39 protein-coding genes and 1 tRNA gene (2 of these 40 running past the window's edge) are annotated in these 57,671 nt (G+C 36.5%); 19 read left to right on the forward strand and 21 right to left on the reverse strand.

The features are described 5' to 3' along the window. Together BXY64_RS15665 and BXY64_RS15670 are read right to left on the reverse strand one after the other, a co-directional pair. Nucleotides 1-372, reverse strand: the start of a protein-coding gene (locus BXY64_RS15665) for a hydroxymethylglutaryl-CoA reductase, degradative (RefSeq protein ID WP_120240918.1). 951 nt of this gene lie to the left of the window's left edge; only the first 372 of its 1,323 coding nucleotides appear in the window; the start codon lies at nt 370-372; its stop codon lies off the left edge, out of view. 121 nt (nt 373-493) lie between these two features. Continuing rightward, complete coding sequence (locus BXY64_RS15670) at nt 494-1,486, reverse strand: beta/alpha barrel domain-containing protein (protein ID WP_120240919.1); 993 nt, start codon at nt 1,484-1,486, stop codon at nt 494-496. 295 nt (nt 1,487-1,781) lie between these two features. Between BXY64_RS15670 and BXY64_RS15675 the strand changes: the two genes are divergently transcribed. Next, entirely contained in the window at nt 1,782-2,222 is a 441-nt protein-coding gene (locus BXY64_RS15675) for an NfeD family protein (RefSeq protein WP_120240920.1), read from the forward strand. A gap of 141 nt (nt 2,223-2,363) precedes the next feature. Here BXY64_RS15675 and BXY64_RS15680 read toward each other — a convergent pair whose 3' ends face one another. Continuing rightward, on the reverse strand, nt 2,364-2,717 hold the full coding sequence (locus BXY64_RS15680; RefSeq protein WP_120240921.1) for a rhodanese-like domain-containing protein: 354 nt from the start codon (nt 2,715-2,717) through the stop codon (nt 2,364-2,366). Between the two features lie 264 nt (nt 2,718-2,981). On the opposite strand from BXY64_RS15680, the gene BXY64_RS15685 reads away from it, so the two are divergent. The 10 genes from BXY64_RS15685 to BXY64_RS15730 all read left to right on the forward strand — a co-directional run bounded on the left by BXY64_RS15685 (nt 2,982) and on the right by BXY64_RS15730 (nt 21,259). Continuing rightward, nucleotides 2,982-3,845 carry an ABC transporter ATP-binding protein gene (locus BXY64_RS15685; RefSeq protein ID WP_245996681.1) on the forward strand — a complete coding sequence of 288 codons (864 nt, stop codon included), beginning with the start codon at nt 2,982-2,984 and terminating at the stop codon, nt 3,843-3,845. 7 nt (nt 3,846-3,852) lie between these two features. Then, the gene (locus BXY64_RS15690; RefSeq protein WP_120240923.1) at nt 3,853-7,200 is read left to right on the forward strand and encodes a golvesin C-terminal-like domain-containing protein; all 3,348 of its coding nucleotides are present in this window, start codon (nt 3,853-3,855) and stop codon (nt 7,198-7,200) included. Nucleotides 7,201-7,217: 17 nt separating this feature from the next. Next, on the forward strand, nt 7,218-8,708 hold the full coding sequence (locus tag BXY64_RS15695; protein ID WP_120240924.1) for a TolC family protein: 1,491 nt from the start codon (nt 7,218-7,220) through the stop codon (nt 8,706-8,708). Nucleotides 8,709-8,747: 39 nt separating this feature from the next. Then, complete coding sequence (locus BXY64_RS15700; RefSeq protein ID WP_120241039.1) at nt 8,748-9,797, forward strand: efflux RND transporter periplasmic adaptor subunit; 1,050 nt, start codon at nt 8,748-8,750, stop codon at nt 9,795-9,797. 6 nt (nt 9,798-9,803) lie between these two features. Further along, nucleotides 9,804-12,929, forward strand: a complete 3,126-nt coding sequence (locus BXY64_RS15705) for an efflux RND transporter permease subunit (protein WP_120240925.1) — start codon at nt 9,804-9,806, stop codon at nt 12,927-12,929. A gap of 128 nt (nt 12,930-13,057) precedes the next feature. Further along, the gene (locus BXY64_RS15710) at nt 13,058-17,800 is read left to right on the forward strand and encodes an efflux RND transporter permease subunit (protein ID WP_120240926.1); all 4,743 of its coding nucleotides are present in this window, start codon (nt 13,058-13,060) and stop codon (nt 17,798-17,800) included. An 89-nt stretch (nt 17,801-17,889) separates the two neighbouring features. Next, nucleotides 17,890-18,597 (forward strand): hypothetical protein, encoded by a 708-nt coding sequence (locus BXY64_RS15715; RefSeq protein ID WP_147376013.1) that lies wholly within the window; start codon nt 17,890-17,892, stop codon nt 18,595-18,597. Nucleotides 18,598-18,655: 58 nt separating this feature from the next. Continuing rightward, a complete protein-coding gene (locus tag BXY64_RS15720; protein WP_120240928.1) occupies nt 18,656-18,862 on the forward strand; it encodes a hypothetical protein in 207 nt (68 codons plus the stop codon). 313 nt (nt 18,863-19,175) lie between these two features. Further along, complete coding sequence (locus BXY64_RS15725) at nt 19,176-19,541, forward strand: BlaI/MecI/CopY family transcriptional regulator (RefSeq protein ID WP_120240929.1); 366 nt, start codon at nt 19,176-19,178, stop codon at nt 19,539-19,541. Next, nucleotides 19,541-21,259 carry a M56 family metallopeptidase gene (locus BXY64_RS15730; protein ID WP_120240930.1) on the forward strand — a complete coding sequence of 573 codons (1,719 nt, stop codon included), beginning with the start codon at nt 19,541-19,543 and terminating at the stop codon, nt 21,257-21,259. Before BXY64_RS15725 ends, BXY64_RS15730 begins: the two co-directional genes overlap by 1 nt. Before the next feature lie 63 nt (nt 21,260-21,322). Here the strand turns inward: BXY64_RS15730 and BXY64_RS15735 are convergent, their stop codons facing one another. Both BXY64_RS15735 and BXY64_RS15740 read right to left on the reverse strand, forming a co-directional pair. Beyond that, complete coding sequence (locus BXY64_RS15735) at nt 21,323-21,676, reverse strand: rhodanese-like domain-containing protein (protein ID WP_120240931.1); 354 nt, start codon at nt 21,674-21,676, stop codon at nt 21,323-21,325. A gap of 667 nt (nt 21,677-22,343) precedes the next feature. Beyond that, the gene (locus tag BXY64_RS15740) at nt 22,344-23,468 is read right to left on the reverse strand and encodes a serine hydrolase domain-containing protein (RefSeq protein WP_120240932.1); all 1,125 of its coding nucleotides are present in this window, start codon (nt 23,466-23,468) and stop codon (nt 22,344-22,346) included. A gap of 924 nt (nt 23,469-24,392) precedes the next feature. Between BXY64_RS15740 and BXY64_RS21725 the strand changes: the two genes are divergently transcribed. Further along, on the forward strand, nt 24,393-24,551 hold the full coding sequence (locus tag BXY64_RS21725) for a transposase (RefSeq protein ID WP_211334516.1): 159 nt from the start codon (nt 24,393-24,395) through the stop codon (nt 24,549-24,551). 473 nt (nt 24,552-25,024) lie between these two features. Beyond that, on the forward strand, nt 25,025-26,200 hold the full coding sequence (locus BXY64_RS15750) for a pentapeptide repeat-containing protein (RefSeq protein ID WP_120240933.1): 1,176 nt from the start codon (nt 25,025-25,027) through the stop codon (nt 26,198-26,200). Between the two features lie 52 nt (nt 26,201-26,252). Here BXY64_RS15750 and BXY64_RS15755 read toward each other — a convergent pair. Beyond that, nucleotides 26,253-26,323: transfer RNA gene (locus BXY64_RS15755), tRNA-Cys, on the reverse strand. Nucleotides 26,324-26,441: 118 nt separating this feature from the next. Further along, nucleotides 26,442-26,792 carry a dihydroneopterin aldolase gene (gene folB, locus BXY64_RS15760; protein ID WP_054719635.1) on the reverse strand — a complete coding sequence of 117 codons (351 nt, stop codon included), beginning with the start codon at nt 26,790-26,792 and terminating at the stop codon, nt 26,442-26,444. A 256-nt stretch (nt 26,793-27,048) separates the two neighbouring features. Between folB and BXY64_RS15765 the strand changes: the two genes are divergently transcribed. Both BXY64_RS15765 and BXY64_RS15770 read left to right on the forward strand, forming a co-directional pair. Next, nucleotides 27,049-28,761 carry a glutamine--tRNA ligase/YqeY domain fusion protein gene (locus BXY64_RS15765; RefSeq protein ID WP_120241040.1) on the forward strand — a complete coding sequence of 571 codons (1,713 nt, stop codon included), beginning with the start codon at nt 27,049-27,051 and terminating at the stop codon, nt 28,759-28,761. Between the two features lie 330 nt (nt 28,762-29,091). Then, entirely contained in the window at nt 29,092-29,688 is a 597-nt protein-coding gene (locus BXY64_RS15770; RefSeq protein WP_120240934.1) for an LURP-one-related/scramblase family protein, read from the forward strand. A gap of 76 nt (nt 29,689-29,764) precedes the next feature. Here the strand turns inward: BXY64_RS15770 and gltX are convergent, their stop codons facing one another. From gltX to BXY64_RS15790, 4 genes are all read right to left on the reverse strand, one after another. Further along, nucleotides 29,765-31,297 (reverse strand): glutamate--tRNA ligase, encoded by a 1,533-nt coding sequence (gltX, locus tag BXY64_RS15775; RefSeq protein ID WP_120240935.1) that lies wholly within the window; start codon nt 31,295-31,297, stop codon nt 29,765-29,767. Between the two features lie 81 nt (nt 31,298-31,378). After that, on the reverse strand, nt 31,379-31,765 hold the full coding sequence (locus BXY64_RS15780; protein ID WP_120240936.1) for a response regulator: 387 nt from the start codon (nt 31,763-31,765) through the stop codon (nt 31,379-31,381). A gap of 415 nt (nt 31,766-32,180) precedes the next feature. Further along, nucleotides 32,181-34,733 (reverse strand): adenosylcobalamin-dependent ribonucleoside-diphosphate reductase, encoded by a 2,553-nt coding sequence (locus BXY64_RS15785; protein ID WP_120240937.1) that lies wholly within the window; start codon nt 34,731-34,733, stop codon nt 32,181-32,183. Between the two features lie 369 nt (nt 34,734-35,102). Then, nucleotides 35,103-36,332 (reverse strand): 3-deoxy-D-manno-octulosonic acid transferase, encoded by a 1,230-nt coding sequence (locus BXY64_RS15790; RefSeq protein WP_120240938.1) that lies wholly within the window; start codon nt 36,330-36,332, stop codon nt 35,103-35,105. 139 nt (nt 36,333-36,471) lie between these two features. Between BXY64_RS15790 and BXY64_RS15795 the strand changes: the two genes are divergently transcribed. Continuing rightward, nucleotides 36,472-39,921, forward strand: a complete 3,450-nt coding sequence (locus BXY64_RS15795) for a hypothetical protein (RefSeq protein WP_147376014.1) — start codon at nt 36,472-36,474, stop codon at nt 39,919-39,921. A gap of 70 nt (nt 39,922-39,991) precedes the next feature. Continuing rightward, the gene (locus BXY64_RS15800) at nt 39,992-40,855 is read left to right on the forward strand and encodes an HAD family hydrolase (protein WP_120240940.1); all 864 of its coding nucleotides are present in this window, start codon (nt 39,992-39,994) and stop codon (nt 40,853-40,855) included. Here the strand turns inward: BXY64_RS15800 and BXY64_RS15805 are convergent. The 10 genes from BXY64_RS15805 to BXY64_RS15850 all read right to left on the reverse strand — a co-directional run bounded on the left by BXY64_RS15805 (nt 40,841) and on the right by BXY64_RS15850 (nt 53,267). Further along, nucleotides 40,841-42,064: an alanine dehydrogenase gene (locus BXY64_RS15805; RefSeq protein ID WP_120240941.1), complete on the reverse strand. Its 1,224-nt coding sequence runs from the start codon at nt 42,062-42,064 to the stop codon at nt 40,841-40,843. The two genes, BXY64_RS15800 and BXY64_RS15805, sit on opposite strands and share 15 nt — an antisense overlap. A gap of 94 nt (nt 42,065-42,158) precedes the next feature. Continuing rightward, nucleotides 42,159-42,575, reverse strand: coding sequence for a tRNA (adenosine(37)-N6)-threonylcarbamoyltransferase complex ATPase subunit type 1 TsaE (gene tsaE / locus BXY64_RS15810; protein ID WP_120240942.1), 417 nt, complete (start codon nt 42,573-42,575; stop codon nt 42,159-42,161). 21 nt (nt 42,576-42,596) lie between these two features. Then, nucleotides 42,597-44,156, reverse strand: a complete 1,560-nt coding sequence (gene porX / locus BXY64_RS15815) for a T9SS response regulator signal transducer PorX (protein ID WP_120240943.1) — start codon at nt 44,154-44,156, stop codon at nt 42,597-42,599. 27 nt (nt 44,157-44,183) lie between these two features. After that, complete coding sequence (gene porW, locus BXY64_RS15820; protein ID WP_147376015.1) at nt 44,184-47,765, reverse strand: type IX secretion system periplasmic lipoprotein PorW/SprE; 3,582 nt, start codon at nt 47,763-47,765, stop codon at nt 44,184-44,186. Nucleotides 47,766-47,990: 225 nt separating this feature from the next. Further along, nucleotides 47,991-49,088 carry an Mrp/NBP35 family ATP-binding protein gene (locus BXY64_RS15825; protein ID WP_120240945.1) on the reverse strand — a complete coding sequence of 366 codons (1,098 nt, stop codon included), beginning with the start codon at nt 49,086-49,088 and terminating at the stop codon, nt 47,991-47,993. A gap of 233 nt (nt 49,089-49,321) precedes the next feature. Then, nucleotides 49,322-49,660 (reverse strand): MGMT family protein, encoded by a 339-nt coding sequence (locus BXY64_RS15830; RefSeq protein WP_120240946.1) that lies wholly within the window; start codon nt 49,658-49,660, stop codon nt 49,322-49,324. Then, a complete protein-coding gene (trmB, locus tag BXY64_RS15835; RefSeq protein ID WP_120240947.1) occupies nt 49,661-50,404 on the reverse strand; it encodes a tRNA (guanosine(46)-N7)-methyltransferase TrmB in 744 nt (247 codons plus the stop codon). Nucleotides 50,405-50,422: 18 nt separating this feature from the next. Further along, complete coding sequence (locus BXY64_RS15840; protein ID WP_120240948.1) at nt 50,423-50,896, reverse strand: gliding motility lipoprotein GldH; 474 nt, start codon at nt 50,894-50,896, stop codon at nt 50,423-50,425. Next, the gene (locus BXY64_RS15845; RefSeq protein ID WP_120240949.1) at nt 50,893-52,047 is read right to left on the reverse strand and encodes a PSP1 domain-containing protein; all 1,155 of its coding nucleotides are present in this window, start codon (nt 52,045-52,047) and stop codon (nt 50,893-50,895) included. Before BXY64_RS15845 ends, BXY64_RS15840 begins: the two co-directional genes overlap by 4 nt. A 95-nt stretch (nt 52,048-52,142) precedes the next feature. Continuing rightward, complete coding sequence (locus tag BXY64_RS15850; protein WP_120240950.1) at nt 52,143-53,267, reverse strand: DNA polymerase III subunit; 1,125 nt, start codon at nt 53,265-53,267, stop codon at nt 52,143-52,145. A gap of 351 nt (nt 53,268-53,618) precedes the next feature. On the opposite strand from BXY64_RS15850, the gene BXY64_RS15855 reads away from it, so the two are divergent. Both BXY64_RS15855 and BXY64_RS15860 read left to right on the forward strand, forming a co-directional pair. Next, a complete protein-coding gene (locus BXY64_RS15855; RefSeq protein ID WP_110362087.1) occupies nt 53,619-54,806 on the forward strand; it encodes a phosphoglycerate kinase in 1,188 nt (395 codons plus the stop codon). A 137-nt stretch (nt 54,807-54,943) separates the two neighbouring features. Next, nucleotides 54,944-57,671, forward strand: partial view of a tandem-95 repeat protein gene (locus BXY64_RS15860; protein ID WP_120240951.1) — the 5' portion only. Its footprint extends 2,291 nt past the window's final position; the window shows 2,728 of its 5,019 coding nt (coding positions 1-2,728); the start codon lies at nt 54,944-54,946; its stop codon lies beyond the right edge, outside the window.

Below are 57,671 nucleotides of genomic sequence, written 5' to 3' on the forward strand. Positions count from 1 at the left end.
TTTTTCCCCTTTCCATAAGAAATGCACTTGTCCGGATTTTACCACAGAAATAACTCGTGCATGAAAACCTCCATGATTTGCCCAAAACTTGGCAGATCGAGAAGCAGCCGCAATTACAGAACTCTCCTCAATAACCATAGGAATATGATACAAATTCTTATTAATTAGAAAATTTGGCGCAACACCAAAAGGCAAATAAAAATTAGAAAGTGTATTTTCGCTTATCTCATCCAACAGATCCTGTTGTTCCTTATTCTGTAGTCGAAAACTATCTAGTTTTGATTTAATCTTATCAGCACTATCAGTAAGAGCAGCAACTTTTTCGTCTCTAGAAAGTTTTGAAAAACCTGATATTATCGATTTTCGCTTCATAAATTAATATTTAATTCCTGCAATAAAGGAAAATTCAGCAAATAATAAAATACTTACAGATCCTAAATTACATTTTTTATTCAGCGAAGCCAAATCAGTTCAAAAAAATACATCCATGCAATTACTTTAGTCTTAAAAATGCGTTTGCAATTTTTAAACCTTCAACTTGAGTTTGAAGATATTCTTGCAGATCAGAATATGAATTTTGCGCATATTTTAGCAATTCAGACGCTTGTCCATAAATTGAAGGGAGCTTACTTTTCTTTGTCAGATAATAACCTTCAATAAAACTATGAATCCCACCTGAAATAATTAGTTCTTTGCATTTTATATGCTTGTTGCTCTCAACAATGTCATTAGTCCATTCCAACATCTGATCAGCAGTATGACCAATTTTTGCCAAAGGGTCATACAATTGTATCAGGTTATCAGGATTTCTCATCATTTCAATCTTGGCAAAGTTAGTTCCACCAAACGCAGCAAATTCAATCGCTTGCAATGGCAATTGTAATAGTTGATTTAAACTATCAGGTCCAAATCCTTGTCCAACTTCCTTAACAATCACTGGATAATCAGCATCTTTTAGCAAATCTTTTATAGTTTCTATCGGTGACCTTAAAATTAAATCACCCTCGGGTTGAAGCCATTCCTGCATTGGGTTCACATGAATGATTATTCCATCTGCCTGAAGCTTTTTAACCAGATTAGAAATTTTAGGTAATTCATTATTTTGTATCAACTCCTCAAGTTGACAAATGCCTAAGTTAGCATACAATGGCAATTCAGACCCCATTATATGTCTTACATCGAAATCTGCAAGATATTTATCATCTTCCAATAACATCCTACAAGAACCTAATCCCATTCCCATACCAAATTCTGCACAAGCTTTTGCAAGATTCGAATTGATTTTTCCCGCAAGCTTAGTACCACCTGTCATACTTGAAACCCAAATTGGTGTGCGAATTTCCTTTCCCAAAAAATTAAACGGTTTCAGTTCCTTTTGAGGATGAGTATTTATGAATGGCTCATAGTAAAATCTATCATCAACAAAACTTTTTTCAATCTGAGAACGAAAAGCCAATTCTATATGATCCCTTTTTCTATCGGTCATTTTTTGTCAAATGTTACAGTTGTCAATATTAATCCTATCAGTATAGTTCCCCTACCGAATCTTAGTTATACTAAGTTAACACATAATTTTAAACTTCATCAAAAGGTAAATCTACACAAAATTAGCTCAAATCTAAATCTATTTTGAACCATTCTTAATAAAGTAGCAATCCGAACATTCATTTATAATTGATTTTAAGGATATTAACACCTATCCTCCTAACTTGACAGTTTTGGCACTAGGATCATATTTAAAGTTGTCATAATTTTACTGTTCGATGTAAAAACATATCGTTATGGAACTAGAAATATGGCATCTATGGATGCTACTGTCAATAGGTTTATTTGTTGTTGAGATTGTTACTTCCACATTTTCATCTCTATGCTTTGGCATTGGTTCACTTAGTGCTGGCGTATTGGCTTACGCTAATTTCTCCATCTCAATTCAATTGGTGGTATTTATAACACTTTCTATAATCAGCATAATGATTCTTAAACCTTTTCTCAGGCAAAAATTAATAAGTAAAAAAGGAGTACATCTTTCTATCGATACAGATTATATTGGAAGAGAAGCCTATGTCATGGAAGAAATTAACCCACATAAGAAAAAAGGAAAAGTTATCATTGCAGGCACAGGTAAAAAAGCCACAACCACATCTGGAGAAATAATTCCAGAAGGTGCTTTTGTTGAAATATTAGATTCAAGCGAAGTAGAATTAACCGTAAAAGAAATATAAAAACTAATCCTAAAACCAACCGTCTGAGCTATTCAAGCCCAATATATTCATCTCTCCACCTAATTACAAAAAAACAATTTTACATGTCGGTTCAATTTTTACAATTGTTTTTTAGTTAAGGAGAGATGAAATTTATTTATATCATCGATATCTCTGAATTTTGGGATCGACCTCTACCGACCAACGGTCGATTCCACCTTTTAAATTATAAACACGGGAGAAACCATTTTTTCGAAGATAATTCATAACCTGTTTGCTACGTATTCCCATATGGCAAAATACAACCAAATCTTTATCCCTTGGCAATTCTTCCATTTTTGAAGGAATATCACCCATCGGAATATGCTTAGCATTTTCCAAGTGGCAAATTTGAACTTCCACAGGTTCGCGAACATCAATCATCATCATACCTCTTCGTTTCTCCATTTCCTGAAGAATTTCAAGAGGAGTAAACTCTTTTCTATCCGATGTATCATCTTTTATACTAAAAATCACACCTTTATCTTTTGCATTTACAGTAAAGATAAGTAGATCTTTAAAATTATTCCATTTTCTGTAACCTTTCTTCCTTATTTCTTGTCTGATAAACTACATAAATCGAGTAAACACGTAAGTTTATCGAATAATGGATATAAAGCATATGAAAATTTAGCATAAATTGTAAATTTGATAGGCATTTTCAATTAATTATGCTTATCGATCACACCACCAACAAAATTCACTAATTGAAGGCTACCAATGCAAATTAAAATAGACTCTTTGAGTAAAATTTACCCTAATGGCAAAAAGGCTCTTGACAATATCAATTTAGAAATTGGCAACGGCATGTTTGGTCTATTAGGTCCAAACGGTGCTGGTAAATCCAGTTTAATGAGAATATTAGTAACCCTAATGCAAGCTTCGGAAGGTAATGTGTATTACGATGGATACGACCTGATTAAAGACCGAAAGGAAATTAGGAACATGCTTGGCTACTTACCACAGGATTTTCGATTTTTCACAAAATTAAAAACCTGGGAATTTTTAGACTATGCCGCATCACTAGCAGGAATTAGAAGTAAAAAAGTAAGAAGAGCAAAGGTTGATGAATGGCTAGAAAAAGTGGGTCTGTTTGATGTAAGAGAACGTGATGCAAACAAACTCTCCGGAGGAATGAAAAGAAGATTGGGTATTGCTCAAACGTTAATAGGCGACCCTAAAATCATAATTGTTGATGAACCAACAACAGGTCTTGATCCGGAAGAACGAATCCGTTTCAGAAATATATTATCCGAAATTAGTCAGAAAGATGTTATCATCATTCTCTCCACACATATCGTAGGCGATATTTCAAGTGTTTGTAACAATTTGGCTCTTTTAAATACCGGAAAACTTGCCTTTAATGGTTCTCCACAGGAATTAATCGAACAAGCAAAAGGACATGTTTGGCAAGTAAATACTTCAGGTTATGAATACGATTTAATCAAAGAACAATACGCTGTTGTGTCAACTATTCCTACCAAAGATGGATGGGAAGTTCAGTTAATTGGAGATGGTAGCAATTTTAAAAATGCCATTGAACTAGAACCTAACCTTGAACATGCCTATGTGTATTTTATGGAAAAATCAGCAACCTTAATTTAGAATTTACATGCTTTCTCTACACACCATACAATCCGTAGCCAAATACGAAACCAAAACATTGCTTCGTTCATGGTTTTTTAGAATTTTCGCCATAATGGCCATCCTTTTTATAGGAGGTTTTAATATTGCTGCTTTTGTTGAAGGTAGTAATGCTCCTTGGATTTACCGGGCCTTGCCTGCTGCTATTCCTTACGCCAATCTTATTATTCTTAATCTTGGACAAGCCATCGTTGCAGTCTTTTTGGCATCGGAATTCTTGAAGCAAGACAGTAAAAATGATACTGTTGAAGTGATTTATGCCCGCTCAATGACCAATAGCGAATACATTTTAGGCAAATCCCTTGGCATCATCATGGTGTTTGTAATTCTGAATGTAATCATGCTGCTTATGGGGATCGGTTTTTCCTTTCTAAGTAACGAATCATCGCAAAGTATTTGGGTACTTTTATATTACCCTCTTTTAATATCAATACCCACACTTGTTTACATATTGGGATTGGCTTTCTTCATGATGATTTTACTAAAGAATCAAGCCATTACATTTATTGTTTTATTGGGTTATATAGCTTTAACCATCTTTTATCTAAACACAAAAATCTACCAAATATTCGATTATATTGCCTACCAGATTCCCATGATGAATTCAACAATAGGCGGATTTGGAAACATATTTGAAGTGGCGATTCACAGAGGAATCTATCTATTTTTAGGAATTGGCTTGATTTTATTTACCATTTGGAAACTACCACGTCTTCCTCAATCGAAAAGATTGGTTTCCTTACCAATTTATTTGGCACTCATAAGTTTTGCCATAGCAGGTGGCCTAAGCTATAAATATCTGGATATTAAGATAGGAAGTAAAAAATACAGAGACAAGCTGATCTCAATAAACAACCAGTATGTTGATTACGCAAAACTTGAAGTTAGCAAGTGTAACTTACACCTAACACACCTTGGTGATCAAATTCAAGTTTCAGCAAAAATAAAAGCCAAAAACAATTCTAAGCAAAGTATAGATACTCTAATATTTAGTTTAAATCCACAACTTAAAATCAACTCTGTATCAATCGAGAACAAGCCTGTTCAATTTCTTCGAAACGAACAGTTAATAAAAATTGTTCCAAAGAACAAAATTGCTACAAACAAAGCACTTAACATTCAATTCGATTACGCAGGTAAAATTGATGAAAGAACACACTTTTTAGATTCTGATCCTAACTTGATAAGGGACAACTTTACCGCAGAGATGTTCAGAATTAGAAAAAGAAATTCATACCTAAAAGACGATTTTGTTTGCCTGACAAGCGAAGCACTTTGGTATCCAATTTCAGGAGTGGGCTATTCTTCTCTTTATCCAAGTTTATATTCTCCTGATTTTGCAGAATTCAAACTACATGTAAAAACCCAGGAAAACTTAACAGCAGTATCGCAAGGCAAGCTAAGCAAAACAAATGCTGGTGAATTTTCTTTTGAACCTGAATATGCTTTACCTCAGATCAGTTTATTAATAGGCGATTATCAAAAACAAAGTATTGATATTGATTCTGTTGAATATTCAATTTATTCAATCAAGGGAAATCAGTTTTTCCTAAAGCACTTTGATGTCATTCAAGATAGTCTTCCATCTTTAATACGAGAGCTTAAAAATGAGTATGAAACTTCACATGGTTACTTCTATCCTTTTAAAAGATTGTCAATGGCCGAAGTACCAATTCAATTCTCGCTAGACAAACACAATTGGTCAATTGCCAGTAATGCCATACAGCCTGAAATTATTTTCTATCCTGAAAAGGGAGTTGTAATGGAAGAAACTGATTTTAAAAATCGCAGAAAGCGCTTTGAAAGACGAATGAAGAGGGATAACGAAGAAGTTTCAGAAGAAGAACTACAGTCGCGAATTTTTAAACGCTTTATTCGTGGTAATTTAATGCCACCACCAAATGAGTGGTATCAATTCGACCATGTTGATAGGAATACCTTCTCTATTTTTCCAAATTACTTTTCTTATTCATCTGGCATATCATCGAAAGAAATACCTGCATTAAATACAGCATTAGGGGTTTATATCAAGGAAAATAACGAAGTATCACAAAACTTCTCACGTTGGCGATGGCAAGGAATCAGCAAAGCCGAAAGAATTAATCTACTTCTAAAGAATTCTTCGCTTAAAGATATTGCTGATATAAAAATTCCTAAGGCAGATGATTTAGATGATCAAATCATACTAAACGATATTTTAAGAGTAAAAGGCAAGCATTTGTTCTCTCTTTTTAAAGCCAGATATGGCGAAGATAAATTCAACAAGGTGCTTAAAGAATTTATTGAATCAAACCGTCACCAAAAGTTCGATTTCTCTCAATTCGATAGCCTTTTGTTGGCCAACTTTAATTCATCTGTAAAATCTGAAATTGAAGATTGGTACACCACGACCAAATTGCCTGGCTTTTTATTAAAAGATCTTCAAACCTACAAGGTTAAAGATGGTGATCACATTAAATATCAAATTCGATTTAAAATTTCGAATCCAGAATCAGTTGATGGAATTGTAAGCGTTATTATTGAAACTGGTGGACAAAATAACCGATTCAGAAGAAGAGGAGGAGGAAACAAAAAGCCTGATTTCACAAAATCCATATTTATTCCTGCACATTCTGCCAAAGAAGTCGGATTTGTATTTCCATCAGAACCTGGCAGAATGAATGTCTTTACTCACCTTTCTGAGAATCTTCCAAACAGTCTGGTCTATGATTTTAGCTCATTTGCCGAAACCAAAAGAAGCAAGTTCTTTAATAAAACCCAGGAGTGTGAGGTATTTGAGGGTGTTTTAGATGCCAATGAATTTGTTGTAGACAATGAAGACAAGGGATTTGAATACATACAGGTTTCTAACAAAAGCCAATTAAAACAATGGGTTGATAGCCGAAGAGATGATATTGAAGAATATGCCAGATTAAGAACCTGGAATCCCCCAAATGAATGGAAAAATGTACTACGATCGGGCTTCTTTGGGAAGTATGTACGCTCAGCATTTTTTACAAAAACAGGTATTGGAGACAGAAGCGCCAGCTGGAAACCTGAATTAAAAAAACCTGGGTACTACGATGTGTTCTGCCACGTGAATAAGATTGAGCAATATTGGGGCCGAAGAAAAAAAACAAAAACAGATTACAACTTTAAGGTCTATCATGAAGATGGATTTGAGGAGGTGAATAAATCCGATCAGGAACTGGAAAATGGTTGGAACTATTTGGGTAGTTTCTATATCACTCCCGAAACAGCAAAAGTTGAATTAAATAACAAATCCGTTGGTGCATATTTATTCGCCGACGCAATTAAATGGGTAGAAAACAAATAGACTAACAATATAACAGCATGATTCTTAACAAGCTTACATTAAAAACATTCGCTTTAACAGGATTTTTATTCATTAGTTCTTTTTATGCTTCAGCACAAAAAGAACTCACTTTGGAAGAAGCCCTTTTAATAGCATTCGACAACAGTCCTGACATTAAAAAATCAAGGATAAATATGGAACAGAATAAGGAGCGGTTGAATGCTCAGTTAGCATCATTGCGTTCTAGATTCTCTTTTGATGTTAATCCTATTCAATACAGTAAAAGTGAATCATATAATGAATTTAATTCTGTATGGAATACTGAAGAAAACTTTAAAATAGATGGTACATTTAGCATTATTCAACCAGTAAAGTTTACAAATGGGAAATTTACTTTAAGTAATAACCTTGCATATCAGGAAAGTAGTTCAAAGGCAACTGGTTCTTACGAAGGATACAATAACTCCCTCTCATTAAATTACGATCAGCCGATTTTTACTTTCAACAAAACCAAAATGGATCTAACTCGAAACGAGTTGAATTTGGAAAATGCAACACTTTCCTATTCCATTCAGATGCTGAATATTGAACGTCAGGTAAATCAGGCATTCTATAACATTTACCAAAAGCAAATGGCCTTAAAAATTTCTGAGGAAGAATACGAAAATCAGAAAATCAGCAAAGAAATTATTGCAAGTAAAGTTGAAGGAGGACTTTCGGCCAAAGAAGAATTGTACCAGGCAAAATTAAATCTAGCAACCAGTAAATCTAATATGGACAACAACCAAGTTGAACTTGAAAATGCAAAAGATGACTTCAAACTACTACTAGGAATTTCTCTTTACGAGGATATCGCAGTTTCTACTAATATTCAATACGTTCCTGTAATTGTGGATCTTGAAAAAGCCATTCAAAATGGTTTATCCCAAAGATTGGAACTTACCCAAAGAGAAATTGATTTGAATAATGCAAAATTTGACTTGATTGAAACCTCAGCAATCAATGAATTTAAAGGAAATATCAAACTTTCAATGGGGATAATGGGAAATAACAAAAACCTAGCCGATGTTTACGACAAACCAACTAAAAGCCCACGAGTTGGTGTTACTTTCTCTATCCCGATTTTCGATTGGGGTGAAAGAAGAGCAAGAATCAGAGCAGCAGAATTGGAAGTGGAAAGTAGACAGATCGATAAAAACAGTTTGAAAGATGATATTACCATCAACATCCGAAAAACTTATCGCAACCTGCAAAACCTCATTCAACGAATAGAAATTGCCAAGCAAAATGAGAAAAATGCTCAGTTAACTTACGATATCAATCTGGAGCGATACCGAAACGGAGATTTAACAAGTATCGACCTTGAGCGATTCCAAAATCAACTTTCAGGGAAAAAAATGGAACTTGCCAATTCTTTAATAAGATACAAGCTTGAACTGTTAAATCTTAAAATTCAATCACTTTGGGATTTCGAAAAAGATCAATCATTTGTACCTCTGGAGCTACAAGAGAATTTAATAATAGACTAATTTAAATCAATACTAATTCAAAATATAATGGCCTTAACAATGAAACGACTTGCATTTTTACTTTTAGGAGCTACACTTTTCGCTTCTTGCGATGATAAAAAAGCTGATTTAAATAAGGATATCGCAATTCAGGTATCCGTAAAGGAAATTGCACCCAAAAGCATCGAAAAATATATCAGTACAACAGGTACAGTAGAACCAATCAAAACGGTGAGTTTAAAATCGGAAGTTGCCGGTAAATACCAACTTCAAACCAATCCACGTACTGGAAGAAAATTTCAATTGGGAGATTACGTGCAAGAAGGAACTGTTGTAATTCAGCTTGAAGACAAGGAATATGAAAATAATATCAAAATCAAATCCTTAGAGCTACGATTGGAAATTTCGAAACAGACTTTCGAAAAGCAACAATCTCTTTACAAAAAAGGAGGTGTGACCCTTTCGGAATTAAAGAATGCTGAAATTGAATTGATAAATGCCAAATATTCTTACGAGGATGCCATATTCCGATTGGAGAAACTAAAAGTAAAAGCTCCATTTTCAGGAACCATTACCAACCTTAACTATTATACCCAAAACACAAGAATCGAAGCAGCTTCTCCTGTTCTAAACATGATGGATTACAGCAAACTTCACATGGAAATTAATCTTGCCGAGAAAAACATTTCCATGATTAAAACTGGCCAGCCAGTTAATATCGTGAACTATACCATTCCTGGCGATACTTTAAATGGAGTGCTTGCTCAACTTTCACCAGCCATTAATTCCGAAACACGTTCGTTCAAAGCGGTAATTGACATCAACAACTCAAAACTATTGCTACGCCCTGGGATGTTTGCCAAGGGAGAAATTGTTGTAGCCAAGGCCGATTCTGCACTTGTAATTCCTAAAAATGTAATTCTAAACAAACAAAAAGGTAATGTTGTGTTTGTTGTTCACAAAGGACTAGCAGAAGAAAGAGTGATTGAATTTGGCTTAGAAAACCCCAATGAAGTGCAAATTGTTTCAGGATTGGAAAAGAAAGATCGATTGGTTGTTAAAGGTTTTGAAACGCTTCGAAATCGTTCAAAAATTAAGATTGTAAAGTAATTCCACATGAAGAAAATAACTCAATTTTCAGTTAATTACCCGGTAACTGTGTCCATGATTGTATTGGCCATTTTACTCTTAGGCTATGTTTCGCTGGGTAAACTGAGTGTAGATCTGTTTCCGGAAATGAATGCACCGCGCATTTTTGTGGAAATAAAGGCAGGTGAACGACCTCCTGAAGAGATAGAAAAGCAATTTATTGAAAGCATAGAATCCCAGGCCATCAGGCAAAAGGGCGTAAGTCAAGTATCATCGGTTTGTATGGTTGGTTCGGCTCGAGTTACCGTTGAATATACTTGGGGAAGCGATATGGATGAAGCTTTTCTTGACCTGCAAAAGGCTTTAACAACATACTCTCAAAATTCTGAGTTAGACGATTTCACGATCACTCAACACGATCCTAACGCATCTCCTATTCTAATCATGGGAATGCTTCATCCTGAAATAAAAGACATGGATGAGCTTCGTAAGATTGGAGAAAATTACATCCGAAATGAATTGATCAGATTGGAAGGTATTGCTGAAGTTGAGCTAACTGGTGCACTTGAGAAAGAAATTAGAATTGAAACCAACCAATATCTTTTAGATGCTCATGATCTGACTGTTGATCAAATTGTTCAGAAAATTCAAAGTCTAAACCGAAATGTATCGGGCGGAAGCATTGTTGAAATGGGTACCAAGTACATTATTAAAGGTGCTGGTTTAATTCGAGATATTGAGGAAATAGAAAATGTAATTGTTGGCACTAAAAACCTACAAGCAAACCTCCCAACTCAAGCTGGGGCAAATCAGGGCAACCAAGTTCCTGTAAAAAACAAAGTGCCAATTCGACTGAAAGATGTGGCACAGGTAAAGTTTGTTCCTAAACAAGCTCAAAATATTGTTCGAATAAATGGTGAACGCTGCGTAGGATTGTCCATTTACAAAGAAACCGGATCGAATACAGTAAAAGCTGTAGAAGATTTCGATACTGCAATGGAATCCATTAAAAAAGCTTTACCGGGATATCAATTTATCATTGTACAAAATCAAGGTCAGTTTATACAAAAAGCCATCGATGAAGTGGAAGAAACAGCTCTACTTGGAGTTTTGATCGCGATTTTTGTATTGTTCATTTTCCTTCGCAGGTTTAAAGTTACAGCTATCGTAAGTTTCGCAATTCCGGTTTCTATTATTGCCACCTTTAACCTGATGTACTTTAATGGCCTTAGTCTAAACATTATGACCTTGGGTGGATTGGCACTTGGTGCAGGAATGTTGGTCGACAATGCCATTGTTGTGATTGAGAATATCTTTAGAAAAATGGAGCTTGGCTTATCGGTGAAAGATGCAGCCATTGAAGGAACCTCTGAGGTAGGCGGTGCCATTGTTGCTTCCACCCTAACCACCATTGTGGTATTTCTTCCAATTGTATATCTGCATGGCGCTTCCGGTGCTTTGTTCAAAGATCAGGCCTGGACTGTTGCATTCTCATTAATCGCTTCACTTTTTGTAGCCATTCTCTTTATTCCAATGCTTTTTAACTATGCCTACAAGGGAAGCAAGAAAAAGGTCCAATTTAAATCTGTTAAGATTGGATGGTATGGCGAATTATTAGGAAATCTTTTAAATAAAAGAGGACTTGTAATGATTAGTGCTTGTGCTTTACTGATTGTTACCGGACTTATTCTACCAATGGTTGGGAATGAATATTTACCCAAAAGTGGTGTTGGTGAGTTTAGCTTAGATATAGAGCTACAAGAAGGTACACAATTGGAAAGAACCTCAAAAACAGTTGAAGCCATTGAGTCGATGCTTTGGCAATCTATGGGCGATCAAATTGAAACGGTTTACAGCAAAATAGGCCCTGATACAGGAAGTGCAACTGACAAAGCTGTTTTCCAAAATGAGAATACGGCCAATATCAAAATCAAATTGAAGAAAGAATACATTTCTCTTTCGGAAGAAATTCTAACCAATGTTGGGACTTTAATCAGCAATATTCCCAATGCAGAAATATCTATCGTAAGAGATGAAACCGCTTTACAATCAACAATTGGGACAGAAGATGCTCCTATTGAAGTTGAAGTAAAAGGAAAAGATATGGCAGTTTTAGAACGCTTATCGAATGAGATAAAGGAGAGTTTAATTTCCATTCCTGAATTGGCCAATGTGCAAACCAATATTGAGGAAGGTGCTCCAGAAGTTAATGTTGTGGTTGATCGCTATAAAGCAGGTATTTTCAACATGAGTACCGAAAGCATTGCGGGACAATTACAGGACATGCTCATGGGAAAACAAGCCGGCAAATACGAGCATGGTGGCGAAATGAGCGACATCACCGTTCAACTTCCCGAGATCAGCATCAACGAGCTGAATTCTGTAATGCTTCAGAATGGCAATTCAGAAATTCCTCTTTACGAAGTTGCGCATATCGAAAAATCCTCATCGCCGAAACAAATGCTTCGCAGAAACCAAAACCGAATCGGAAAAATTAGTGCTGATATTCGTGGTGACATAGCATTCGACCAGGTTGTTGGAAAGATTAATGAGAAATTAGCGAATGTAGACTTGCCAACGGGTTACCAAATTGGATTAATTGGTGAAGAACAAAAAAGACAAGAAGCCATGTCGAACCTTAGTTTTGCTCTAATGCTTTCGGTAATTCTTGTGTATATGGTAATGGCATCTCAGTTTGAGTCTTTAATTCATCCATTTACCATCTTACTTACCATTCCTTTGGCAGGAGTTGGAGCTGTTTGGGCTTTCTTCCTATTGGGGATTCCTATGAACATTATGGCTTACATCGGAATTATCATGCTAGGAGGAATTGCGGTAAACGACTCCATAATTCTGGTAGATGCCATCAACCAGTTCAAGGAGCAAGGAAACTCATTACGCGATTCCATTATCATGGCTGGTGAGAATAGAATTCGACCAATTATCATGACCAGTGTAACAACCATTTTGGCTCTTCTTCCATTAACAATTGGATTTGGCGAAAGTGCTGCCCTGAGAGCTCCAATGGCTATTGCTGTAATTGCAGGTTTGATTACTTCTACCCTTCTGAGTTTGGTAGTAATTCCTTGTGTATACTTTGCCTTCGATAGAATTCAAAGTTTTTATCACCAATTCAAGGGAAGAGAGAATTAAATATGTGAAAGAGTAAAATATTACAGATAAAGTCCCCCTTAAAAGGGGAATTTAGGGGGATGTCTGTATCAAAACACTCCCCGTTGTCCCCTCTCAGGAGGGGAATTGGAAGCTAAAATTTGAAATATATGAACTTCATTATAAAAAGAAAGGTTTTAATTGCCATGCTCTTCGCAGGATTAAGTATGCTGGGATATTTCTCCTACAAGCAGCTACCTGTCGAATTGATTCCCAATGCAAACCTTCCTATGCTCTTTGTTCAGGTTGGTACCGGTATCGAGGTGGATCCACGATATATGGAAAATCAGGCAATTATCCCCTTAGAAGGAGTTGCAGGAAGCCTTGAAGGAGTTGAGAAAATAGAATCAACTGCAGGACAGCAACGCGGAAGCATTCAAATTTCTTTTGAACAAGGCACAAACATCAAGTACGCCTATTTAAAACTTGCCGAAAAGGTGGAGGAAGTCAAAAAAGATCTTCCCCAGGAATTTCAGGTTCAGGTTTTAAAGTTTGATATGGAACAACTCAACAACATGTTCATGAACATTCAGGTTCGTGGAAGTGGTGGAGTGGACCGTGTGCGACAAATCACTGAGAATGAAATTCTCGATAAAATCCAAAACATTGATGGCATTGCCAATGCTGCAATATTTGGTGGTCGTGAAAAATCGGTAGAAATATTGCTTCGCGATGACGTATGTAAGAGCTATGGAATTAGTCCTTCCGATGTTCGAACGGCACTGAATAACAATGGCAACATTCGACGTTTTGCAGGGGAAGTAATCGATAAAGATCAACTGAATTTTGTAAATGTGGTTTCCCAGTTCTCTGATATCAACGAGCTACATGAGTTGGTTGTACAGGAAAAGGGAGATATCCGTTTAAAGGATATCGCTTACATTCATTACGGGGTAAAAACTCAAACTTCCTACAGTCGTGTAAATGGTAAGGAAGCGGTAACCCTGCAATTGACCCGCGATGCTCAGTCAAACATCATTGAATTATCGGAGGTCACCCTTGCCAAAATTGATGATCTAAACAAAGAACTAAAGACCAAAGATGTAGAAATGGTTGTTCAGCTAAATATGGCTGAAACCATGAAAACCAATATCGATTTAATCATCGAACTGGCCCTGGTAGGAGGTGTATTGGCAATATTTATCCTTTGGATTTTCTTAAAAAACTTGCGATTGGTAACTGCAATTGCTTTGGCAATTCCAATCTCAGTTTACACTGCCTTCAACTTCTTTTATGCCTACGGAATTAGTATCAATACACTAACGCTGTTGGGAATGGCCCTGGCCATAGGTATGCTCCTCGATAACAGCATTGTCGTCCTCGAGAACATATACCGACTGGCTGCACAAAAGAAAGATGCAAATACGGCAGTAATTCAGGGAACCAAGGAAGTTTGGCGCTCAATATTTGCAGCAACCCTAACCACCATAACGGTATTCCTGCCATTCGTATTTTCATCCAATTTCTTAATCGGATTAATGGGCAAGCACATTGGTGTTTCCATCATTTCTACCCTATTGGTATCCTTGGTGGTTGCTTTACTGTTGATTCCTATGATTACGCACAGCTTTTTAAGACGTAAAGGAAATTTTCAGGAGATAAACTTTGAGAATATCTCCTATCATAACCGATTGGTACAAGTATACCTGGTATTGCTAAAATCTTGCATGCGTCACCCGGGAAGAACCGTTGTGGGCGCTTTAGGTTTATTCTTTATCACTTTACTGATCAGTTTAGGATTAAGCTTTATTTCTGCTGAAGAAACCGAAAACAAAGACCTAAATCTATATGTCAACCTTCCGGGAGGAACCACCCTTGAAAATACCGATTTGTTTGTTCAGCAGGTAGAAGAAAAGTTGGCCTCACTCGAGGAGAAGAAAGATATCACCAGTCAGATTTACGAAGAGGAAGCCATGCTAACCATTAGCTTGGTAGATGATTATCGCGAAAAGCAAAATTTAAGCATCCCTGGCATCAAGAAAAACATCATGGAACGCCTTGATGGCTTGCCTCGCTCCTCTTTTAGCTGGGAACCTCCGGCACGAGGAAGAAGATTTGGTAGCGGCGGAGGCGATGGCTTCGGAGGCGACGATCCATTCATGGAAATGTTGGGCATCGGTAGTCAAAAAGAAAAGCTGATTATTAAAGGTCAGAATTTCGATAAGATGCTTAACCTTTCGGAAGATTTGGACTATTACCTTAATCAGCTTACCTCCATTAAAAATGTGAATGTACGCATTCCTTCCAAGCGACCTGAATTGGTTTTGGAATTGGACAAACAGGTAATGGCCTTGTATGATATTCCTGTGAGTGCGGTTCTATCGGAGCTGAACTCTTTCCCAAAAGAGTTTTCGAGTAATGTTGTGTTTAAGGAAGGAAACGAAGAGTACGATATCGTTATTAAAACCCTTGGTGAAAATCCTGAAATCACTCGAAATGCACAAGATCTGCGCAAGCTAAGCGTTCGTGGTACTCAAGGAGCAGAATTCGAATTGGAAAACATCAGTAAATTCAACTTTACCGATGGCTTGTCTACCATTAAGCGAACCAATCAGGAAAAACAGCTGGTGGTTTCTTATCAATTTATCGATGAAGTAAACGATGACAAGGACCTTCTTACAGCTGCACGAGTAGAAATCGACGAAATCATTGGAGGAATGACCTTGCCTTCGGGACTGGCTGTTGAAATTGTTCACGAGGAAAACAGTTTGGGCGAATTCGGCTTCCTTTTCCTAATGGCATTTATTCTTATTTTCATGATTTTGGCATCGGTTTTCGAATCATTTAACATGCCAATAGTAATGATGTTCTCGATACCGATGGCTGCCATTGGTTCATTGCTTGCACTGATACTTACCGGAACCTCATTGATGAATGCCAATGTGTTTACAGGCCTGATTATTTTACTTGGAATTGTGGTAAACAACGGAATCATCATGATCGATTATTCCAATGTGCTTCGAAAACGAGGTTACCGACAATCCAGAGCCTTAATGATGGCAGGCTTGGCTCGTATACGTCCAATTTTAATTACAGCCATTACCACCATTATTGCCTTAATGCCACTGGCACTGGGACGAGCTGAATATGTTACTCAAATTGGTGTTCCGTTTGCCATTACCGTAATTGGGGGCTTAAGCTTAAGTACCATTTTAACTTTGGTATTCATTCCAACACTTTATACCGGATTACAAACCAGCTTAAACTGGATGCGAAACCAGCAAGTTTGGGTTAAAGTAATACAATTTGGCATTTGGATAGCCGGAGCCTATTTCATATACACCGAGGTAGACAGTAAAATCTGGCAAATCATCAACCTATTGGTACTTCTGTTATCGGTACCTGCCTGTATTTATTTTATTCAGGCAAGTTTGCGCAAAGCCAACGAAGAGCTCATTGCTGCCGATGACGAATTGCAAATCCAGATCCGAAATCTTGTGAAAATATACGATTGGGATGGCAGGTTTATGCGCGAATGGAAATCAGGATTAAGAATAAGAGAACGTTTGGGATTAAAACACTCTTACACTCGCTTGCGCGATTTCTTAACTCTGATATGGCAATTGCCACTAATCGCCTTCATGATCTTTTTCATCTATTTCCATTTGCAAAGTAAATTTTGGTTGGTTCTACTATCCATCAATTTCCAAATTATGCTTTTGTATTTCATGGCGCCAATTATGGAATACAAAAAACACCTGGTGGAAAAGGGCAAAAGCAAATTGGGTAGAATTGTAATCAACCTGTTTCATAAATTCATTTACTGGATTTTCCCATTGGCTGTATTAGCTTATTTCAACAACAAATACGAATTAATCGGATTGACCATTCCGCTTGCAGTACTGTGGTATTTTGCCTTGCTGATTAAGAAAACTTCAGACAAAATTTATCGCGAAAAAATCAACATCAACCGATTAACAGGAAGGTTTAAAGGAATTCGTAAATTCTTCTACCGATTTGTATTGATTATCCCAATCATCGGAAAACAGAAAGTTCCTTTTAAAGCAGTAAAGAGCGTTTCTTTCGACATTGGCAACGGTATGTTTGGCTTGTTGGGACCTAACGGTGCCGGTAAATCAACCCTAATGCGTATTGTTTGTGGAATACTGGAACAGAGTTACGGACAAATCACCATTAATGGCATTGATGTTCGCGAAAAACGCGAAGAACTGCAAGGATTGATCGGTTACCTTCCACAGGAATTTGGCATGTACGAAAACATGACTGCCTGGGATTTTCTGAACTACATGGCCATCCTGAAAAAGATTCACAATACTGAAGTACGCACAGAGCGTGTTCGATACGTACTGGATGCAGTGCACATGCTCAAGAACAAAGATGAGAAAATTGGATCCTTCTCGGGTGGTATGAAACAGAGAATTGGGATTGCTCAAATCTTGCTTCACCTGCCAAGAATTCTTGTGGTAGATGAGCCAACAGCAGGTCTTGATCCTCGCGAACGAATCCGCTTCAGAAACCTTTTGGTTGAGCTGAGTAAGAAGCGAATTGTAATCTTCTCTACTCATATTATTGAGGATGTAGCAAGCTCGTGTAACCGAGTGGCAGTAATGAAAAAAGGAGAACTGAAATATCTTGGTGAACCTGTTCATATGGCAGGAATTGCCAACGAAAAAGTTTGGATGTTGAAGATTTCGCCTGAAGAATTTGAACAGTTTAAGAAAGAACACGTGATTATTCATCACATGCGCGATAACGATCATATTCGAGTAAGATGCCTATCGGATGAAGATCCGGGATACGGAGCGGTGAACACCAAAGCAAACCTCGAAGATGCATATTTGTGCTTGCTGAATGATACCAGCGAGCAAAAAATAACCATGATGAATGTATAATTCCTCCTTCGAAGGGGGATAAAAGGGGGATGTTTGAACACTCCCCTAAATCCCCTCTCAAGAGGGGACTTAACAAGAAAGCTTACAACATGAAAACAATAGAACAAATAAAACTCATAACAGACTTTGTTCGCTACAATGTGAAGATCATATTTGCGAACAAATTCATCTATTTTCTGATAGCAGCCTTCGCCTTCTTCTTTATGGTTATGGGCATCATGCTATTTACAGATTCTAGTCCCGATGAGTCGGATATTTACACGAGCTTAATTTTCCCGGGAATATTGATCCTCTTTTATCCGGTGATCTATATCATCCAAAGCGATAAGGATACCCGAATGCTCGAAATTCTATTCGGAATTCCCAATTACCGATACAAAGTTTACCTGGTACGCTTTGCATTAAGCGTTCTTTTGCTGGTATCGCTAATGTTTTTAATGTCGTGGTTAACGGTCTTTCTGGTAATCAAGATTGATGTATTCCATATGGTTTACGAGCTAATGTATTGCCTCCTGTTTTTGGCAAGTTTGGCATTTTTGCTCACCACTTTAATTAAAAATGCAAGTGGAGCAGCTGTAGTCATGGTGGTTTTAGGATTGGTATTTCTGATACTGGCCGAACCATTACAATACAGCAAGTGGAACATCTTTCTAAATCCTTTTAACGTTCCGGGCGACATGAGTTACACCATCTGGCAAAATGTATTGTATCAAAATCGCATGATGCTAATCATTGGTTCGCTGATTACCATTCTGTGGAGCTTAATTAACCTACAACGCAGAGAAAAGTTCGTATAAACCTATAAGTATGAAACGAACATCAATTTTATCCAGGCAGAAAATAAAATTTAAACAGATGAAAGAAAAAATCATTCCTTTTTTAGTCTATTCCTTAATCTTCAGCATTGGAATTTTTGCAGGAGAATACATTCTCGATTATTTTACGAATGCCGATAGGCTTTCCATCACAACAGAAATAAGAGATGCTGCTTTTATCGGCACCTTTGTATCTCTACTCTTGGTTTTTGTGAATAAATTTCCAAAAGCCTCCAATAAAAATTAACAGGACAAAATCCATAATAATTGCCCGGGGTAAATGAGTAAAACGATTCTCACCCCGGGTTAAAAACTCTTCCAATTCATTGTCGCACTCAGCTCTGATTTTTAATCCAAAATAGTCTTTGCGACAATCTTGAACACAGTTCAAAAATATTTCCACAGAAATATATAAAGATCCTAAACCTCCTTTTCCCCAGTATTTTCGACACTTTCAGTTCGCCCTTATTGTTTATCAACTATAATTTATAGTTTTTAAACTGTATTTATAGTTGACAAACTAGATTTTATAGTTATATTTGATTAAAATATTTTGCGAAATGAAGAAGTTAACACAGAAAGAAGAGGAAATTATGAAATTATTTTGGGCCAAAGGTCCAATGTTTGTAAAAGAACTTCAGAAAATCTTTCCCGATCAGAAATTACATTACAATACCCTATCGACCATGGTGAGAGCTTTGGAAGAAAAATCATTCATCGCTCATGAGACCTTTGGGAAAACGCATCGCTACTATGCTGCCATTACCGAAGAAGAATATCACAAAAAAACCATGGGGAATGTGGTTAAAAAATACTTCGACAACTCTTACAAAAGAGTAGTTTCCATGTTCGTTGAAGAAGAGAAACTATCCATCGATGAGCTTAAAAGGTTAATAAAGGACATTGAAGACAATAAAGACAAATAATGCTGTTTAGTTTTATTACATACATGATAAAAACAGGTATTGGCCTGGCATTTTTCTACCTTCTGTTCAAATTGTTGTTGAGTAGAGATGGAAGACATGCCTACAAAAGGTTGGTACTTCTGCTATCGGTAGGTGCTGCATTTACAATACCGCTGCTGGCCAATATGATTCCCGCAAGCGAGATGAATTCTACACCATTAATAAAAGTTCGCGAATTTATTGAATTGCCATTGGTGGAAACCGGCATAATCGACAGCACTCCGCTTGAAACAACAGGCAAAATAAGCCACATCCATCAAATAAATTGGTATGTGTTGATTTACCAACTGGTTCTGATTCTGCTTTTCCTTCGTTTCTTGCTATCCTACAAAAGCATTTTTAAATGGCTAAAACAAGCCAACATACAATCCTATAAAAATTTACTACTAGCGATTGTAAAAGATAACATACAGGCATTCTCGTTTTGGAAATACATTGTACTCTCAAAACAAGATTACCAGAACAATAAAACTCCAATTCTTCTGCATGAAGAAGCACACCTAAGGCTGCATCATTCATACGATGTAATCTTAATGGAACTGGTTTGTTTTCTGCAATGGTTCAATCCATTTGCATGGTTATTGAAAAAGGAGTTAAAACTGGTTCACGAATTTCAGGCCGATCAGGCCGTACTCAAATCTGGCATCGATGCAACACAATATCAACTGTTGATTTTGGAAAAAGCTGTAGGCAAAAGACGTTTTGCTTCAGCAAATCATTTCAAACAAGGTTCAATCTCAAAACGAATTAAGATGATGAAAAAGAAACAATTTTTACGATGGAGCGTTGCAAAAACCCTACTTTTTTTACCTGCAGGATTTCTGCTTTTACAAGCATTTACCAATCCTAAAGTAAGTGAAAAGGTAAATACTCTGCCTGCGCTCATGGTTCAGGCCAACGATAGTGAATCGTGGCTTAAGGAATGGCGATATGAAAATATCGAAAATTTAAATGCTGGTGTTTTCTTTGGCAAACAACCTGCCCACAAACCAGATTTAAGCTGGAAGCTAAAACCCATTAAACAAAAAAATGTGTTAGCCATTTTGCAAAACAAACGTGGGCATCTTCTTGCAAACGGGCAATTGGTAGCCAAAAAAGATTTAAAAGCCATTGCAAAATCATTTATCAGTGGTAAGAACCATTGGAACAATGCCAATCCTGAAATGGCTGTAAGCAAATTGAGCAATGGCAAATCAGCAAAGGTAAACCAGCTTGCCATTAGCTACCAAGTTGACAGGGCTACTCCAAAAGAAGCCATTGCCGAAAGCATGCAAGCCTTTGGGAAAGCTTACCTGGAAGTGCGATCAGAAAAAGCACAGGAGCTGTTTGGAAAGGATTACTTTCAATTATCGGATGCACAGCAATTGGAAATTGATGAAAGAGTTCCAATCCGCATCGCGCCTTTCACAGCCATTAAAAATTCTGCCAATGCAGTTGACATCAGAATTACAAAGGAAGGAATCTTTATCGATCAGAAAAAATGTGCGCTAAGCCTTATCGAAGAAAGAACAAAAGCTTTGGTACAAAACAAAAAACGATCGCTTGCCGAAATCAGAGTTCTCGATCCAGCAATCAATAAGGAGACAATTGAAGAAATCAAAAGACAACTCCGAAATGCGGGCATCAAAAGAATTAACTATTCCGGCGTAATGAATGTAGTGGAAACTCCTGCCAAGTAGTTATTAAATAATGTTCATAAAGAAAGCTCAATAAACCAAATTATTGAGCTTTCCTTTTATACATTAATAAGCATTTGCCTTCATTTTCTTTAGTTGGCGATTCCAACTGTACAATCCACCTTTTAGATGCGCCACCTTATGGAAGCCAATTTTACGCAAGTAATTTCGCACCTGCTTGCTTCTAAATCCCAAATGACAGAAAATAATGATATCCTTATCCTTAGGCAGAGTAGGAATCTTATTTTGAATCTCTCCCATCGGAATGTGAATGGAATTCTCGATCCCTTCTTTTGCCAATTCATGCGGCTCACGAATGTCAATCAGTAAAATATCCGAACCCTTTTCCAACTCCTCCATCAACTCTAAAGCGGTAAAACTTGTTTTGGGTCCATTATCATTGCTTGTAAAAATATTCATATTCAATAGTTTAATAAAATAGGGGAACAAAACTCTTGAAAGGCTCTGTTTACAGCCCTTCCGAACAAGTACCAAATTAAAAAAAATAAATCAGTTATCAGTAAACAATGAGCAATAAACAGTGAACAATTATCAATGAACAGAAATCAGCGAACAGTGAGCAGTTGTGTGAGTAAGAATGAAATCAGTGTCTCTTAATTCACATTTATTTTCCTGAAAATAATTCGACAGAGAATTAAATATACAATCGTTTAATTCTAAATTCTCCCCTTACAGGCATACGCATCAACTTAATACACATATAAGTTTGACAATCATCGAAGTTGTTTTTGCATTTCGTTTTCACCCTTTCGCCTGTCGGCACTTTCCCTGTAAGGGAAAGAGGCTAAGTTTTAACGATAGTTCACAATTCAATTTACAGCAGCACCTTTATTTGTTGCGTTCTCCCTTTTCAGGGGAGATGTCCGACAGGACAGAGGGGTGTACAATTTCCTGAAAATATAAACCTTACGGCTTAAGTTGACGCGTATGCCTTACAGGGGAGATGGCGACAGCCAGAAGGGTGTCTTTTTTGATTCTATTTCTCTTAAAAACACCCTTTTCCTTATCAGGATTTTCCCTAAAAGGGAAAAAATCATTTCGAAAATGACCAGAAATCAATGATCCATTAAAACTCAGCCTTCAAAATTTCGTCGACACAATGCAATAGGGTCATTTTGCCTTTGTAGGAATCGCAATTGGTTTGAAATGCCACGGCAATTTTTTGTTCCGGGTAATACAAGAATATGGAACGAAATCCGGGAACGAAACCCGTATGACCATAGGCTTTGCCATGCGCACTTTTAAAAATAAAGCTGCCCATACCATAGGAATCGTACTCGCTTAAAACCCCATGGGGATTAGGTGTAACAATTTTCTGCAGCATTTCATTGGAAAATGGCAGCGCCTCGTAGTAAAACTTGGCCCATTTTGCCAGGTCGGATGTAGTGGAAGCATACCCTCCGCCAGTCCATTCCATCTGCGGATTAAAAGCATATATTCCATCAACCACCATCTGTTTTGGCATATGAAAAAAGGCATCCAAACCCGAATAGCCAACTGGCAATCGTGGGATATCGCGACGGCTTGCCCCATAGGTTTCTTTAAAATGCAGTGGGGCTAAAATCCTTGCATTGGCCACCTCGTAATAATTCATGCCCGTAACTTTTTCAATCAGCATTCCAATCAGCAAATAGTTGGTATCGGAATAGGCCCAACCCTCGCCTGCCTTGTGCACGGCTTCCATATCAAATGCATACTGTAGTCGGTCCTTATAGCTCCATACCTTATCGGGATTATTTTCCAGTTCGATCCACAGCTTCTCGTTCTCGATATAACGCGGCAAACCACTGGTATGCTGCAAAAGCATCTCAACGGTAATATCCCCAATGTTTGGCAATTTCGACAACCAACACTCCCCCTTACAGTAGTTAAAAAACTTCTCTTTCAAATCGACTTTACCCTCTTCAACCAATTGGTACAAAACTGCTGCAGCGTAGGTTTTCCCTATGCTTCCCGAAAACATTACGTGTTGCAAATTCATTCTTTCCTTACGGATAGAATCCGAATAACCTGTTACATAGTTTTCCTGTCGCCCATCCTGGTAAATGATGGAGAATTTTGCACCAGGCATATCCAACAACTGCACAATGCTATCGAGCTTATGCTGATAGGTACACTGCGAAAGTCCGTCGATATAAAAAGAGAATACCAAAATAAAAAATAGGGGAAGAGAGATGTACTTGTTTTTCATAGCGTGGTTGAATTGGGTTAACTGACTGTAATGTAAGCATTTTTAGCATAAAACTATCCATGTTGGGTGTGGAAATGCGAATGTTAATTGTGCGAAGTTTACCCGCTAAATATTGAGCAAATGAAATATGAAGCTTATTTTGTACTCACCTGGAGTTTAAAATCGATTTGAGTGCTTATTTTGTACAAATCTGGGCGTTAAGATTGATTTGGAAAGGAATTTTGTACAAATTTCCCGTTCTGGATCGATCTTTATCAAAAATTTGTGCAAATCTGGGCGAAAAAATCCATTTTGGCGATCATTTTGCACAAATCTGATCATCACATCAATATTATCGGCTGTTGGCGAACAAAATGATCGTGATATTCATATTTGTCTTCCTTGTGTCCCAATTATTTAAATTAAAACCAAGGTAGTCTTGATAGTTTGACTTCGAAATAGTTGTTATATTTATAAAGATGCTTCGGTATTTCTTTTAGAAAATGCAATGAATAAACCATTACCAAACCGACAATCCATACGATTAAAAGGGTACGATTACTCAAAGGAAGGCTTGTACTTTATCACCTTAGTATGTCAAAACCGATTACCCCTTTTCGGTAAAATTGATAATGGTGTAATGCTTTTGAATGATGCTGGTAAAATGATAGAATTGGAATGGCTCAAATTAAAGAGCCGCTTTCCGAATATCGAACTGCACGAGTTCGTGGTAATGCCTGACCACTTTCATGGCATAGTGGAAATAACCGATGCTGTAAGTAATGTAACGAAGCTGAAAGTAATATCAAGGTACCCCTCGTGGATACCCGTGAAGGGCAGGCACAAAGCAAAAACGGGCATCCACAAGGGACTGCCCAAACCACCGCACAAGGCACTGCCTTGACAGTCGGCAGTATAATAGGGGCTTTTAAGTCAATCACTACGGTGGAGTACATCAAAGGCGTAAAAGAGCATGGCTGGCAAGCTTACCAAAAACGCTTATGGCTGCGCAACTACTACGAGCACATCATCCGAAACGATGGTGCTTTCGATCGTATCTCTGACTACATCAAAAACAACCCAGCAAACTGGCAAAAGAGGTAACGGGTGCCCCTTGTGGGTACCCGAAAAGTGCCAGCCAAAAGATCTGCTAGCAGACAGTCACATGGTAATGCTGAAAGGCGAGCACTAGCCTGTCAAAGAGCAAGAAGCTGATACAGGGCACTACAAGTATTAGGACAAGGGCTAGGGCTATGGGACTGTAGGGCTATAAGGCTATAGGGCAACCACAAGGGATTGCCCAAACGTTAGACAGCTTACTAATGGGACTTTAGCTGAGGAACTACTATGAATATATTAGGAATAATTTGAGTAATGGTGAAAGAAATAATCAAAATGCTATTAAAGTATTAGATTATTTCTTTTAGTATATTTGAATAAAACTTAATTTAATGAATACTACATACAAAACATGTTTAAAAACCTTCCCTGTAATAATCGTTTTAATACTTATTATCTATTGAGCTAATTTTTACTTTCCTCTAGCACAATCATCCTTTGAGGAATTTGCAAGATGGTTGTATCCAAATAATTTAGACAGAAATGGAGCATTATTAAAAATCTCTTTAAGTACCATAAGTGGCATTGGGATATTTATTGGGGTATTAATCGCTTTTAAAAGAGCAAATACATTCGAAAAAAGTGTTCGTGGACAAGTCAAATCACAAATCGATGAACGATTTAAAAATGCAATTGAACACTTAGGTAATGATAAAAAACCTATTATTCTAGGGGGAATTGCAGAATTACATCAAATTGCTAAAGAAAATCCAAAGGAGTACGCTGAAGTTGTATTTGATATTCTGTGTAGCTACCTAAGAAATTCCAACAACTATAAAAAAACCGATAAAGAAATAAACAATACCATCAGCCAATCTATTGTGAACAACTTATTTAAACGATACCAAGAAAAAAATTATCCATACAATGGATTAAAGGCTAATTTAAGGTTCTCCAATTTTACTGGTATTAACTTTGACAATGCTAATCTAAATGGTTCAGATTTTTCTTTTTGCTATATGCCATCAATAACAAATGCAATATTTAAGTTTTCAACCTTCCACAGGACTATATTTTTAAGTTATAATATTGACGATGTAGATTTTTCTTCATCTGATATGTTCGATGTTATTTTTGATAGAACAAGGTTAAAAAATACAAAATTCGAGAAGATGCTAAACTTCTCACAAGTTACTTTTTTAGATACAAATATTACTTGCAATGTTAGCTTCAACAATACAAAACTATATAATTGCAAATTCCTAACCTCATTTATTGATAACATATCATTTATAAAATCAGATATAACATCAACTAGTTTTGCTGCTTCTGATATGACAAATATTGATTGGACATTACTTAACAAGTTTAGCCGAAATGATCTTAGGTTAACGGGATTAAGACACATTAATATTAAAATAAACATTGAAAAGTCAATACTTAGAGGCTGTAGAATTGCAAATAATTACAGAGATAAACTCTCTATTGTTATACTTAAGAATAGTAGGAATTCAAATCTAGAAGGTATAAATATTGCAAAAAATCAGCTTATTGATTGTGATTATTCTGAATTCACAGATGAAGATGCGAATGCTCTTAGAAATGAATACAATCTCTGCAAAGAGAAAATTTATTTCGAACACAATAATCCAAAAAATAAAAAAGACGATGTGAATGGACAAGTTTCATTGTAAAACAAAAAACCTCATCTGCATAAGCAAATGAGGTTTTATTCGAATTTTCCAGAGGTCTCTGGCGGATTCGAACCGCCGTAGACGGTTTTGCAGACCGCTGCCTAGCCACTCGGCCAAGAGACCCTATCTCCCTTAAAGGCGTTGCAAAGATATAAATTTCTGTTTTACCTATGCAAACTTTTTGCTAGCTTTTGTAACAAAAATTTCACACCTATAATGCAAACTTAGCATTATCAATAGCTTAACGACTCAGCGTAAGGCTAACTTTTTCTATTTGTCCACCCATTGGCGGGTTCATTTTCGATACTTTTACCGTTGCATGCTGCAATTCTGGGAAGTTTTCGTACAACATATCCAAAATTCGTTGGCAAACATGCTCCAACAAATGCGACTTAATTTGCAGTTGCTCCTTAATTTTTTCGTAGGCACGCTGGTAGTTCAACGCATCGCCAATGTAATCGCTTTGGGCAGCCTTTGTTTCATCGTACTCCATGCGTACATACACGGTGAACTTGTTCCCTACTATCTGCTCCTCTTTAAAACATCCGTGATAGGCATAAAACTCCATGCCTTCCAATTCGATAATTCCCATCTCTGTTTGTTGTTGATATTCTGGGGCGAAATTAAAATAAGAAATTCCAATTTCCAAAAGCCAAATTCCATATCACAAAAATTGGGTTTTGGGTTTTGGTTTTTGGGATTTTAACTACTTTTGTTTTTTCGTTTTCAAACAGGTACAGATGTAAAGATTTATTGTAAATTTATGTTTGTGCATTTCAGAAACGAAAAGCAAGGCAGGATTCAATCGAATCCGAGGCAAATCATTGTATCATTTTAAATTGAAAAACATGGATAACAAAACTGTAAAGGAAGAGAGTGCTAATGAAAAATCTCTGAATTTTATCCAACAGATCATCGAGGAAGATCTGCAAAACAATGTAAATGATGGAAGAGTACACACCCGATTCCCACCAGAACCAAATGGGTATCTTCACATCGGTCACGCAAAGGCAATTTGCCTAAATTTTAGCCTTGCCCAACAATACCAGGGAAAATGTAATTTACGATTCGACGATACCAACCCAGTTAAAGAAGATACTGAGTATGTTGATTCTATTATGGAAGACATCAAATGGTTGGGTTTCGAATGGGAAGGTGAACCACATTATACTTCTGATTATTTCGATCAGTTATACGATTGGGCAGTTCAGTTAATCAAAGATGGCAAAGCCTATGTTGATGATCAGACTGCTGAGCAAATTGCAGAGCAAAAAGGAAGTCCAACAGTTCCTGGAACCGAAAGTCCTTTCCGTAACCGTAGCGTTGAGGAAAACCTTGATTTGTTCGCAAGAATGAAGAAGGGTGAGTTCAAGGATGGAGAAAAAGTATTGCGTGCTAAAATCGATATGGCTTCACCAAACATGCACATGCGCGATCCATTGATGTATCGTATTTTGCATGCGCATCATCACCGTACTGGCGACAAGTGGTGCATTTACCCAATGTACGACTATGCTCATGGCGAGTCGGATTATATCGAGGGAATTACTCACTCAATTTGTACATTGGAATTCGAAGTTCACCGTCCGCTTTACGAATGGTTTATCGATAACATTACTGATACAGAATACAGACCTAAGCAGCGTGAATTTGCTCGCTTAAACTTAAGCTACACGGTAATGAGTAAGCGTAAGTTATTAGAATTGGTTACCGATGGTCATGTTAATGGATGGGACGATCCGCGAATGCCAACCGTTTCTGGTTTGCGTCGTAGAGGTTATACTCCTGCTGCCATTCGCAATTTTGCCGATACCATTGGTATTGCAAAACGTAACAATGTTATTGATGTTTCTTTATTAGAGTTCTGTGTTCGCGAAGATTTGAACAAAACTGCAACTCGTGTAATGGGTGTGTTGGATCCTGTAAAATTGGTAATCACCAACTATGCCGAAGGAGAAGAAGAATGGTTGACCATTGATAACAATCCGGAAGATGAGAATGCAGGAACTCGGGAAATTCCATTCTCACGCGAATTGTATATCGAGTGCAACGACTTTATGGAAGATGCACCTCGTAAATTCTTTAGAATGACTCCGGGTCGCGAGGTTCGTTTAAAAGCAGGTTACATTGTAATGTGTGAGAAAGCGGTGTATGATGCTGATGGAAACATCACCGAAATTCACTGTACTTACGATCCTAAATCGAAGAGTGGTAGCGGAACCGAAGAGAGCAAGCGTAAAGTAAAAGGTACACTTCACTGGGTATCTGCAAAACATGCAGCTAAAGCTGAAGTTCGCGTTTACGATCGTTTGTTTAACGACGAAGCTCCTGACGGACACAAGGACAAAGATTTTAAGGATTTCATCAATCCTGATTCATTGGAGATTTTGAAAGAGTGTTATGTTGAGCCATGCTTGAAAGATGCAAAAGCTGAAGATCACTTCCAGTTTACACGTTTGGGATACTTCTCGCTTGATAAGGATACCAATGCTGATCAATTGATCTTTAACCGTACTGTATCCTTGAAAGATTCTTGGGCAAAAGCACAGAAGAAGAAATAATTATAGCTATCAGCTAGATAAAATACAAACCTGTCAGGATTTAAAATCCTGACAGGTTTTTTTATAATGATATGTCTGGAGTTCCCCGGGTTAAAACCTGGGGTAATTGATATTCGTGCAAATTCGAATTGATAATTTTATAATACTCCTCGATTCTAGAAGTTTCCGGAACTCCACCAGATTAGCGCAGAATCCCAATCAATTGTCATGGGTTTTAACCCACGGATATCAAAAGCAAATGATCTCAATTATATATTTATAATATTTTTGTTTTGTTCATAAAGAACTCTTTTTCTAATTTTCCGCCCTCATTAGTTATAATCACATCAAATGCAAAAAATACAATTCCCGGTAAACTTTGAATTCAAAGTTTCTACCATTGCCAACGATTTTACAGCTACCGATGCCGATGGTAAAACATTAGCTTACGTCCGCCAGAAAATGTTCAAGCTAAAAGAGGACATTCAAATTTATAGTGACGAAAGCCGCACAAAACAAAACTATAGCATTAAAGCCGATAAATGGTTAGATTTTTCTACTGCCTATAAGTTCCTGAATGAAGATCAAAAAGAATTTGGTAAAGTAGTTCGCAAGGGATGGAAATCCATTTGGAAAGCAGAGTACAAAATATTTAACGGAAGCGAACAAGAGAAATACAATATTCGCGAAGAAAATGGCTGGATCAAAGTATTGGATTCAATTCTATCGCAAGTTCCTGTATTGGGAATTCTTACGGGTTACCTTTTCAATCCATCTTACATTGTAAAAGATCAGGATGAACAAGAAATTATTCGCTTGAAAAAGATGCCTTCCTTCTTTGGTCGTAGATTTGAATTGACAAAGTTGGGCGAAATGAACGAGGAAGATGATGACAGAATCATGTTAAGCCTTATGATGATGATTCTTTTGGAAAGACGAAGAGGCTAATTCACATTGCATACATTAAAAGAAAAGGGCTGTCAATTAATAATCGACAGCCCTTTTTATATCTAATATCAATGATTTATTTTTTGATATTCTCCATTGCAAAATCCAAACGAGCAATGGTTTCTTCTTTTCCAAGAATTTCGATAATATCGAACATGTGAGGACCTTTACCTGCACCTACCATCGCCAAACGGAATGGGTTCATCACTTTTCCAAAGCCTATTTCCTTTGAGGTGATCCATTCTTTAACTACTTCCTCTGTATTTGCTGATGAGAAGTCTTCAATACCTTCTAAAATACCTTTTAATTCGGTCATCAATTCAGGAGTATCCGCTTTCCATCCTTTTTTCACAGTCTTGGCATCATACTCTTTTGGAGCTTCGAAAAAGAAGTTCACCTGATCCCAAAGTTCAGCAATAAAATCTACACGATCTTTCACCATTCCGCATACACGGTTCACAACAGCTTGATCAGCTTCAATCTCTTTTGCTGTTAATACCTCTTTGGTAAATAGGCTACCAATCTCCTCATCTGATTTGTTTACCAAATATTGGCGATTGTACCATTTGGTTTTCTCCGGATCGAACTTCGCTCCTGATTTATTAACTCTCTCCAATGAGAATGCTTGCGAAAGTTCCTCCATTGAGAAGATTTCCTGCTCAATTCCCGGGTTCCAACCCAAGAAAGCCAACATGTTTACGAAAGCTTCCGGGAAATATCCATCTTCACGATATCCTGAAGAAATGTCATTACTTTTCGGATCGGTCCACAACAATGGGAACACTGGAAAACCTAACTTATCGCCATCACGCTTGCTTAATTTTCCTTTACCAACTGGTTTTAAAATTAACGGCAAGTGTGCGAATTTAGGCATATCTTCACCCCATCCTAGTTGTCTGTAAAGCAACACGTGCAATGGCATTGATGGCAACCACTCTTCACCACGAATTACGTGAGAAATCTTCATCAAGTAGTCATCTACCACATTTGCCAGGTGGTAAGTTGGCATTCCATCCGACTTGAACAATACTTTATCATCCAAAGTAGATGTATTGAAAACTACATGACCACGAATTTCATCATCCATGTGTAATTCTTCGCCAACTGGCATTTTAAAACGAACTACATATGCTTCACCCGCATCAATTTTTCTCTGAACCTCTTCGGCAGGCAATGCCAATGAGTTGTTCAAATTTTCACGAGTTTCGTGATTGTATATAAAAGTCTTCTTTTCTTCTTCACATTTCTTACGGATAGCATCTAACTCCTCAGGAGTATCAAATGCATAATAAGCATCACCCGAAGCAATCAACTTATCGGCATACTCACGATACATTGGCTTACGTTCCGACTGACGATAAGGACCATATTCTCCACCTACGGTAGCTCCTTCGTCAATTGTAATTCCACACCATTTTAGCGCTTCTACAATATAATCTTCAGCTCCTGGAACATATCTTGTTTGATCGGTATCCTCGATTCGCAACAAAAATTCTCCATTGTGCTTTCTCGCAAATAAATAGTTAAATAAGGCTGTTCTTACACCACCCATATGCAACGGTCCGGTCGGACTTGGTGCAAATCGAACTCTGACTTTCTTTTCGCTCATTTTTATATCCGTTAATTTCGCAGCAAAGATAAGAAAATGGAAAAAGAAAATTATTGTAGAAAATTAAGAAACTGCTTAAAATTAAATAAATCGAGCAATCACATCCTTTAGGCCGTTAATATCAATAGGTTTTGTTACAAAATCATCGCAACCGGCAGCCATAATCTCTTCGTATGCTTCTCCATAATGGTAGGCAGTTTGTGCAATGATAGGAATTTGTTGATTTAATTTCTTGATATTTCGAGTAGCATCATAACCATTCATTATTGGCATTTGCATATCCATTAACACCAAATCAATTTCAGGATTGGACTCAAAAATACGAATGGCTTCTTCCCCATCTCTGGCTCGAATTAAACGAGCATTGGTATCTGTAAGCACTTCTTCCAGAAAGATATAGTTAAAATCTTCATCTTCTGCCACAAGTAACACTTTACCTTCCCAATTGTATTCAGAGGAGAAATTCATATGCTGTATCTTCTTATTTATTAGTTAAATAATTGTCGTATACCAAAGTTAGAATATTTTATGATAAGACAAAAAAAATCCGAATCTAATATGAACTTTTTTATACCCAATGTAAAGAAAAAGGGCTTCTCAATGAAAAGCCCTAACAACAGAAATAAATTTAAACAGTCATATGTCAATTTCTTGAACTCACCATTGCTGATATGGGAATCAACTTTATATTTATAAGTTTTAAAACTGAAATCTAAACTGATTGAAACAAAAATAAGATTTTTTACTTACAAAACAAGTGTTTTAAAACAATTTTACTTACGATTCAAAATAAACACATCTGCTATTTTTAAAACTCAAAACAAAAAAAGGAGTCTTAAAAGACTCCTTTTTTTAAACAGTAGTTTGTTATTTTATAAAGTGCTTACCCACATTTTGATGTTCCACAAGACTGACAAATTAAACATCCTTCCTGATAAATGATATGATCCGAACCACAATCAGTACATATCATCCCTTTAGCTTTGGTTCCATTCGGAATGTACTTTTTAAGTGCACGCTCAACACCATTTTTCCAGGTATTAATGTTTTCACTATCCAACTGAAGACCAGAAACAAGGTTTACCACTTGTTCAATTGGCATACCATGACGTAATACTCCTGAAATCAGTTTTGCATAGTTCCAGAATTCCTTATCAAATTTGTAAGATAAACCTTCGAATGTCGTTTTGAATCCTCTCTTGTTACAGAACTGGAAGTCGTAACGAGTATTCCCTTCATCATCTTTTCTCTTAATGATAATACCTTTATTCACTGATTTTGGCAATAAGATACCTTCTTCATCATCAGCAATACCGGTAAAAATTTCGTAAGGCTGTCCTTTATACAAACCGATAAAGGCAATCCACTTTTCTTTGTTATTTTGGAAACGAACAATTTCTGCTTCCAATTCTGCAGGACGTTTTTCTGGTACAACCTTAGTCTCTTCCTCTTTATTATCGTTAGAGATCAATACACCTGAACGAGATCCATCACGGTATACTGTACAACCTTTACAACCGCTCTTCCATGCTTCAACATACAAATCACCAACCAATGATTCCGGTACATCAGAAGGCAAGTTCACCGTCACACTAATCGAGTGATCTACCCATTTCTGAACTTTTCCTTGCATACGAACTTTCTGTACCCAATCTACATCATTCGAAGTTGCTTTATAGTATGGCGATTTTTTCACCAATTCATCAACTTCCTCGTTTGTGAAGTGCTGAGCTGCGTTAATTCCATTTGCTTCCATCCAGGTAACAAACTTGTGGTGGAATACAACAAATTCTTCCCAGCTATCACCAACTTCATCTACAAAGTCAACTCTTACGTCTTTATCGTTAGGGTTTACTTTTCTTCTACGCTTGTAAACAGGCATAAATACAGGCTCAATACCAGAAGTGGTTTGAGTCATCAAACTGGTTGTTCCAGTAGGAGCAATGGTCAAACAAGCAATATTTCTACGACCATATTTTTGCATGTCTGCATAAAGACTCTCATCAGCCTCTTTCAAACGCAAAATAAATGGGTTTTTACTTTCTCTCTTGATGTCGAAAATATTGAAAGCTCCACGATCTTTTGCCAAATAAACTGATGAACGATAAGCTTCAACCGCAATGGTTTTGTGAACTTCTACTGAGAAATCAATAGCTTCATCGCTACCATAACGCATTCCAAGCGCAGCAATCATATCACCTTCAGCAGTAATACCAACACCTGTTCTTCTTCCTTCGTTGGCTTTGGTTTTGATATTGGTCCAAAGATCTTTTTCTACTCTCTTTATTTCACTTCCTTCTGGATCTGAATCAATCTTTTCTATAATTGCATCAATTTTCTCCAATTCCAAATCAATGATATCATCCATGATTCTTTGCGCAAGAGCCACATGCTTCTTGAACAAATCGAAATTAAATTTCGCTTTTTTAGTGAATGGATTCTCTACATAGCTATACAAGTTAATTGCCAACAAACGACAGCTATCGTAAGGACACAAAGGAATCTCTCCACAAGGATTTGTAGAAACCGTTCTGTAGCCTAAATCAGCATAACAATCAGGTACCGATTCATTTTCAATGGTATCCCAGAATAAGATTCCTGGTTCTGCAGATTTCCAAGCATTGTGAACAATTTTGTTCCAAAGCTTTCCTGCATCTATATCTTTTTTATAGGTCGGATTTTCTGAATTGATAGGATACTGTTGGGTATATGGTTTACCATCCAATACTGCCTGCATAAATTCATCGTGAATTTTCACAGAAACATTTGCTCCAGTAACTTTACCCTGCTCCATCTTAGCATCAATAAACTCTTCTGAATCAGGATGCTTTACAGAAACACTTAACATTAAAGCTCCACGACGACCATCTTGTGCCACCTCTCTGGTTGAGTTTGAATAACGCTCCATAAAAGGAACAACTCCTGTTGAAGTTAAAGCTGAATTTTTTACCGGCGAACCTTTAGGACGGATATGAGATAAATCGTGTCCAACTCCACCTCTACGTTTCATCAACTGAACTTGCTCCTGATCGATCTTCATGATTCCACCATATGAATCGGAATCACCATCGTTACCAATCACGAAACAGTTAGACAAAGATGCAATTTGGAATTTATTACCAATTCCTGACATAGGGCTTCCTTGTGGAACGATATATTTAAAGTCCTTAAGTACGGCGAAAATTTCTTCTTCGCTTAGCGGATTCGGATAACGCTTTTCAATTCTTGCAATTTCACTTGCAATTCTGCGATGCATATCATCCGGAGTCTTTTCATAAATATTTCCAAATGAATCTTTCAGTGCGTACTTGTTCAGCCAAACACGTGCTGCCAATTCGTCTCCATTAAAATATTTAAAAGACGCTTGAAAGGCTTCTTCAGGGTTGAAAGTCTCTTTCATTTTTTCTCCTTGTTGTTGCTTCTCTTTAACTTCCATTCAGGTTCTCAAAAAAGTGGTTCTTACTGCGAATAACTTGTCTCTATATATCAGCAAAATGACCGGCTTCACCCGGTCCATTTTTGTAATATGCAAGTTACACAAAGCACACTTACCGTACAACAACAAAATCTTTTTTTAATGAAAAGTTATCCACAAAAATATGTTAATTTATTGATTTAATGGCTTTTAATTTTTTATTTTTTTTAAAAAGTTGTCCAAAAAGAAAAACTTACACCTTTTCTTAGATAATAAAACTTCTCGATTTAAACAAATCCGTTCATCACAATTTTAAGGCGATTTATAAAATTATAAAGGCAAAAACGTGGCACCCCCAGTAAAAGCTGAGTATCCAAAAAAGACAATAAATCAGACCTGAATTTCCGATAAAATTTTATCGCTTGCTCCACGCATTCTATCTACGTAATTTTTAGATTGAAGCCCTGAATAATTTCTTTTTTCTGAATTTTCATAGAAGATATCAAGAAGTTTTTTCAATTCAGAGTAATTTTCATAATATTTTGAAGCGCCTATTTCAATAAGATCTTTTGCTTCCTGAAATTTGTGATAATTTGGTCCAAATATCACGGGCAATCCAAAGGTCGCTGCTTCCAAAGTGTTGTGAATTCCTCTTCCAAATCCCCCTCCGATATAGGAAACGGTTCCATATCTATACAAGGAAGACAAAACACCAATACAATCAATTACCAATACTTCTGCAGCATCAATTTCTTCTTTTGTTGCCTTAGTATATCTCACCCATGTTTTTTGAATTTTAGAAGTGATGTTGTTAATATGATCTTCATCCACTTCATGTGCAGCAATAATATATTTGTAAGAATTTTTAGTCTCATTTAAATATTTGATGATATTCTCTTCATCTTTTGGCCAGGTGCTGCCTGCAATAAGAACCTCCTTACCCTGTGCAAATCCTTCCACCTTTGGCAAAGCTTTAGATCTGGTTGCAATTGTATATACACGATCGAATCTGGTATCACCAGTAAGTGTTACATTCGAAAGACCAATACCATTTAATAAATCAACCGATTCCTGGTTCTGCACAAACAAATGGGTAAATGCACTTAACATTCTCCTGTGAAAACCTCCATATTCTTTAAAAAACAATTGATCTGGTCTGAAAATCGTAGAGAAGATATAAGTTGGCACATTTCTTCTCTTCAACTCTTTAAGATAGTGATGCCAAAACTCATACTTGATAAAAAATGCCATTTTTGGATTCACGATATCCATAAAACGTTTTGCATTACTGGCAAAATCTGGTGGCAAATAAAAAATATAATCAGCTCCTTCGTAATTTTTTCGAACTTCATAACCCGACGGTGAAAAGAATGTTAGTAGAATTTTACTGTTTGGATATTTCTCCTTGAAACTCTCAATAACTGGTCTTCCTTGCTCAAATTCTCCCAAAGAGGCAGAATGAAACCAAATAATATCTTCTTCACCATGAATTGCCTCCTGAAGTTTTGCAAATACATTCTTTCTTCCAACAACCCATTGTTTGGCTTTGAGGTTAAAAAATGCAGCAATTCTAATTAAAAGAACATACAACCGAATCGACAGGTTATAAAAAAGAACCATATTTGAAAAAAAATTAATGTTTAACGGAACAGCTTCGCTATATTTATTCTCTACAAAACTAATAATTTTAAAGATCAGATTTCGTTATTAAGGAAACGAATCATTTAATACCTAAAGTCAGTTTAAAGAAAATCTTCTATTGAAACTTCGGATTCTCATCATATTACTTCTTTGTTTCGGTCTTAAGCAGATCGGATTCGCTCAAAACAATCTAAGAACGAAAAAAATTTTAGTCAATAGAGATACCATACAGCTTGACTCCTTAATTATTTTACCATCTACCGTAAAACTATTCCATAATACGAATGAGATACAAAAGGATTGGTATCGGATTAATTCATCTAAAGGAGAATTGATCAGCAGTCCTAAACTAAAGGAAATCAACGATTCAATCCTCGTTAAATATAGAATTTACAATTACAATATCCGTAAACCGATATACACGAGAGACATCTCCCAAATTAATTTGGCAGGAGATGCAAGACCAAGAGCATTTTCAACTGTAAGAGATTATAGCAACAGAGGTATTCTCAATGATCGTAAGTTGCAAAAGCAAGGAAATTACTCCAGAGGCATTTCATATGGAAACAATCAGGATGTGGTCACCAGCTCTAATTTAAACCTTCAGTTATCAGGTAAATTGAGTGATGATGTTAATATTCTCGCAGCCATTTCCGACAATAACATCCCTATTCAACCCGATGGAAATACACAATCCATTCAGGATTTTGATAGAATCTACATCAAGCTTTTTAATGATACCAAAGAACTTACCCTTGGTGATTACGAAATAGAATCGCCGGAAGGAAATTTTATGCGCTTTTATAAAAAAGTGCAAGGAGGGAAGTTTTCTGGTTTGATTAGCAAAAACAAAAATGGCAATGAGTTGAAATCAACAATTAGTACTTCAATCGCCAAAGGGAAATTCAGAAGAATGGAAATTCCAGGATCGGAAGGAATTCAAGGTCCATACCGATTAACTGGTGTGAATAATGAAAGCTATATTGTAGTTCTGGCGGGTTCGGAAAAAGTATTTGTAGATGGTAAAAAGTTAATGCGCGGAGAAAACTACGATTATGTGATCAATTACAACACTGCGAAACTGAGTTTTACTACCCAACAGCCAATAACAAGAAATTCTCGTATAGTTGTGGAGTTTGAATATTCTGAAGAGAACTATTCTCGTTACCTGATTTTTAATACCAATGAGTACAAAACTAAGAATGGAAAAATTTGGTTTAATATTTATCATGAGCAGGATAGTAAAAATCAACCCTTGGATCAAACCTTAAGCCAGAAAGACAAACAACTATTAAGTAATATTGGTGATAATCTTAATTTAGCCATCGTTCCTAACGAAGAGGTGGTGGAATATTCTAATGATTTTGTTCTATACCGAAAAATTGCCAAAACTGTAGCCGAAATAACTTACTCTGTATACGAATACTCTACCATACCAGAAGAAGCAATATACAGGGTAAACTTCTCCTTTGTTGGAAGCAATAGAGGGAATTACATTCAGATTAATAGCGTAGCCAATGGTAGAGTTTATCAATGGGTTGATCCAATAGATGGAGTGGCACAAGGCGATTATGCTCCGGTATCGAAGTTGATTACTCCACAAAAGCAACAAATGATTAGTTTAGGAGCCAATTACGACCTATCACAAACTTTCAATTCACGATTTGAAATCGCCTTAAGCAATAAGGATATAAATACGTTTTCCACCATTGACGATGGCGACAATCAGGGAATTGCAGTAGAATTTTCCTTGGCTAAAAAAACTTTAATTGCTGACACTACTAAATTTTTGAATACTCAGCTCAACATGCATTTTATTCAAAAAAACTTTGAGCAAATAGAGAATTTTAGGTCAGTGGAATTCAATAGAGATTGGAATATTGAAGAAAGTCCCAATAAAAGCAACGAAAACCACATTGCCCTGGTAAATCAATTCAACAATGCAAATTGGGGTTCAATCACTCATAATATATCTGTACTAAAAAGAGAATCTGATTATAAAGGTGTTAATCAAAATTTAAACTTAGCTTATCAGAAAAACAGGTATTCTATACAGTTCAATGGTAATTTATTAACTACTGATCAGAATAATCTGGAAAGCAAATTTTATAGACACACATTGAATGCTGCGTACTCAACAAAAATTGCCAAAATTGGTGTTGAAACCGAAAATGAAAACAATCAGATTGAAAATTCCGAAAGTGAAAGCCTGTTGGCTAGTAGCTTCTCCTTTTATTCTTATAAGTTCTATATCGAAAATCAGGATTCAACTAAAAATCAATTTCAAGCCTATTACCGCAAACGAAAAGACTTTCTTCCTCTGGATAATGAGCTAAAAACCCAAAGTGAATCAGAGGATTTTGGTGGTAAAATATGGCTTAAAAAAAACAGGAAGCACCAATTAAAAATCGAAAGTATTTACCGACGATTAAAGATCAGTGAAAAAGCTATTGGCAACGAAAAACCGGAAAATACATTTCTTGGAAAACTGGAACATCAGGCCAAAGTTAAAAAAGGATTACTGCAGACTTCTACTTACTACGAATTGGGATCAGGACTAGAAAGCGAAAAAGAGTATTCCTACATTGAAGTGAATGATGGAAGAGGAGTTTATCGTTGGACCGATTACAACAACAACAACATAAAAGAGCTTAATGAATTCGAAATCGCCTCATTTAAAGATGAAGCCAACTACATTAGAATAGCCACCAATACGAACAATTACAATAAAGTTTATACCAGCGATTTTAGACAAACCTTTAATTTGCGATTTAAGCGTATAAAAGCAAAATCGAGCATTGGTTCGTTCATTTCCCGATTTAGCAATCGCTTTGCTTATCGTCTGTCTAAAAAAAGTTTAAAAAATGATTTTAATCTTTACGCTAATCCATTCCAATCACATACTTCAGACGAAAATTTAATTACTGTGAACTCAAGCTTTCAGAATACTTTCTCGTACCGAAAACCCAAATCGAAAACCAATTGGGATATTATTCATTTAAGTAGCAGAAACAAACAATTGCTTACGCAAGGATTTGAGAGACGCAAGTTAGAACAGAACGGATTCCGCTACAAATGGAACATTGGCAAATCGAGTCAAATTTCGAATCGTATCGATTTCGGCACAAAGAGCCTTTATCAGGAAGGATTTTCCAATCAAAACTATCGCTTAAAGGAGATCAAAAACGAGCTCCAATTAAAATTTCAAACCAGTCTTGTATTTCAATTTGGCTTAAGCTACACTTATCAGCAAAAAGACAACAAACTATCAAGCGAAGAATCAAAAACTCATAATCTTGGAGCCAATTGTCAATATGCATTAACAAAAACCGGAAAACTTCAGGCTGCAATCAATTACCTAAATCTGGAATACAATTCTGATTCAAATACTTCTATAGCCTACGAAATGTTGGAAGGATTTTTACCTGGAAACAACTCAACCTGGAATCTGGCTTACAACCAACAACTATCTAAAGTCTTTCAAATGAATATTTCCTATAGCGGTCGTCAAAGTGAAGGGGGAAAAACCATACATGTAGGCAGCATGGAGTTGAGAGCTTATTTTTAATTAAACTCGATTCTGTAATTATCTTTCAACTTAAAAATGTAATTTTAGCTGTTAGGTAAAGTAGAAATTTATGACAGATCAGATTAAAATTGTAGTAAGCGATTTAGATGGAACCTTGCTACCATCAATGGGTGAGGTTAGTAAAAGAAATTACGAGTGCTTACAACAACTTAAGGAATCGGGGATTACAAGAGTGATTGCCACAGGACGAACTTTATATTCTGCCATGGCTGTTTTGCCTGAAGATTTCCCTATCGATTATCTAATTTTCTCTTCTGGTGCAGGAATCATGAATTGGAAAAGCAAGGAATTAATCTACTCACAGCAAATTGAAGCTGAAGAAGTACTGGAACTTTCCAAAATCTTAATTGATCATGAAATTGACTTTATGATTTTAGATCCAATCCCTAACAATCATCAATTCTGGTATTATAAAACGGGAAATAAAAATTTAGATTTCGACAGAAGATTAAATCTGTACAAACAATTTTCTACACCAGTGGGCAACATTCAAGACACAAAGCGAGATGCTTGCCAAATTTTGGCAATTCTGCCAAACAAAGAAGCGTGGTTTGAAGAGCTAAAAACCAAGTTTGATGACATTAAAATCATTAGAGCTACCTCTCCTTTGGATCATGAATCCATTTGGATGGAGATATTCCCCTTGCACATTTCGAAAGGTCATGGCTGCGAATGGCTGTGCAATAGGTTAAAAATAAGTGCAAATAATTCTTTTGTTATTGGTAACGACTACAACGACATTGATCTTTTGGAATGGGGAAAACACAGCTATGTTGTTGACAATGCGCCACATGAATTAAAAGACAAATACCAAATAACCGAAAGTGTAATTAAAGATGGTTTTGCTATAGCCGTACAGAAAGTTTTAAGTGAATGCTCAAAAACAATGCTTAAAGACTTACATGGCCGCTAATAACAAATCAATATCTTTTGCAAGGATTCCAAAAGTATCTCCCAATCTTCGGTTGGTTAAAATACCACGATACACATATGCACCTTTACGAAGCCCCATATCGTTTTTAATAAATTTATGAACGCCGCCATTCTGTCCAATATTCAGCAATAATGGAGCACAAATATTACTCAATGCCAATGATGCTGTTCGAGCCACGTGCGATGGTACATTAGGAACACAATAGTGAAGTACACCATATTTCTTGTAAACCGGATCTTTGTGATTCGTCAGCATAGAGGTTTCGAAGCATCCTCCCTGATCAATACTTAAGTCAATAATAATTGAGCCTGCTTTCATATTCTCAACCATCTCTTCGGTTACCATATAACCTACATGTTCTTTATGGTTTCGAATTGCACCAATTACCACATCTGCAGAAGCCAAAGCTTTTTCAAGTACCTGAGGATGATAAATGGAAGTAAAGACTCTGTGTCCCAAATGATCTTCCAATCTGCGCAAGCGATAAATGGAATCATCGAAGACCTTAACCATTGCGCCCAGACCAAGAGCAGCCCGAGTAGCATATTCAGCAGCAGTACCGGCACCCAATATTACAACCTCGGTTGGTGTAATTCCAGTAATGCCACCCAGCATAACACCTTTTCCACCATGTGCCTTACTTAAATACTCACCGGCAATCATAATGGATGAAATACCGGCAATCTCTGCCATTGATCGCACCACTGGGTAATAATTATCTCGATCTTTAACCAGTTCCAAGGCAATGGCAGTTACTTTCTTCTGCATCAACTTGCGAACATTCTCGCCACACTGACTTTTGATTTGAAGAGCCGAAAATAAGATTTGATTGCCTCGAAGCATATCGATTTCGGCACTTGAAAATGGTGATACCTGCATAATGGTATCACACTGATATACTTCTTTTTTTTCAAGAACAATACATGCACCGTTTTCGCTGTATTCTTTATCGGTATAGTTCGATGCCAAACCAGCTCCTCGCTCTAGAACCACTTCATGGCCATTGTTTACCAACAACTCCACTGATTGCGGAGTAAGACAAACACGATTTTCACCACGGTATTCCTCTTTGGGGATACCAATAACCAATTGTTTGCGTCGGCGTTCTAATTCCAACATTTCTTCCTTAGGTTGATAGAATTCATGACCTAGTGGGAAGTTCTTTGATCCTTCACTTAACGGCGCCATATGCTATATTGTAATATTTAATGGAATACTTACTTTGGGTAAGCCATTACAATTTAAGAAATTTTTGCCTTTTTTCAGCTTATACTATTTCTCATTAAAGTATGCGAATACTTCTGCTACCATCCGCTTCTTCATTGAAGTGAACTTCAACAGTATCATTAGGAAGAATAGAATCAATTTTTTCAGGCCACTCAATAAAGCACATGGCATCACTATAAAAATAATCCTCGTACCCAAAATCATAAGCCTCCTGAACATCATCAATTCGATAGAAATCAAAATGATAGATTATATTTTCTTTAGCCGTATGATACTCGTTTACAATGGCAAAGGTTGGACTATTTATGGTATCCTGCACTCCCATTTCTTCGCAAATGGCTTTTACAAATGTTGTTTTTCCAACACCCATTGCACCATGCATTGCAAAAATTCTCTTATCTCCTACCAGCTTAATAAATTCAGCTGCAACAGAGTTAATATCTTCCAGCGAATTGATTTTTAATTCCGTCATTTCCTGCTAAACCTTTGTGTTTTAATTTTTCTTAGGACTTAAAGTAACCAGTGGAACAATCATCTCTTCCAAAGAAATTCCTCCATGTTGGAAAGTATTTCGATAATAAGAGCTGTAATAATTAAAATTGTTCGGGTAAGCTAAAAAGTCCTCCCCAAATGCAAAGATATAAGAAGAACTAACATTTACTTGCGGTAAGTTCGCTTTTCGTGGTTCTGTAACCTCAAAAACCTCTTTCGACTTGTAATTCAAGTTCTTTCCTTGTTTGTAACGCAGGTTGGTATTGGTTTGTCTGTCACCAATTACTTTAACCGGATTTTGCACACGAATTGAACCGTGATCGGTAGTAATTACGAGTTTTACATTCTGTTCCGATAGCTTTTTAATCAACTCTAGCAACATTGAATGCTCGAACCATGATAATGTTAATGATCGATATGCAGCCTCATCTGCAGCCAATTCTCGAATCATTTCACTTTCGGTTCTGGCGTGAGAAAGCATATCAACAAAATTGTATACAAAAACACTTAACTGAGAATTTAAAATGGAATTTAGATTATCCAAGACCTTTGCTCCCATTTTTTCATTGTTAATTTTCTCGTAATGATAAGTGTAATCCTTATAATGACGCTTCAGTTGGAATCCTATAAAATCTTCTTCATGAATGTTCTTGCTACTTTCTTCGTCCTCATCAATCCAATGCTGTGGGTGTCTTTTTTTGATTTCCAAAGGAGTTAAACCAGAAAACATTGAGTTACGTGCATACTGAGTAGCCGTTGGAAGAATAGAATAATACATCGAATCATCTTCAAGTACAAAGTAATTGCTTATTACCGGATACAATGTTTGCCACTGATCGTAACGCAAATTGTCAATTAATATAAAGGCTACCTTCTGTCCCTGATCCAAAAGCGGATAAACTTTTTCTTTGAATACATTGGGTGTAAGCAATGGCTTATCCTCTTCATCCGGATCCATCCAGGAAAGGTAATTTTTCTTTACAAAGCGAGCGAATAGATTATTGGCCTCGGTTTTCTGCATTTTTAGAATTTCATCCATTCCGGAATCTTCGATATTAGAAAGTTCCAATTCCCAAAACACCAATTTTCGGTACATCTTCATCCAATCCTCAAAGTTGCGGCAATCGTTAATTTCCATTCCCATTTGCCCAAACTTCGATTGATAAGCCATGGTTGTTTTCTCTGAAACCAATCGCTTTTTATCGATGTGCTTTTTAAGGGTAAGCAGAATTTGCTTTGGGTTCACAGGTTTAATCAGGTAATCGGATATTTGCTTCCCAATAGCCTCATCCATGATATCTTCTTCCTCGCTTTTTGTAATCATTACAATAGGCAAGGCAGAATCAATCGATTTGATTTCACTTAGCGCTTCCAATCCACTCATTCCTGGCATATTTTCATCCAATAATACCAAATCAAAGTGTGATTCTTTCACCAAATCGAGGGCATCGTAAGCATTATTACACGATACTACTTCGTATCCTTTTTCCTCTAAAAAAATAATATGAGGTTTTAACAACTCTATCTCATCATCAACCCAAAGTATCGTATTTTCTTTCACGCTTACACAATTAAATCAACCTAAAATCTATTTCAAATAGTATTTTTTAAAGAACTGAAGATATTTTGCTGTATCTCCATCTTTCTCAAATACCTTAAAGTTCTCATCGGAAATCACAAAATTGCGATACCCCACTTTTTCCACAGGCGCAAACAAATCGCGATTGGTAACAATAGCACGGAAATACATCATTGCCTGCTTTTTGCTTCTCATGTTCACGACCAATAGCACATCACGCTTATCATCCAGCTCACGAACTTCAATTTTTAATGGTCCGGTATTGTATCTCTTAATTCCTGAAATCAACTGTTTCTTGTTCACATTCTCTCTTGTATAAATCAAGGCGAAATAATGCGGCAATTTATCATTGAATTGATACAATCCTTTCTGAACAACTTTCTCTTCTTTCTTAACCGGAGCAACATCATTCGCATCCAGGTAATTCTTTTTAAAGAAATCCAAATATGGAAACAAAGTTTTCTCTACATAAAACTTCTTAAAATTCTCCTCACTGATCACAAAGTTTCGGTAATCAACTTTTTCAAGCTGAGTATAAATTGCATCATTTGAAACCAAACTTCTAAAATAGCTCATTGCATCACTTTTCGAACCAATGTTGTTCACCACAATCATATTTAAATCCGCATCGTATTGCTCTTTTAACACGCTATAATCTTTGTCATGATTGTAAATATCATTTTTCAGCTTTCCGATATTAACTTTTCGTGCCGGAACCAAAAGAATAAACTTGTGATTATCTGCCGGATTAAATACAAACGCTGTAGAATCTAAATTGTTGTTTACTGCCACCAATTTACCTTGCTTTTTAACCGTAGATTGTTTTGATTTTCGTTCTACATTAAAATAGCTTTTTGTGTAAAAATTAAGGTATTGCTCAACGTCCTTGCTTCGCTTCAACATTTCAAAGTTCGATTGAGAAATGATAAAATTTCTGTAATCAACATCCTCTAATCCACTAAACGCCTTATTGCTGGTGATAATTCCGTTAAAGTAATTTAGCGCATCCTCTTTGTCTTTCAGGCCTTTTACCATGATCATGATGTGATCCTTATTCAGTGATAAACGATCTACTTTAAAAGTACGACTGTTATATGCATCTGCATTGTATCTTGATACATTAAACAATGATCTGTTTGGATCGCCATCCTGCTTAGAAAACATTAACACAAAGTAATGTTCCTCATCTCCTTTAAATTTGTACAAACTCTTTGGCTTTTCTTTTTTAGGTTGATCATCCTTCACCTCAACCATTGCCTGTTCATCTTCAAGTCGCCAATTTCGAAGTAATCTATTTTGTCGGGCCAACTCCATATCTTTCGCTGTGTAAATAACAGGAGTAGCACCTTTCTCCAATCCGGCAAGAATTGCCTTAACCGTTTGAGTGATTGCCTTAGTAGGATTAGCCTCCAATACCTGCTCAAGTGATTGCTTAAATACATTTACATTTTGTGTTCTTCCTACACACAATGCTCTTAAGAACAAGAATCTTGGACGAAGATCACTTTCCGGATATCTTAACAAACCTTCATTACAAGTCTTAACTACTCTAAAATAGTAGTAGTTCTGGAAATCCTCATAAGCCTGAGCATAAAGCTGATGTGCTCTTTGATATTTAGCATCCAATTTTGACTGGTAACTAGGATCACTCAAAGCTTTTGCATACTCACTATTCTTAAACTCAGTTAAAATTTTATTCTTGTAAAAATCTGATTTTGAATATCTGTTTAGTGATTTATTGATTGCATAACAATGATAGTAAGTTGAAAGCAAATATGGATTTTCAGGAAATCTTTCCAACAAGGTCTCCAAACTTTCAAGTGCTTTCTCTTCATTATTCAGTTTCTCTTCATACACCAATGCAGCTTGGTATAATCCTTTCATAATTCTCTCCTCTGATTTTACCATAGCCGCTTTTGTCATTGGCAAATCCATCAAATAATACTCTTTACTCTTAGGGTCTTTTTTCTTCGACTGAGAACTAATTCCATCTCCTGACTCTTGCTCCAATGCAATCTCAATATCCTCAATTGAAGAATTGGATCTGTTCTTTCTCCTCCAATTGTCTTCCAGTTTTCGTCGTCCCCACTTGCGTTGAAATTCCGATTTTCCCAAACCTATATTTGTTGGGTTATAGAAATACCAATTCCCCTGACTTTGATTTCTATTGAAATTGTTATTCCCCAACATATTATTCTGACTAAAGAAAGCTCTGTCGGACTGCGCTTCAGCTTCCATTAATCGTTTTTCTCTCTCCTTCTCGTTTATCTTCTTGATTAGGCTGTTAATTAACTTGTCTCTGTCCGTCTTGCTCATTAAAGCAACTCTTTGCAAGCTATCTTCGCGAACAACCATATTCAGGTTATTCACCAGTTCGGTAAGATTCCCAACTCTTTCTGATATTTTTCTGTAATTAGGATAATCGCTACCCAAATAGGTCATTGAACTATCGTAACACATTTGAGCTTTGGGGTAAGTTTCCTCTCCAAAATAATAATCACCCAGTTTTAAGAATGAAATTGCCTTTTGATTCTCATTGTACAAAGACACTTTTGTTGATTCCCAATAGTTGGTAATCGCAGATTCCATATTCTCATCCACAACATCCATTTCGGCTATTGCATAATAGATCTGATCTTTGTATTCCTTGTTCTTCTCATCACGCAACATTTTGCGTAGCCCTTTTCTTATTTCCTCTCCATTTTCGGCACCTGTATACGATAAAGCTCGGCTGATTTTTGCATTAAAAGTCATTTCATAGTTTGCATTCAAATCAATCAACTGCTGAAAAGCTCTTGATGCCTCGCTCGGGTTACCTAACTTCTGGTGAATTTGAGCCAACAAATAGTAATATCTTGCTTTTGCATGTTTATTTTTCGATATGGAAATACATCTTTCCAATGCAGGAATAGCATCTTCAAATTGCTCTTGTCTAATTGCTGCATCGGCATGTAAAGCTTCTATTCGAACCAAATCATCTTTTGACAAACTGTTTTCATTCGAAAGTCTTTCCAGAATTTCACCACCTGAAATAAATTCACCTCTATCAATTAAACTAACTGCCTTCCAAAGTTTAGCCTCTGGAACCAAATCCGACTCAGGATATTCTCTCATGATAAAATCATAAGCTTTCTCGGCAACATGATATTCTCCCTTATAAAATTGTGCCTTTCCAATCAGCAGATAACAATCATCAATCCAATTGTTGTATTCTTTCTTCTTACGGAATTCTTTGTATTTGTCTGATTGATTCCCTTTTTTACGTTTCGGCTTACGAGTAATGGAGTGAATTTTAATTGCTTTGGTAGCTTTCTCCAATGCTCTATCCATGTTCGAAAAAGACAAAGATCTCGCAGTTGGATCCTGATATTCAAAAACAGGCAGTAAAATGGTATAATTTTCCTGAAGTCCTTTTTTAATTTTCTGCTGGCCTTCCTTCAAGCTCTCTTTACCATTAAAATACACGTTGTAATGTGTGGTAAGAGCATGATACTGGCGGCTCATGAAAGTATTTTTCTGATTAGAACATGCATATGCAAAAATCAGAATGGCTATTATCGTTAAGGCTTGTTGAATTAGTTTACGAGTCAAGGCTAAATGTTTTGTTTGATAATACCGTAATCTTCGCGTTTTATACACCAAGGCTACTGGTATTATTCTGAGTTTATTAGATTCCCAAAATGGTATAACTGCTATCTGTTGTTTTTTATTATTCTAAAAACTGAAATTTATTAAATAAAATCTAAAAATAGTTCTATTCAGGGAATAAAAAAAGGAGCAATAATGCTCCTTTACTCTTTGTACTGTTTTATATCCTTATCGTGTAAGCTTCACACGCTCAGTTGGTGCTGATTTTTGGTTTCTTGCATCAACAGCTACATTTAATTTAGCAGCCAAATCGGCGAAAGCCATACCAACTACAGAATCTTCGTTAACAGCAGCAGGTTTCCCATTATCGCCACCTTCGCGTATGCTTTGAACAATAGGAATTTGTCCCAACAGATCAATTCCTTTTTCTTCAGCTAGTTTTTTACATCCATCTTTACCGAAAATATAGTATTTATTTTCTGGCAACTCAGCAGGAGTAAACCAAGCCATATTTTCAACCATACCCAATACAGGAACATTAACACCTGGTCCTTCGAACATGCTAATTCCTTTAACAGCATCAGCCAAAGCAACCTCTTGTGGAGTACTTACCACAATGGCTCCCGTTACAGGAACTGTTTGTACCAAAGTAAGGTGAATATCGCTGGTTCCTGGTGGCAAGTCGATTAATACGTAATCCAACTCTCCCCAGTTTCCTTCTTCAATCATCTGCTTTAATGCATTGGAAGCCATTGGTCCACGCCAAACAGTTGCCTGGGCAGGATCAACAAAGAAACCAATAGAAAGCATCTTTACACCATAAGCCTCATGAGGCTCAATCAAATCCTTGCCATCAACATTTACTAGGTTCGGACGAGCTGTTTCTGCTCCAAACATCAATGGAACTGAAGGACCATAAATATCGGCATCAATCAAACCAACTTTTGCTCCGGCTTTCGCCAATGCAACTGCCAAGTTCGATGACACTGTAGATTTTCCAACTCCACCTTTACCCGATGCAACAGCAATAATATTTTTAACTTTTGGCAAAACTTTTGGTTCCTCAACCACATGCATCGCCTTTACTTTAATGTTTCCTTTTATTTCAGCTTCTCTATCAACAAATTTTAAAATGGCTGAAACACAGGCTTTTTTCAAGGGAACAATATTGGGATCGTCTGATTTTTGGAATACCAAATCGAAACCAATTTTCTTTCCTTCAATTTTAATATTACGAACCATATCCAACCCCATGATATCCTTATCGGTACCAGGATATTGAACCAATTTTAAAGCGTCCGTAATTTGCTTTTGAGTGTAACTCATGATTTATGAATATTAATTCTTTAAAATATTTTTAAACAATTTAACTTTCAGCGTGAGCCCCTGGCAAAACGATGAAATATTAAATTGAAATGCCGATATATAATCTGTTAGTCATTTAGAGTAAAAACGAATAAATGACTTTTACTGATTAAAAATCGGTATTGAATCGAATTCCTTTCAATTTGATATTGAATTCGATAAGATACCAACAAAGGTATATATTTAGACTGAATTTAAATAGAATCCCAATCAAGTTCTTTCATGGGATCCCAAAATATTTTGTCGAAGTCTTGTATTTGGTCATCAATCACAACAATTCCTTCATTTTCCAGAAGTTCTTGCATTAAGTTTTCGCCAGGAAAATGATACTTTCCACTCAACATGCCCAAACGATTTACAACCCGATGGGCCGGCACATATGCTTCGCTAGCATGTGATTGATTCATGGCCCATCCAACCATTCTGGAACCTCTTGGAGATCCAACAAACTTGGCAATTGCACCATAACTGGTAGCTCTTCCGGCAGGAATTTGCCGAACTACTTCGTAAATTTTATCGTAAAGGTCAGACATTTATTGTTTGCGCTTCTCTCTACCGAAACTTCTGTACCAATCCAATTCAATCTCAACATCAGGCTCAACAAATTCAGTTTTCCCATCAAGCTTGAACTTTAAGTATTTAATTGGAATTCCTCTGTCAAGAAATTGCTGTTCGTAAAAAGTTCTAATAGAAAGAATATCATCCGCCTTTCCTGAGTTGTACAAATCATTGGTATCCACATCAACTGAAAGAGAGTTTTCCTTAATCACGTACGAAGTGTACTCATACAAGAAATTACTATCTGATTTCAGATGAATAATACCATCATTTGTCAAAAGATTTGAATAAAGCTTCAGAAAGCGCGTTCCGGTAAGTCTTTTTCTTTCCTTTTTCATTTGTGGATCAGGAAATGTAATCCAGATTTCAGAAATCTCACCTGATTCAAAAATCGATTCAAGAAGTTCTGCTTTGCTTCTGATAAATCCTACATTGCCCAAGCCTTCTTCGATAGCCGTTTTGGCACCGCGCCACATTCTTGCGCCTTTAATATCTATCCCTATAAAGTTTTTATTCGGAAATTTACGAGCTAAACCTACTGTATACTCACCTTTTCCACATCCAACTTCTAAAACAATTGGATTATCGTTTTTAAAAACTTCCTTATTCCACTTTCCTTTCAAATGATAATTTGTCTCCCAAACCTCTTTATGAGTTGGTTGAAATACATTATCAAATGTATCCATCTCAGCAAAACGCTGTAATTTATTCTTTCCCACGACTAAACGCTAAAAATTTTATTGATTTGCTTTCTCAAGTCTTAAGCCAATATTCACTACTTCTTTCAATTCCTCATCGCGCATTCCCTGCACAATTTCGAATACGTATATTCCCGATTTTTGAAAAACCACATTCTGTTTGAATGGAATTCTTAAATCGAAAATATCACCAAATCCGCTACCAAACCATTTTCCTTTTTCGGTAGCCAAATTGCATTCGAACTTATCTTCGAGTACATTTCCATCCGGCGAAGTTCTCTTCACAAAAAGCCACAAATTGCTGTAGGCATATCCACCAGTATTCCTAATATTGATATACAAATTGTGAACACTGATGGTATCGGTTACATCAACTTCAAAGCGAAGAGTATTGTTCATATTCCAGGTATAATCAGGAATTTCTTTATACTCTTCATAAACACGATTGGAATCGCACGATTGTGTTGACAGTGCAATTACTGCCACGCAAAAAATCCAAATCAATTTGTTCATGACTTTGTTGGCTTGTTTGGTTTTCTTGGTTTACGACGGAATTTTCGTTTTCCTCTTCGCTTATTCGGATTTTCCTTCTTATCGAATCGGTTCAAACTATCCTGTCCTACTACATTTTCGTAGTCCAAGGATTTTTTGTTGTCAATTGATTTTTCAGAAATCAATTTATCAACCTTAGTTCCTTTCTTATTCAATCGGATAATTTCCTTCACTCTATCAACAGAAACCTGTACCATATTCATCGAATTGAACTTATCGAATGAATACCACATTTGTCTCTTGAAAATATCTGTCTTCTGATGATAAGCTGTTCCATCCTTGGTCTCCAACGGAATGCTTGTATTCGGGAAATCCTTTTGAGCATCGATATAACAATCCAACTCAAAATTCAGACAACATTTTAGTTTTCCGCACTGTCCTGCAAGTTTCTGAGGATTCAGTGAGATCTCCTGATAGCGAGCTGCATTGGTTGTTACCGAAACAAAGTTGGTAATCCAGGTTGAGCAACAGAGCTCTCTACCACAAGGGCCAATTCCTCCAATTCGTCCAGCTTCTTGTCTTGCACCAATCTGGCGCATTTCGATTCTGATTTTGAATTGCTCTGCCAATACTTTAATCAACTGTCTAAAGTCAACCCTATCATCAGCGATATAGTAGAAAATTGCTTTTGTTTTATCTCCCTGATATTCAACATCGCCAATTTTCATATCTAGCTTCAGTTCAGCTGATATTTGGCGAGCTTTAATCATTGTTTTGTGTTCCAGTGCAATGGCTTCGTGCCATTTTTCGATATCAACAGGCTTTGCCTTTCTGTAGACTTTTTTTGCCTCGTATGTATTCGGATCAAGCTTTTGTTTGCGCATTTGCTCCACAACCAAATCACCTGTTAAGGATACAATACCGATATCATGTCCTGGTGATGCTTCAACTGCTATCACATCACCTCTTTGTAATCTTAATTGATTTGTATTTGAATAGAATCCCTTACGAGTATTCTTAAATTTTATTTCAACAACATCCGGACATTGTGCACTTTCAGGAACATCTTTCAACCAATCGTAAACATCAAGCTTACCAGCCAGAAGACGATGGTCTCTTTTATTGGATGCGCAGCCTGCGCATTTCCCTTTTGGTTCCTTATTTTCTGTCATATATATATTGATTATTAGTCGATAATCGACCGCAAAATTAGCTAATTTATTTTACAAACCTTTAAAGGTAACTATTTCGAGAAATTATTGGGTGATTACGGTCGTAATAATTTAACCAGTTTTAAGCCCAAATCAAGAAAAACGATCTTCGCGTTGGCATTTCTTTCAATGTCAGTATAAGCTTTAGAGAGCTCATCTGAAATCATCCAAACATTATCCTCATTGATATAAGGAGAAAAGCGTTTCGAAAAATTCATTTCCTCGCCACTTAAATAAACCATTTCAGGCTGCTTTAAGTTTAAAATAAAATTCTCACGAATCATTCTAACCGCATAATTCAAGAAACTTTTCTGACGTTCGCGTCCAATTGTCGCAATCTCCTCGGCCCATTCCATAATGTCTATTACATTACGGGCATAACACCTTCTCATAATGGCTATAAAATTCTCAAAATTCTCTGCATTCTCATCTGAATTCTGAATAAGGATTCTTGCCTTACGGTAACTTCCTTCCGATAAACGAACCACATTCTTTAATTCCTGCTCGTTAAGGTTGAACTCATTTTTAACCGCTACTGACAATGATACCTGATCAATTGCCGGAATTTTAATCAGCTGTGTTCGGGACAATATGGTTTGAAGTATTTTATCAGGTTCTTCCGACACCATAAAAAACAAAGTTTTCACTGGTGGCTCCTCAATCATTTTCAGAAGTTTATTGGCACATGAAGTATGCATTTTTTCAGGCAACCAAATGATCATTACCTTATAATCCGATTCGTAAGTTTTTAGACTTAACTTCCTGATAATCTCATTACTTTCACCAGAGTAGATCATCCCTTGTGAGTTATCCACTCCTAGGGTTCTGTACCAATCTCCAATATCAAAATAAGAATCACTCTCAATTTGCGAACGCCATAATTCAACAAAATTATCGCTCACAGGATTGGTAAATCCCTTCCCTTTAACAACTGGAAAAACAAAATGAAGATCGGGATGAACCAATTTCGCGTATTTTTTACACGAAGAACAAACCCCACACGAATCATTGTCTTTTCTATCCAAACAGGAAACATACTGCGCAAATGCAATTGCCATTGATAGTTTCCCAACTCCTTTGGGACCAATCAACAATTGTGCATGGCTAACTCTGTTTTCTTTAACGGTTTGAATAAAACGCTGTTTGACCTCTTTATGGCCAATTATATCTTTAAATTGCATGAATTTTCAATATGAAATGGTTTCGAACAGATCAGTTCAAGCCTCATCTGCTGATCAAAAATCATTTAATCCCGAATATGGTGCAAAGTTACATCGGGGTATCCAAAGTTAAAAAAATAAAGGAGAGCATTATCATTAAAGCTTAAGTTCAAAGTCAATTGAGAAAAAAATGACGTTTTTACCATTAATTTGCAATAAGGAAAAATTTATGCAATCGTTTCAAAGCCAAAGCCCTATACAATATTACCATCTGATTACATGACACTTAAAAGCATTTCTCTTTCTTTTTTGCAGCAATTTGAATAAAAACATACCTTTGTTTGGAAGAAAAAAATATAAAGACATATTCCAATGCAAACAATTGATTCATACAATTTTTCAGGAAAGAAGGCGATTATCAGAGTAGATTTTAATGTGCCTTTGAACGATCAGTTCGAAATTACCGATGACACACGTATCCGTGCTGCACTTCCAACTATCAAAAAGGTATTAGAAGGAAACGGATCAGTTATTTTGATGTCTCACCTTGGTAGACCAAAAGGTGTTGATGAAAAATTCTCATTGAAACACATCGTTGCTCACCTTTCTGCAAAATTAGGTGTTGATGTAAAATTTGCTGATGATTGTATTGGTGAAAGTGCTAAAACAATGGCTGCTGACCTAAAAGAAGGTGAAGTTCTATTGTTGGAAAACCTTCGTTTTTACGGTGAAGAAAAAGCTGGTGACGAAGCTTTTGCTAAAAAATTAGCTGACTTGGCTGACCTTTGGATTAACGATGCATTTGGTACTGCACACCGTGCTCACGCTTCAACTGCTGTTATCGCTAAATTCTTCCCTAACGACAAAATGTTTGGTTACGTAATGGAAGGTGAGTTATCAAGCGTTGATAAAGTATTGAAAGACTCTAAGCGTCCTTTAACTGCAATCATGGGTGGTGCTAAGGTATCTTCAAAAATCGATATCATTAAAACTTTAATGCCTAAAGTTGACCACTTGATTATTGGTGGTGGTATGACTTATACTTTCGTTAAATCGATGGGTGGTAAGATTGGTAACTCATTGGTTGAAGATGATAAGTTAGATATCGCAAGAGAAATTTTGAGTGAAGCAGAAGCAAACAATGTAAAACTTCACTTGGCAGTTGATGCATTAATCGCTGACGATTTCTCTAACGACGCTAACACTAAAGAATGTAACGTATCAGAAATTCCAGCTGATTGGATGGGATTAGATGTTGCTGGTGAAACCATCAAAAACTTCAAGAAAGTTATCGAAGAATCAGAAACAATTCTTTGGAATGGTCCTGTTGGAGTATTCGAAATGGATACTTTCGCTAAAGGAACCAAAGCAATTGCTGATGCAATTGTAACAGCTACTGAAAAAGGTGCTTTCTCATTGATCGGTGGTGGTGACTCTGTTGCAGCGATCAACAAGTACAACTTGGCTGACAAAGTAAGCTATGTATCAACTGGTGGTGGTGCTCTTTTAGAGTACATCGAAGGTAAAGAATTGCCAGGTGTTGCAGCTATTAGAGGGTAATTAACGATCCATAATATTTCCCTTCTCAGGGATTCTTAAAGCAGTCTTTCGAGGCTGCTTTTTTTTTATCTTAACAAAACTTAAACAATTTGTATTAATTTTCGTAGCATCTTAATATTATTCCCTAAATAGTAACCATGAAAAGATTTCTACCTCTACTCTTTCATATTGTTCTTACCTCGTCTCTTGTTTTGATGTTTCAAGAATCAAAAGCACAAGTTGACAGTTTACACTATATTCCGCCAATGTGTTCTTTTACATCATCAAGTTCAGATGTTGACGATCACCAAATGGTACTTACCACTACTGAAAGCGATCCTTTTGACGTAACAATTACAAATAACAATGGAACTTTTGTTAGAACTGTAACTGGTTTATCAAATACATCGCCTAAAAAAATAAGTCTAAATTTCTCTGTCTATACCTCATCTACTCAAACAGCAGGAAGAAGACTTAATTCCCAAGGTGTCATAGGAACTTCACAGCTAAATCAAATTTTGGATACCGAGGGTTTAATCGTATCTGGGCCAAAAAAATTCTTTGTTAATATTCAACAAAAATCTGGTGCTCAAGGAGATTTACTAACATCCAAAGGAACCACTGGTTTGGGGACTGATTTTTACAGTGGACACATGCGCTCAGAAACAGGAACTTACGACAACTACAACGGTCATTTTATTTCTGTTATGGCTACTGAAAATAATACAAATATAACCTTTAGTAATCCACGAGTTAAATTTTCAAACAGGTCTCAAAATACATTTACAGAAAGTCTTCAGAAAGGACAGTCTGTAGTAATTGGGGTAAGTATAAACCAGCTTAAAAATCAGAATAAAAATTTAAATCATGTAAATGGTACTCACATCAGTTCAAACAAACCTATAGCAGTAAGTTCTGGTTCCTGGTGTGCAACCGGTCATCTGCGAGCACAAGGCAACGGACGTGATATCGGATTTGACCAGCTGGTTCCAACTGATGTTGTTGGACAAGAGTATATTCTAATTAAAGGAGAAGGTGTTAGTACTGGCCCTAAATACAATGAACGAGCTTTAATTGTGGCCACAGAAGCTAATACTACAGTTACTTATTACTATAATAAACGTAGAAATAATGGGTCCAATAGGCTCATTACAAAAACTAAAATATTGAATTCCCCTGGTAGTTATTACTTTACAGGACATGATGAATTTATTAGTTCAGTAGATAAAAACTTATACATTAACGCCGACAAGAAAATTTTTGTTTATCAAACTCTTTCAGGTGCAGATAAAAATCAAACTGCCGGACTTTGTTTTATACCCCCTTTAAAGTGTACAGCTGACAAAGAAGTAACAATTGCATATGCCGATAAACTTTCCAGTTTAACAGTTAGTCCTGTGCTAAAACTGGTTACACAAAGTGGGTCACAGATACAATTAAATGGAGTTGACCTTCAGAATGTAAATAATTATCGTAGAAATGTAGCAAATAATACCCATTGGGAATCCTATAATATTCCCAAATCGGAGCTTCAAAGATTGGTATATAATGGTGGTTCAGATCAAATCTATAAAGTTTCATCAACAGGGGCATTAAATGTAATGCTTGCCGTGCAAAGTGGAAATGTTGGTGGAGGTGGTTACTTCTCGGGATTTGGAGATATTCCTCAGGTAAATCAGAGTCCTGATATTGCCGAACAAGGCTTATGTGGAGACAATGTTGTTTTAACAGCATCTGGGTTTACATCTTATAATTGGTATAAGGATGGAAGTCTAATAGCGGATGAAAACAATTCAACTTACCAACCGAATAGTCCGGGAAGGTACAAAGTAACAGGCTTATCTCCTTGTGGCGATTCAGATACAGAATCTTTCCCTTCAAAAGAGATTAGAATTCTTCCATGTTTATCGGTAACAACAACAAATATAACAGTAACAGAAGGAACTGACTTAAATGCAGTATTTAGGGTTGAACTATCTCACCCTTGGTTAGCAGCTGATAATGTCGATGTTACTTTCGATTATTATACAACTGCTGGAACTGCAGCCAGTGGTCAGGATTTTAGTCCAACTACCGGATCAGCAACAATTGCTTCTGGCGATTCATTTGTAGACATTTCAGTACCAATCACAAATGATATCCTAAATGAAAATGATGAAGATTTTACCCTATCGATTACTAATGTAGTTGAAGCCGTTGAAAGTATTGTTTCGGGTACAGCAACCATTCAGGATAATGATGCCCTGCCAACAATCTCGGTAAATGATCAAACTTTTAATGAAGATGCCGGAACAGTAAGTTTGCAAGTTAGTTTAAATACCGAAAGTGGTAAAACAGTGAGTGCCAACTATAATATTGTTGACAATACTGCAACACAGTTAGAAGATTACTCAGCTTCCAATTACTCTGGAACAATCAGTTTCAATCCTGGAGAAAAAAACAAAAACATTAGTATCTCGATTATTGATGACAACAACTACGAACCTGGATCAAATGAATCATTTAATGTACAGTTAAGCAGTTTATCAAATGCTGCAGCTGGAAATACCAATGCAACAATCTCAATTATCGATAATGAAGTATTGCCAACAATTACAGTTTCTAATGCTAGTGAAATTGAAGGTACCAACATTGTATTTCAGGCAGTTTTAGATCATCCTGCTGATGTTGATATAACATTTGATTATCAAATAGTTTTAAGTAATGGTCCTGGAAATGCCAAACAAAATGATTTTATCAGTTTTACATCATTCTCTACAGGAACTATTACTATTCCTGCAGGTTCGACAAGTGCTGATTTCCCAAATTTTGTAACCAAAGATGATAATGCCAATGAGCAAACTGAAGAGTTTGTTGTGAACTTCTCATCGGTTAATAATGCTTCAT

Origin of the sequence: Marinifilum flexuosum (genome assembly GCF_003610555.1) — a bacterium.
GTDB lineage: Bacteria > Bacteroidota > Bacteroidia > Bacteroidales > Marinifilaceae > Marinifilum > Marinifilum flexuosum.

Excerpts from the sequence above, each read along its gene's own strand:
- BXY64_RS15670 (WP_120240919.1), bottom strand. The coding sequence starts at position 1,486 with ATGACCGATAGAAAAAGGGATCATATAGAATTGGCTTTTCGTTCTCAG.
- BXY64_RS15675 (WP_120240920.1), top strand. The coding sequence starts at position 1,782 with ATGGAACTAGAAATATGGCATCTATGGATGCTACTGTCAATAGGTTTA.
- BXY64_RS15690 (WP_120240923.1), top strand. The coding sequence starts at position 3,853 with ATGCTTTCTCTACACACCATACAATCCGTAGCCAAATACGAAACCAAA.
- BXY64_RS15695 (WP_120240924.1), top strand. The coding sequence starts at position 7,218 with ATGATTCTTAACAAGCTTACATTAAAAACATTCGCTTTAACAGGATTT.
- BXY64_RS15700 (WP_120241039.1), top strand. The coding sequence starts at position 8,748 with ATGAAACGACTTGCATTTTTACTTTTAGGAGCTACACTTTTCGCTTCT.
- BXY64_RS15705 (WP_120240925.1), top strand. The coding sequence starts at position 9,804 with ATGAAGAAAATAACTCAATTTTCAGTTAATTACCCGGTAACTGTGTCC.
- BXY64_RS15710 (WP_120240926.1), top strand. The coding sequence starts at position 13,058 with ATGAACTTCATTATAAAAAGAAAGGTTTTAATTGCCATGCTCTTCGCA.
- BXY64_RS15715 (WP_147376013.1), top strand. The coding sequence starts at position 17,890 with ATGAAAACAATAGAACAAATAAAACTCATAACAGACTTTGTTCGCTAC.
- BXY64_RS15720 (WP_120240928.1), top strand. The coding sequence starts at position 18,656 with ATGAAAGAAAAAATCATTCCTTTTTTAGTCTATTCCTTAATCTTCAGC.
- BXY64_RS15725 (WP_120240929.1), top strand. The coding sequence starts at position 19,176 with ATGAAGAAGTTAACACAGAAAGAAGAGGAAATTATGAAATTATTTTGG.
- BXY64_RS15730 (WP_120240930.1), top strand. The coding sequence starts at position 19,541 with ATGCTGTTTAGTTTTATTACATACATGATAAAAACAGGTATTGGCCTG.
- BXY64_RS15735 (WP_120240931.1), bottom strand. The coding sequence starts at position 21,676 with ATGAATATTTTTACAAGCAATGATAATGGACCCAAAACAAGTTTTACC.
- BXY64_RS15740 (WP_120240932.1), bottom strand. The coding sequence starts at position 23,468 with ATGAAAAACAAGTACATCTCTCTTCCCCTATTTTTTATTTTGGTATTC.
- folB (WP_054719635.1), bottom strand. The coding sequence starts at position 26,792 with ATGGGAATTATCGAATTGGAAGGCATGGAGTTTTATGCCTATCACGGA.
- BXY64_RS15765 (WP_120241040.1), top strand. The coding sequence starts at position 27,049 with ATGGATAACAAAACTGTAAAGGAAGAGAGTGCTAATGAAAAATCTCTG.
- BXY64_RS15770 (WP_120240934.1), top strand. The coding sequence starts at position 29,092 with ATGCAAAAAATACAATTCCCGGTAAACTTTGAATTCAAAGTTTCTACC.
- gltX (WP_120240935.1), bottom strand. The coding sequence starts at position 31,297 with ATGAGCGAAAAGAAAGTCAGAGTTCGATTTGCACCAAGTCCGACCGGA.
- BXY64_RS15780 (WP_120240936.1), bottom strand. The coding sequence starts at position 31,765 with ATGAATTTCTCCTCTGAATACAATTGGGAAGGTAAAGTGTTACTTGTG.
- BXY64_RS15785 (WP_120240937.1), bottom strand. The coding sequence starts at position 34,733 with ATGGAAGTTAAAGAGAAGCAACAACAAGGAGAAAAAATGAAAGAGACT.
- BXY64_RS15790 (WP_120240938.1), bottom strand. The coding sequence starts at position 36,332 with ATGGTTCTTTTTTATAACCTGTCGATTCGGTTGTATGTTCTTTTAATT.
- BXY64_RS15800 (WP_120240940.1), top strand. The coding sequence starts at position 39,992 with ATGACAGATCAGATTAAAATTGTAGTAAGCGATTTAGATGGAACCTTG.
- BXY64_RS15805 (WP_120240941.1), bottom strand. The coding sequence starts at position 42,064 with ATGGCGCCGTTAAGTGAAGGATCAAAGAACTTCCCACTAGGTCATGAA.
- tsaE (WP_120240942.1), bottom strand. The coding sequence starts at position 42,575 with ATGACGGAATTAAAAATCAATTCGCTGGAAGATATTAACTCTGTTGCA.
- BXY64_RS15825 (WP_120240945.1), bottom strand. The coding sequence starts at position 49,088 with ATGAGTTACACTCAAAAGCAAATTACGGACGCTTTAAAATTGGTTCAA.
- BXY64_RS15830 (WP_120240946.1), bottom strand. The coding sequence starts at position 49,660 with ATGTCTGACCTTTACGATAAAATTTACGAAGTAGTTCGGCAAATTCCT.
- BXY64_RS15840 (WP_120240948.1), bottom strand. The coding sequence starts at position 50,896 with ATGAACAAATTGATTTGGATTTTTTGCGTGGCAGTAATTGCACTGTCA.
- BXY64_RS15845 (WP_120240949.1), bottom strand. The coding sequence starts at position 52,047 with ATGACAGAAAATAAGGAACCAAAAGGGAAATGCGCAGGCTGCGCATCC.
- BXY64_RS15850 (WP_120240950.1), bottom strand. The coding sequence starts at position 53,267 with ATGCAATTTAAAGATATAATTGGCCATAAAGAGGTCAAACAGCGTTTT.
- BXY64_RS15855 (WP_110362087.1), top strand. The coding sequence starts at position 53,619 with ATGCAAACAATTGATTCATACAATTTTTCAGGAAAGAAGGCGATTATC.